The 57,671-nt window shown below is 53.3% G+C and carries 57 protein-coding genes and 1 pseudogene (2 of these 58 running past the window's edge); 18 read left to right on the top strand and 40 right to left on the bottom strand.

Annotated elements, in window-relative coordinates; translation table 11 throughout:
- The 8 genes and pseudogenes from acpP to BBD41_RS24510 form a co-directional block, all read right to left on the bottom strand.
- Positions 1-154, bottom strand: the 5' portion of a protein-coding gene (gene acpP / locus BBD41_RS24545; RefSeq protein WP_007132116.1) for an acyl carrier protein. It extends 80 nt beyond the left edge of the window; 154 of the gene's 234 nt are visible here — the first part of the coding sequence; it begins with the start codon at positions 152-154; its stop codon lies beyond the left edge, outside the window.
- Between the two features lie 113 nt (positions 155-267).
- Positions 268-1,017 carry a 3-oxoacyl-[acyl-carrier-protein] reductase gene (gene fabG / locus BBD41_RS24540; RefSeq protein WP_077567176.1) on the bottom strand — a complete coding sequence of 250 codons (750 nt, stop codon included), beginning with the start codon at positions 1,015-1,017 and terminating at the stop codon, positions 268-270.
- Between the two features lie 39 nt (positions 1,018-1,056).
- Positions 1,057-1,989 (bottom strand): ACP S-malonyltransferase, encoded by a 933-nt coding sequence (fabD, locus tag BBD41_RS24535; RefSeq protein WP_077567177.1) that lies wholly within the window; start codon positions 1,987-1,989, stop codon positions 1,057-1,059.
- 52 nt (positions 1,990-2,041) lie between these two features.
- Positions 2,042-3,031 carry a beta-ketoacyl-ACP synthase III gene (locus tag BBD41_RS24530; RefSeq protein WP_007132119.1) on the bottom strand — a complete coding sequence of 330 codons (990 nt, stop codon included), beginning with the start codon at positions 3,029-3,031 and terminating at the stop codon, positions 2,042-2,044.
- Positions 3,032-3,039: 8 nt separating this feature from the next.
- Complete coding sequence (gene plsX, locus BBD41_RS24525; RefSeq protein ID WP_099479170.1) at positions 3,040-4,026, bottom strand: phosphate acyltransferase PlsX; 987 nt, start codon at positions 4,024-4,026, stop codon at positions 3,040-3,042.
- Positions 4,010-4,610, bottom strand: a pseudogene (gene fapR, locus BBD41_RS24520) (transcription factor FapR). Before fapR ends, plsX begins: the two are co-directional and overlap by 17 nt.
- A gap of 181 nt (positions 4,611-4,791) precedes the next feature.
- Complete coding sequence (gene rpmF, locus BBD41_RS24515) at positions 4,792-4,965, bottom strand: 50S ribosomal protein L32 (RefSeq protein WP_006211382.1); 174 nt, start codon at positions 4,963-4,965, stop codon at positions 4,792-4,794.
- Between the two features lie 52 nt (positions 4,966-5,017).
- Complete coding sequence (locus tag BBD41_RS24510; protein ID WP_077567179.1) at positions 5,018-5,527, bottom strand: YceD family protein; 510 nt, start codon at positions 5,525-5,527, stop codon at positions 5,018-5,020.
- Between the two features lie 199 nt (positions 5,528-5,726).
- Between BBD41_RS24510 and BBD41_RS24505 the strand changes: the two genes are divergently transcribed.
- On the top strand, positions 5,727-6,962 hold the full coding sequence (locus tag BBD41_RS24505; protein ID WP_099479168.1) for a nucleotidyltransferase: 1,236 nt from the start codon (positions 5,727-5,729) through the stop codon (positions 6,960-6,962).
- Here BBD41_RS24505 and BBD41_RS24500 read toward each other — a convergent pair.
- Positions 6,952-7,992 (bottom strand): SepM family pheromone-processing serine protease, encoded by a 1,041-nt coding sequence (locus tag BBD41_RS24500; RefSeq protein WP_077567181.1) that lies wholly within the window; start codon positions 7,990-7,992, stop codon positions 6,952-6,954. The genes BBD41_RS24505 and BBD41_RS24500 overlap by 11 nt on opposite strands.
- 110 nt (positions 7,993-8,102) lie before the next feature.
- Here BBD41_RS24500 and BBD41_RS24495 point away from each other — a divergent pair, with 110 nt between their 5' ends.
- On the top strand, positions 8,103-9,314 hold the full coding sequence (locus BBD41_RS24495; protein ID WP_099479167.1) for a nucleoside recognition domain-containing protein: 1,212 nt from the start codon (positions 8,103-8,105) through the stop codon (positions 9,312-9,314).
- On the opposite strand, the gene coaD is transcribed toward BBD41_RS24495, so the two are convergent.
- The 3 genes from coaD to BBD41_RS24480 form a co-directional block, all read right to left on the bottom strand.
- Positions 9,292-9,807 carry a pantetheine-phosphate adenylyltransferase gene (gene coaD, locus BBD41_RS24490; RefSeq protein ID WP_077567183.1) on the bottom strand — a complete coding sequence of 172 codons (516 nt, stop codon included), beginning with the start codon at positions 9,805-9,807 and terminating at the stop codon, positions 9,292-9,294. The genes BBD41_RS24495 and coaD overlap by 23 nt on opposite strands.
- Positions 9,791-10,402, bottom strand: a complete 612-nt coding sequence (gene rsmD, locus BBD41_RS24485) for a 16S rRNA (guanine(966)-N(2))-methyltransferase RsmD (RefSeq protein WP_237086904.1) — start codon at positions 10,400-10,402, stop codon at positions 9,791-9,793. The genes coaD and rsmD overlap by 17 nt, the downstream gene beginning before the upstream one ends.
- Positions 10,403-10,944: 542 nt before the next feature.
- A complete protein-coding gene (locus BBD41_RS24480) occupies positions 10,945-11,544 on the bottom strand; it encodes a short chain dehydrogenase (protein ID WP_077567184.1) in 600 nt (199 codons plus the stop codon).
- Positions 11,545-11,722: 178 nt separating this feature from the next.
- On the opposite strand from BBD41_RS24480, the gene BBD41_RS24475 reads away from it, so the two are divergent.
- The gene (locus BBD41_RS24475; RefSeq protein WP_099479165.1) at positions 11,723-12,406 is read left to right on the top strand and encodes a stalk domain-containing protein; all 684 of its coding nucleotides are present in this window, start codon (positions 11,723-11,725) and stop codon (positions 12,404-12,406) included.
- Positions 12,407-12,508: 102 nt separating this feature from the next.
- Here BBD41_RS24475 and BBD41_RS24470 read toward each other — a convergent pair whose 3' ends face one another.
- Positions 12,509-12,616, bottom strand: a complete 108-nt coding sequence (locus tag BBD41_RS24470; protein WP_099479163.1) for a sporulation protein YjcZ — start codon at positions 12,614-12,616, stop codon at positions 12,509-12,511.
- A gap of 193 nt (positions 12,617-12,809) precedes the next feature.
- Positions 12,810-13,049 carry a helix-turn-helix domain-containing protein gene (locus tag BBD41_RS24465; RefSeq protein ID WP_099479161.1) on the bottom strand — a complete coding sequence of 80 codons (240 nt, stop codon included), beginning with the start codon at positions 13,047-13,049 and terminating at the stop codon, positions 12,810-12,812.
- A 176-nt stretch (positions 13,050-13,225) separates the two neighbouring features.
- On the opposite strand from BBD41_RS24465, the gene BBD41_RS24460 reads away from it, so the two are divergent.
- Positions 13,226-13,897, top strand: a complete 672-nt coding sequence (locus BBD41_RS24460; protein WP_077567188.1) for a tetratricopeptide repeat protein — start codon at positions 13,226-13,228, stop codon at positions 13,895-13,897.
- Between the two features lie 103 nt (positions 13,898-14,000).
- Here BBD41_RS24460 and BBD41_RS24455 read toward each other — a convergent pair whose 3' ends face one another.
- From BBD41_RS24455 to rpiA, 4 genes are all read right to left on the bottom strand, one after another.
- Positions 14,001-14,636 (bottom strand): GDSL-type esterase/lipase family protein, encoded by a 636-nt coding sequence (locus BBD41_RS24455; RefSeq protein ID WP_077567189.1) that lies wholly within the window; start codon positions 14,634-14,636, stop codon positions 14,001-14,003.
- Positions 14,637-14,763: 127 nt separating this feature from the next.
- Entirely contained in the window at positions 14,764-15,201 is a 438-nt protein-coding gene (locus BBD41_RS24450) for a GNAT family N-acetyltransferase (protein WP_099479159.1), read from the bottom strand.
- A gap of 102 nt (positions 15,202-15,303) precedes the next feature.
- Positions 15,304-15,753 carry a MarR family winged helix-turn-helix transcriptional regulator gene (locus BBD41_RS24445; protein ID WP_077567191.1) on the bottom strand — a complete coding sequence of 150 codons (450 nt, stop codon included), beginning with the start codon at positions 15,751-15,753 and terminating at the stop codon, positions 15,304-15,306.
- Between the two features lie 65 nt (positions 15,754-15,818).
- Positions 15,819-16,517, bottom strand: coding sequence for a ribose-5-phosphate isomerase RpiA (gene rpiA, locus BBD41_RS24440; RefSeq protein ID WP_099479157.1), 699 nt, complete (start codon positions 16,515-16,517; stop codon positions 15,819-15,821).
- Positions 16,518-16,606: 89 nt separating this feature from the next.
- Here rpiA and BBD41_RS24435 point away from each other — a divergent pair, with 89 nt between their 5' ends.
- Entirely contained in the window at positions 16,607-16,804 is a 198-nt protein-coding gene (locus tag BBD41_RS24435) for a hypothetical protein (protein ID WP_099479155.1), read from the top strand.
- 46 nt (positions 16,805-16,850) lie between these two features.
- On the opposite strand, the gene BBD41_RS24430 is transcribed toward BBD41_RS24435, so the two are convergent.
- The 5 genes from BBD41_RS24430 to BBD41_RS24410 all read right to left on the bottom strand — a co-directional run bounded on the left by BBD41_RS24430 (position 16,851) and on the right by BBD41_RS24410 (position 20,865).
- Complete coding sequence (locus tag BBD41_RS24430) at positions 16,851-17,426, bottom strand: macro domain-containing protein (protein WP_099479153.1); 576 nt, start codon at positions 17,424-17,426, stop codon at positions 16,851-16,853.
- A 79-nt stretch (positions 17,427-17,505) separates the two neighbouring features.
- Positions 17,506-17,925, bottom strand: coding sequence for a hypothetical protein (locus BBD41_RS24425; RefSeq protein WP_077567195.1), 420 nt, complete (start codon positions 17,923-17,925; stop codon positions 17,506-17,508).
- 63 nt (positions 17,926-17,988) lie between these two features.
- Positions 17,989-18,612: a TraX family protein gene (locus tag BBD41_RS24420; RefSeq protein ID WP_099479151.1), complete on the bottom strand. Its 624-nt coding sequence runs from the start codon at positions 18,610-18,612 to the stop codon at positions 17,989-17,991.
- Positions 18,613-18,914: 302 nt separating this feature from the next.
- Positions 18,915-20,123 (bottom strand): SLC45 family MFS transporter, encoded by a 1,209-nt coding sequence (locus BBD41_RS24415; protein WP_099479149.1) that lies wholly within the window; start codon positions 20,121-20,123, stop codon positions 18,915-18,917.
- 4 nt (positions 20,124-20,127) lie between these two features.
- Complete coding sequence (locus BBD41_RS24410) at positions 20,128-20,865, bottom strand: glycerophosphodiester phosphodiesterase (RefSeq protein ID WP_099479147.1); 738 nt, start codon at positions 20,863-20,865, stop codon at positions 20,128-20,130.
- A 221-nt stretch (positions 20,866-21,086) separates the two neighbouring features.
- Between BBD41_RS24410 and BBD41_RS24405 the strand changes: the two genes are divergently transcribed.
- On the top strand, positions 21,087-21,557 hold the full coding sequence (locus BBD41_RS24405) for a MarR family winged helix-turn-helix transcriptional regulator (RefSeq protein ID WP_099480776.1): 471 nt from the start codon (positions 21,087-21,089) through the stop codon (positions 21,555-21,557).
- Complete coding sequence (locus tag BBD41_RS24400; protein WP_099479145.1) at positions 21,544-22,779, top strand: MFS transporter; 1,236 nt, start codon at positions 21,544-21,546, stop codon at positions 22,777-22,779. Before BBD41_RS24405 ends, BBD41_RS24400 begins: the two co-directional genes overlap by 14 nt.
- A gap of 41 nt (positions 22,780-22,820) precedes the next feature.
- Here the strand turns inward: BBD41_RS24400 and BBD41_RS24395 are convergent, their stop codons facing one another.
- The 7 genes from BBD41_RS24395 to selD all read right to left on the bottom strand — a co-directional run bounded on the left by BBD41_RS24395 (position 22,821) and on the right by selD (position 33,152).
- A complete protein-coding gene (locus tag BBD41_RS24395; protein WP_099479143.1) occupies positions 22,821-24,101 on the bottom strand; it encodes a bacillibactin exporter BcbE in 1,281 nt (426 codons plus the stop codon).
- Positions 24,102-24,207: 106 nt separating this feature from the next.
- Positions 24,208-25,911, bottom strand: coding sequence for a methyl-accepting chemotaxis protein (locus tag BBD41_RS24390; RefSeq protein ID WP_099479141.1), 1,704 nt, complete (start codon positions 25,909-25,911; stop codon positions 24,208-24,210).
- A gap of 218 nt (positions 25,912-26,129) precedes the next feature.
- Complete coding sequence (gene helD / locus BBD41_RS24385; RefSeq protein ID WP_099479139.1) at positions 26,130-28,463, bottom strand: RNA polymerase recycling motor HelD; 2,334 nt, start codon at positions 28,461-28,463, stop codon at positions 26,130-26,132.
- Positions 28,464-28,706: 243 nt separating this feature from the next.
- Complete coding sequence (locus BBD41_RS24380; RefSeq protein ID WP_077567203.1) at positions 28,707-29,765, bottom strand: FUSC family protein; 1,059 nt, start codon at positions 29,763-29,765, stop codon at positions 28,707-28,709.
- Between the two features lie 164 nt (positions 29,766-29,929).
- Positions 29,930-30,619 carry a phosphatase PAP2 family protein gene (locus BBD41_RS24375; RefSeq protein ID WP_099479137.1) on the bottom strand — a complete coding sequence of 230 codons (690 nt, stop codon included), beginning with the start codon at positions 30,617-30,619 and terminating at the stop codon, positions 29,930-29,932.
- A 379-nt stretch (positions 30,620-30,998) separates the two neighbouring features.
- Positions 30,999-32,051: a tRNA 2-selenouridine(34) synthase MnmH gene (gene mnmH, locus BBD41_RS24370; RefSeq protein ID WP_099479135.1), complete on the bottom strand. Its 1,053-nt coding sequence runs from the start codon at positions 32,049-32,051 to the stop codon at positions 30,999-31,001.
- 48 nt (positions 32,052-32,099) lie between these two features.
- Positions 32,100-33,152 carry a selenide, water dikinase SelD gene (selD, locus tag BBD41_RS24365; RefSeq protein ID WP_077567206.1) on the bottom strand — a complete coding sequence of 351 codons (1,053 nt, stop codon included), beginning with the start codon at positions 33,150-33,152 and terminating at the stop codon, positions 32,100-32,102.
- A 322-nt stretch (positions 33,153-33,474) separates the two neighbouring features.
- On the opposite strand from selD, the gene BBD41_RS24360 reads away from it, so the two are divergent.
- The 3 genes from BBD41_RS24360 to BBD41_RS24350 all read left to right on the top strand — a co-directional run bounded on the left by BBD41_RS24360 (position 33,475) and on the right by BBD41_RS24350 (position 36,361).
- A complete protein-coding gene (locus BBD41_RS24360; protein WP_099480774.1) occupies positions 33,475-34,545 on the top strand; it encodes a permease in 1,071 nt (356 codons plus the stop codon).
- A gap of 130 nt (positions 34,546-34,675) precedes the next feature.
- A complete protein-coding gene (locus BBD41_RS24355; protein ID WP_099479133.1) occupies positions 34,676-35,833 on the top strand; it encodes a peptidyl-prolyl cis-trans isomerase in 1,158 nt (385 codons plus the stop codon).
- 180 nt (positions 35,834-36,013) lie between these two features.
- A complete protein-coding gene (locus BBD41_RS24350; RefSeq protein WP_077567208.1) occupies positions 36,014-36,361 on the top strand; it encodes a hypothetical protein in 348 nt (115 codons plus the stop codon).
- Positions 36,362-36,460: 99 nt separating this feature from the next.
- Here the strand turns inward: BBD41_RS24350 and BBD41_RS24345 are convergent, their stop codons facing one another.
- Positions 36,461-37,402 carry a hypothetical protein gene (locus BBD41_RS24345; RefSeq protein WP_099479131.1) on the bottom strand — a complete coding sequence of 314 codons (942 nt, stop codon included), beginning with the start codon at positions 37,400-37,402 and terminating at the stop codon, positions 36,461-36,463.
- A 45-nt stretch (positions 37,403-37,447) separates the two neighbouring features.
- Between BBD41_RS24345 and BBD41_RS24340 the strand changes: the two genes are divergently transcribed.
- Positions 37,448-38,242 (top strand): YwaF family protein, encoded by a 795-nt coding sequence (locus BBD41_RS24340; RefSeq protein WP_335582740.1) that lies wholly within the window; start codon positions 37,448-37,450, stop codon positions 38,240-38,242.
- A gap of 155 nt (positions 38,243-38,397) precedes the next feature.
- Here the strand turns inward: BBD41_RS24340 and BBD41_RS24335 are convergent, their stop codons facing one another.
- The 4 genes from BBD41_RS24335 to BBD41_RS24320 all read right to left on the bottom strand — a co-directional run bounded on the left by BBD41_RS24335 (position 38,398) and on the right by BBD41_RS24320 (position 44,238).
- A complete protein-coding gene (locus BBD41_RS24335) occupies positions 38,398-39,390 on the bottom strand; it encodes an aldose 1-epimerase (protein WP_077567210.1) in 993 nt (330 codons plus the stop codon).
- Positions 39,391-39,529: 139 nt separating this feature from the next.
- The gene (locus BBD41_RS24330; RefSeq protein WP_077569038.1) at positions 39,530-41,212 is read right to left on the bottom strand and encodes a glycerol-3-phosphate dehydrogenase/oxidase; all 1,683 of its coding nucleotides are present in this window, start codon (positions 41,210-41,212) and stop codon (positions 39,530-39,532) included.
- Positions 41,213-41,471: 259 nt separating this feature from the next.
- Positions 41,472-42,962: a glycerol kinase GlpK gene (glpK, locus tag BBD41_RS24325; protein ID WP_099479124.1), complete on the bottom strand. Its 1,491-nt coding sequence runs from the start codon at positions 42,960-42,962 to the stop codon at positions 41,472-41,474.
- Between the two features lie 64 nt (positions 42,963-43,026).
- Positions 43,027-44,238 carry an ROK family transcriptional regulator gene (locus BBD41_RS24320; protein ID WP_237087124.1) on the bottom strand — a complete coding sequence of 404 codons (1,212 nt, stop codon included), beginning with the start codon at positions 44,236-44,238 and terminating at the stop codon, positions 43,027-43,029.
- 440 nt (positions 44,239-44,678) lie between these two features.
- Here BBD41_RS24320 and BBD41_RS24315 point away from each other — a divergent pair, with 440 nt between their 5' ends.
- The 6 genes from BBD41_RS24315 to BBD41_RS24290 all read left to right on the top strand — a co-directional run bounded on the left by BBD41_RS24315 (position 44,679) and on the right by BBD41_RS24290 (position 51,276).
- Positions 44,679-45,938, top strand: coding sequence for an ABC transporter substrate-binding protein (locus tag BBD41_RS24315; RefSeq protein ID WP_099479120.1), 1,260 nt, complete (start codon positions 44,679-44,681; stop codon positions 45,936-45,938).
- A gap of 100 nt (positions 45,939-46,038) precedes the next feature.
- Positions 46,039-46,980 carry a carbohydrate ABC transporter permease gene (locus BBD41_RS24310; RefSeq protein WP_077569039.1) on the top strand — a complete coding sequence of 314 codons (942 nt, stop codon included), beginning with the start codon at positions 46,039-46,041 and terminating at the stop codon, positions 46,978-46,980.
- A 20-nt stretch (positions 46,981-47,000) separates the two neighbouring features.
- Entirely contained in the window at positions 47,001-47,837 is an 837-nt protein-coding gene (locus tag BBD41_RS24305) for a carbohydrate ABC transporter permease (protein WP_077567213.1), read from the top strand.
- A gap of 105 nt (positions 47,838-47,942) precedes the next feature.
- On the top strand, positions 47,943-48,989 hold the full coding sequence (locus tag BBD41_RS24300) for a Gfo/Idh/MocA family protein (protein WP_099479118.1): 1,047 nt from the start codon (positions 47,943-47,945) through the stop codon (positions 48,987-48,989).
- On the top strand, positions 48,986-49,972 hold the full coding sequence (locus BBD41_RS24295; RefSeq protein WP_099479116.1) for a Gfo/Idh/MocA family protein: 987 nt from the start codon (positions 48,986-48,988) through the stop codon (positions 49,970-49,972). The genes BBD41_RS24300 and BBD41_RS24295 overlap by 4 nt, the downstream gene beginning before the upstream one ends.
- Before the next feature lie 335 nt (positions 49,973-50,307).
- Positions 50,308-51,276 carry a Gfo/Idh/MocA family protein gene (locus BBD41_RS24290; RefSeq protein WP_077567216.1) on the top strand — a complete coding sequence of 323 codons (969 nt, stop codon included), beginning with the start codon at positions 50,308-50,310 and terminating at the stop codon, positions 51,274-51,276.
- 126 nt (positions 51,277-51,402) lie between these two features.
- On the opposite strand, the gene BBD41_RS24285 is transcribed toward BBD41_RS24290, so the two are convergent.
- The 5 genes from BBD41_RS24285 to BBD41_RS24265 form a co-directional block, all read right to left on the bottom strand.
- The gene (locus BBD41_RS24285; protein ID WP_077569040.1) at positions 51,403-52,827 is read right to left on the bottom strand and encodes an NAD-dependent succinate-semialdehyde dehydrogenase; all 1,425 of its coding nucleotides are present in this window, start codon (positions 52,825-52,827) and stop codon (positions 51,403-51,405) included.
- A gap of 306 nt (positions 52,828-53,133) precedes the next feature.
- Positions 53,134-54,096 (bottom strand): siderophore ABC transporter substrate-binding protein, encoded by a 963-nt coding sequence (locus BBD41_RS24280; RefSeq protein ID WP_099480772.1) that lies wholly within the window; start codon positions 54,094-54,096, stop codon positions 53,134-53,136.
- Between the two features lie 362 nt (positions 54,097-54,458).
- A complete protein-coding gene (locus tag BBD41_RS24275) occupies positions 54,459-55,217 on the bottom strand; it encodes an iron ABC transporter ATP-binding protein (RefSeq protein ID WP_099479113.1) in 759 nt (252 codons plus the stop codon).
- On the bottom strand, positions 55,214-56,161 hold the full coding sequence (locus tag BBD41_RS24270; RefSeq protein WP_077567218.1) for an iron chelate uptake ABC transporter family permease subunit: 948 nt from the start codon (positions 56,159-56,161) through the stop codon (positions 55,214-55,216). Before BBD41_RS24270 ends, BBD41_RS24275 begins: the two co-directional genes overlap by 4 nt.
- A complete protein-coding gene (locus tag BBD41_RS24265) occupies positions 56,151-57,104 on the bottom strand; it encodes an ABC transporter permease (protein ID WP_007132170.1) in 954 nt (317 codons plus the stop codon). The genes BBD41_RS24270 and BBD41_RS24265 overlap by 11 nt, the downstream gene beginning before the upstream one ends.
- A 529-nt stretch (positions 57,105-57,633) precedes the next feature.
- On the opposite strand from BBD41_RS24265, the gene BBD41_RS24260 reads away from it, so the two are divergent.
- Positions 57,634-57,671, top strand: partial view of a nitroreductase family protein gene (locus tag BBD41_RS24260; RefSeq protein ID WP_099479111.1) — the start only. The gene runs 565 nt beyond the window's last position; the window shows 38 of its 603 coding nt (coding positions 1-38); it begins with the start codon at positions 57,634-57,636; its stop codon lies off the right edge, out of view.

Below are 57,671 nucleotides of genomic sequence, written 5' to 3'. Positions count from 1 at the left end.
CAAACTCATCTTCCAATTCCATCACCAATTCCACTACATCGAGAGAATCAGCTCCAAGGTCATCTTTGAAAGATGCTTCTAGTGTCACGTCGGCTTCGTCAACACCCAGGCGGTCGACAACGATGCGTTTCACGCGTTCCAATACATCGGACATCCGGCTCACCTCCTCTTGGTAATTATACGAGATATGACTTCAAATTGCCATAGAAGGCATTTGAAAACGTTATAGTTTCGACGCTTGCAGCGTCTAGGCCATGACGGCGGCTCCTACATATACATGCCGCCATCCACATGCAGCACCTGGCCGGTCATATATGAGGCGCTCTCGGATGCCAGAAAAGCAACAACTCCGGCGATCTCCTCCGGCTGGCCCAGCCGGGCGAGCGGAATGCCGCCGAGCAGTCCTTCTCTCATATCCTCGGACAGCTCCCGCGTCATGTCGGTGTCGATAAAGCCCGGTGCCACAGCATTCACGGTAATGCCCCGTGATGCCAGCTCGCGGGCGGCCGACTTCGTCAAACCGATGACGCCGGCCTTCGCGGCCACATAGTTGGCCTGACCCGGATTGCCGAGCGCTCCGACGACGGACGAAATGTTGATGATCCGACCGTAGCGCTGCTTCATCATCGGACGGGTTACCGCCTTCAGGCAGTTGAACACCCCTTTAAGATTCGTTTCGATCACTTGATCGAATTCCTCTTCTTTCATGCGCATGATTAAATTATCTCTAGTAATCCCCGCATTATTCACAAGGATATCTATTCGACCAAATGTATCCAATACCTGCTTCACCATCGCATCCGCTTCATCGGCCCGTCCAACGTTGGATTGAACCGCGATAGCGGATACGCCCTTGGCACGGATCGCTTCCACGACTTCCGCAGCGGCAGCTTCACTCCCTGCATAGTTGACAGCGACGTTGGCGCCAAGATCGGCGAGTGCAAGCGCTATGCTGCGGCCGATCCCGCGGGAAGCACCCGTAACAAGCGCAGTCTGCCCTTTCAGTCCTTCATTCATACCTGTACCTCCTTTCAAAAAATGATCGTTATTCTTTCGTTACATAAGAGATTCCAGTTTCTCAGCGCTCTCCAGGCTGTTCACATTAATCACCTTGACGGTTTTGTCGATCTTCCGGATGAGGCCGCTAAGCACGCTGCCCGGACCGATCTCGACAAAAGTATCGACGCCTTGCGCAATCATCCATTCGACGCTGTCCTGCCACAATACAGGTGAGTACACTTGCTCGACCAGCAGACCGCGAATCTCTGAAGCATCCTCCACCGGACGGGCCGTCACGTTCGCCACAACCGGTACGGCAGGAGATTGGAAGGTTGCTGTCTCCAGCTTATCGCCTAGCCGGCCGGCAGCATCCTTCATCAGCGAAGAATGGAAGGGTCCGCTAACTTCAAGCGGTATGGCGCGTTTGCCGCCGGCTTCCTTAACTCGTTCCACCGCGGCAGCAACGCCCTCGGCGGAACCGGAAATAACAATCTGTCCCGGGCAGTTCATATTCGCAAGCTCAACCACGTGCCCGTCGGCCGTAATGCTGCTGCACAGCTCGGCCAGCGCTTGACGCTCAGCGCCCAGGACGGCCGCCATGGAGCCTTGCCCGCCCGGAACGGCAGCCTCCATATATTCACCGCGCGCCCTTACGATCGAAACCGCTTCTTCGAATGTCAGGACGCCGGCGCATACAAGCGCGCTGTATTCGCCCAAGGAATGGCCTGCCACGAAGTCAGGCTTAATCCCCGTGCCGCGAATCGCTTCCAGATAGGCCATGCTCGTCGTCAGAAGAGCCGGCTGCGTATTCGCCGTTTGCTTAAGCTCTTCATCAGGCCCGTTGAAAATGATGGAGCTGAGCGAAAAACCCAGCTTGTCATCCGCTGTTTGAAACATATCCCGTGCAGAGGGGACGGCGTTGAACGCATCCTGTCCCATCCCTACGGATTGCGCGCCCTGCCCCGGAAATATAAATGCTGTTTTCCCCACAATCGTCGGCTCCCTTCATGCGCGAAGATCCATTCGCGCTAAATGTATGATGTCACCAGATGAGTACGGACGAGCCCCAGGTTAATCCGCCGCCGAAGCCTACCATGAGCACTTTGTCGCCCGGCTTCAACCGGCCGGACTCCTGTGCTTCAACAAGAGCCAGCGGCACGGACGCAGCCGACGTATTCGCATACTTGTCGACGTTGATGACAACCTTTTCCTCAGGAAGCTCAAGCCGTTCCATCGCCGATTTGATAATCCGGATATTCGCCTGGTGCGGAATGAATAAGTCGATATCCTTCTTATCGATCCCCGCCTTGGCCAACACGGCCTCCGTCGCGCTTCCCATGACCCGTACCGCAAATTTAAACACTTCGCGTCCGTTCATATAAATGTAATGTTTATTCGTATTTACCGTCTCCGCTGAAGCAGGCAGTCGGGAACCCCCGGCTTCAATGTACAGATGAGCGCCGCCTGCGCCTTCGGCCCCGAGATCAAACGCTTGGAACCCTCGGCCTTCCGGCACCTCTCCGACGATCGCTGCACCGGCCCCGTCGCCGAACAGGACGCAGGTGTTCCGATCGCTGTAATCCGTAATTCGCGACAAGCAGTCCACACCGATCACCAGGGCATTATTGTACATGCCCGTCTTCACGAAATTCGTGGCAGTTGCCAGTCCGTATACAAACCCGGAGCAGGCTGCCGAGAGATCGAATGCAGCCGCCTTCTTGGCGCCCAAACGATCCTGCAGCAGACAAGCCGTTGACGGAAAGAACATATCCGGAGTGATGGTAGCCACGATAATCAGCTCCAGGTCCTCCGCATGCATGCCCGCCGATTTCAGGGCGTTCACGGCAGCATGATAGGCCAGATCCGACGTTGCCTCATGCTCGGCTGCGACATGACGCTCCTTGATTCCGGTACGGGAGACGATCCATTCATCGCTCGTATCCACCATCTTCTCCAGATCCTGGTTAGTTAAAATCTTCTCCGGCACATATTTGCCGGTGCCAATAATTCCGACCGGACGCAACTTGTTCATATCCTCACTCACTTCCCGCTGATTTCCTTCGAAATGCTCTCTACCAACTGATTCTGCAAAGCTGTGCGCGCCTGGCGGATCCCGTTCTTCACCGCGTTCGCATCCGATGAGCCGTGGCTCTTGACGACAAGCCCGCCAAGGCCGAGCAGCGGAGCTCCGCCGTGCTCCTTGTAGTCCAGCATCGACTTCAAGCTGCGCAGCTCCGGCATCATGAGCGCGGCGGCGAGCTTGGTTTTGAGCGATTTGCCGAACTGCTCCTTGAGAAGCGAGAACAGCGCGCCGGCCGTTCCTTCAATCGATTTGAGCAGAATGTTGCCGGCAAAACCGTCGCACACCAGCACATCGCATACGCCGTTCATCACGTCGCGCGATTCCACGTTGCCGACAAAATGGATCGGCAGCTCCTTAAGCAAAGGATATGCGTGCTTCGTCAGCTCGTTTCCTTTGCCGGCCTCCGTCCCGACGTTAAGCAATCCGACGCGGGGCTTGGCGATTCCGTGCACCTTCTCGCGGTAGAGGCTGCCCATTAGCGCGTACTGCTGCAGATGCTCCGGCTTCGAATCCATGTTCGCGCCGAGATCCAGCGCCAGCATTCCTTTGCCGTCAAGCGTCGGAATCATGGGCGCTAACGCCGGGCGCTCGATTCCGTTCATCCGGCCGACGACGAGCAGGCCCGTTGTCATTAAGGCACCCGTGTTACCTGCGGAGATCATGGCGTCCGCTTGGCCTTCACGGATCATTCGGCCCGCAACGACCATCGAGGCATCCTTCTTCCGGCGCACGGCCTTCACGGGCTCGTCCTCCGCCTCGATCACCTCGCTGGCATGGACGATCTTCAGATTGGAGGGACGCTCCTGCAGCAGACTCTCGATCCGTGCCTGATCGCCCACGAGGATAATCTCCGTATCCGTCCATTCCTTCGCTGCAAGCAGCGCGCCTTCCACATTGCTGTTCGGCGCATGGTCGCCGCCCATCGCGTCAACGACAATTCTCATGCCTATTTCCTCCTTCACTTATGTCATTCCCCTGCAGATCGGTATATTACGAAATTCCCCTGGAACACCATTTCATCGGAGACATAAGTAAACACTTCCACCTTCGCCTTCTGTCCCGCAATGTTCCGGACATAGGCCTTGGCTATGCATTTCTCCCCAAGCTTAACCTGTCTCAAAAATCGGATGTCCGCCGAGGAGGTCAATGCGATCTCGTCGTTGATTACTGCGACAGCAAGTGAATTGGCCTGAGCGAACACATAATGTCCGCGCGCAATCCGGGTTTTGCTGAATACATGCTCCTCACGAATTTCGAATATCGATATTCCGCTCTTGTCTAATTGCAAGTCAACCACGTCTCCGATGACTTCCTCAAGCGACAACGAGCGAACCTGATCGTAGGAATGCTCGGCCATCTGCTTCATCCGCTCCCGAAGCTCCGGGATGCCGAGCTCCATCCGGTCCAGGCGAATCGTCTGAATGCTGACTTTAAGCTGGCGCGTCAACTCGCGGTCCGTAACAAAGGGATTCTCGTCGATCAGCTGGACCAGCCGCTTGTGACGGTCTTTCTTAGATAAACGATCGATGACGAAACAACTCCTTCTGCCGCTATTATAGCCGCCATTCTTCAAACCTATATGTAAATTAGTCGTAAATATTAGAACCTGGTACTAATGTTAAGTATAAATCATGTCACGTTAAAAAGAAAGAGGACGCGGACAAAAAAAATAGCACCTCACCAGAGATGAAGTACTACTTATGAAAAGACTATTGTTTGATGATCTCTCTTGCCTTGTACGTTCCGCATACTTTACATACGCGATGTGCAAGCTTCAGTTCTCCGCATTGCTCGCATTTCACCATGCCCGGCACAGCCAGCTTAAAGTGAGTACGACGCTTGTCACGACGTGTTTTGGACGTTCTACGTTGAGGTACTGCCATGTTCCCACCTCCTTATCGGTTCAACCCGCTGTCGCGGGTATCATATCCATCATCATTTAAAGAAGTCCTTTAGCCCGGCCAGCCTCGGATCAATTACTTCCGTATCGCAATCGCAGGAGCCTTCATTAAGGTCCTTGCCGCAATTGTGGCAAAGTCCCTTGCAGTCGTCTCTGCATACCGGAGCTAGCGGCAGCTGAAGAAGAAATGCTTCCTCCACATATGGGGCGAGATCCACACTCTCGCCTTGTACATATGTCGTGTCGTCATCTTCGTCCTGAATGGATTCAGGATTCTCCACCTGCTGGAATACTTCATGAAAAGGGATGTGCAGATGTTCGTTGACCGGCTTCAAGCAGCGGGAGCATTTCATCTCCAGCTCAGCTTCCAAGCTTCCCCGAACGTCTACCGAGCCTGCGACGGACGGAACTGCCTTCAAATCCACTTGCAGCGGCTGAACGGCGACGATATCCTTCCGACCCTTTACGGCATTCGTAACATCCACGGTTTGATGGAACTGTAACGGTTGATCGCTGGTTGTCAATTTACGAAATTGAATAAGCATATCCATCACTCCAAACAAACAAAGATTATTATACCGATTCAGCCGGAGTTTTGTCAACAGGATTACCTTTAAGAACCGTGCGGATATCCTTTTTGCGCGCCGCGGCAGGCACTGCAGGCAACGCCGCTTACGCATGCGTTTATTCTTGCAGTTTCGGCATCGAATTATGTTATATTCTTAAGCAAGGAGTTGAAGAACAGTGAAAACGGTTGGAATTGTGGTTGAATACAATCCCTTACATAACGGCCATGAGCTGCATTTTCATAAATCCAAAAGCATCACTCGCGCGGACGCGGTAATCGCCGTCATGAGCGGCCCGTTCCTCCAGCGCGGCGAGCCCGCTATTGCCGGCAAACGCGCCCGAACGGAAATGGCGCTTGCCATGGGAGTCGACCTCGTGCTCGAGCTGCCTGTCACCTATGCGGTGCAGCCGGCGGAATGGTTCGCGTACGGCGCGGTCGCCACCCTCCATGCAACCGGCGTCGTGGACAGCCTGTCCTTCGGATCGGAAAGCGGGACGCTGGAGCAGCTGCTCCCTCTCTCCCGCGTCCTGGCCAAGGAACCCGACAGGCTTCGCGCAGAGCTCGACCGCCGCCTTGCGGAAGGGCTAAGCTTCCCGTCAGCCTACGGCGCTGCAGCCGCAGCCGCCTTCGGCGTTACCGAGAAAGATGCTGCCGGACTCCGGGAGCTGCTCACGAAGCCGAACAATTCGCTTGGGCTCCATTACCTCATTGCGCTTCAACGGCTAGAGAGCTCCATAGCGCCCTTCACCATCTCCAGGGAAAGCGCTCAGTATCACGACCCCGAGCCGGGGGCCGGATCCATCGCCAGCGCAACGGCAGTCCGCAGAATTATTGCCAGCCAGGGCGTTGAAGCGGCTGCTCCATATATTCCCGAATATACGCTGCGGATTCTGGAACGCGAAATCCGGTCAGGCAGAGCCCCGATGAACTGGGACAGGTTCCGTCAGCCGCTGTTCCAGACCTTGCTCACGTTGCCTCCTGACCAGCTTGCGCAGTGTCTGGAAGTGACCGAAGGGCTTGAGTATCGAATCCGCCGAATGCTCCCCAAGCTGGATAACAGCTCCGTGGATGCGCTGCTGGATTCGCTCAAGACCAAGCGATACACCCGTACCAAGCTGCAGCGCATGCTGGTGCATATTATGCTGAACCACCAGAAAGCCGGGATGAATCCCGGCGAGCTTGCCCGTGGCCCGGGCTATATCCGGGTGCTTGGGTTCAATGAGACTGGAAAAAAACTTCTGAGAACAATGAGGAAGACCGCTTCCCTTCCGGTCGTCATTAAACCGGCCGCTCTGGATCATCCCCAGCTTACGCGCGACCTTCAAGCCGCCGCGGTGTACGCCAACGCCTACCCGAATGCGGACGTCCGCGACCTCTACCATGACTATCGGCTGCCGCCCCTTACTCTTTAGGCGGCAGCTGCTCCAGATAGTCCAGCGCATCCTGCAGGCGCTCGACTTGTACGAGCTTCATGTCCGTTCCGATCCGGTCGGCCCGCTTCTTGGCTTCCTCGTAGTTCTTCGTCGGCACGAAGAAGATTTCGGCTTCCTCCCTGTCGGCCGCAACAATTTTGTGCTTCACGCCGCCGATGGGGCCTACCTTGCCCGACTTGTCGATCGTGCCCGTTCCGGCGATCCGGTAGCCCTTGCTCAAATCGCCCGGCGTGAGCTGATTGTAAATTTCCAGCGTGAAGATCAATCCGGCCGAAGGTCCCCCGATGCTGGTATCCGCAAAGTTGATCACGTAATCCGGGTTGCTCGGCGCAACCTTCTGCATGGTGGCGATCATTACCCCGAGACCCGGTCGCTCCGCTCCCGTCTTTTCGTCCTTGATGCTGACGAGAGACACATCCTCCTTCAAGGTCTTACCTCCACGCTCCAGCTCAACCGACACCTTGTCTCCGACTTGCTTGCCGCTTAACAATGCGGCGATTTTGTCGTTGTCCTTCGCAGGCTGCCCGTCAATCCGGATCAGTTTGTCTCCCGGATGGAAATGATCCGCATTGGCGGAATCGTCAGGGATCGACATCACGAACACATAGGCTGGCTCAATGGCATACTCAACGCCGGCTGCCTGATAAGCAGCCTCCATAGCGGACGATTGGGAGGAGTTCATGTAATAGACCTGGGTGGCCGCGTATTCCTCCTTGCTCTGATCCCCCATCTTTTCAGCCTTTTGCACAACCTCGGCATTCGGATTGAACGTCGACATCATCAGCAAGGCAAGGTTCGCATAGCTGGCCGATACGGTCGTCATCATGAACGTCCCCTCTTCCTCGGGATCGCTCTTCTCGACGCGGATCATCGGCCGCACCTCCTCGGCGCTGCCCGGCTGATAAATCAAATAAGGAGTCGGCATGTACACGACCAGGTACACCATTAATCCAACCATCAATAAATACAGTACAATTCTTAAGCCATTCGGTTTAACAGACTTCTTCATCGCATTCTCCCTCGCCTTCTAAATCCGGGCCTCGCGCCAAGATTGGTCTGACGGTTGTCTCCCTTGCATAAAGTTGTACTAGCTATGTTTACGTCGAAAGGAGATTCCTTATGAATAAAGGCAACGCCACCAAAACCCAGTCCGGATTCGCCAGCACAGTCCTGCTGGGGGCAGCCGCCTTCTTGCTGGTGCTGGCCGTCGTCAGCGCGCCCGAGCCCGCCTTTCAGGCCACCCTGCAAGCTTTGAAATTATGGTGGAACATCGTATTTCCCGCACTGCTGCCATTTCTTGTTCTGGTGGAAATATTGATGGCCTACGGCTTCGCCCACGGTGCAGGCGTTCTGCTCGATCCGCTCATGCGAAAGCTATTCAAGCTGCCGGGCAGCGGCGGCTGGGTGCTCATTACGGGTATGACCGCCGGATATCCGGCCGGCGCTCAGGCGGCCGCCGCCATGCACAGGCAGGGAGACCTCGGCCCCGGAGAAGCGGGAAGGCTTGCCGCCATGTCCCACTTCTGCAATCCGATGACGATTCTGGTTGTCATCGGGACCGGCCTGCTCCATCAGCCTGCGGCGGGCTACCTGCTGCTTATCGTGCATTGGCTTACCGGACTCCTGGCCGCGTGGCTGTTCAGTCTCTTCAGAAGAAAGCCGCATGATCCGAATGTCGCAGCGCAGCTGAATAAGCCTGCCCGGCAAGGACCGTTAATCAAGCGTGCCGCTGCTGCAGCGCTGGAAGCCCACAGAAGGGACGGCCGCAGCTTTGGGAGACTGCTGGGAGACTCCGTCACCCGCTCCGTCCAAACCTTAATGATGGCCGGCGGCTTTATCCTGTTATTCGCCGTGCTTACCCGGGTATTGTCCGAATATTTGCTGCCCTTGCTTCCTTCTTATTTTACATCGGGATTGCTGGAAATCCACCTTGCATCCGCATCGATCAGCAGCTCAGCCTTTACGAACAGCGCCATGCAGCTTGCCGTCTTGTCTGCCGTTCTTGCCTGGAGCGGAATGAGCGCGCAGCTGCAAAGCCTCTCCCTGATGCGGGACGCAGGCCTATCCTGGAGCACCTTTATCCTGAAGCGGATCGTTCATTCCCTGCTCGCATTTCTGGTCATGCTGGCATGCTGGAAGCCCGCGAGCAGCCTGTCTGCCGCCATTGTCCCTGCCTTCAGGACAGAGCCGCCGGAGACCGGACAGAACGGGAATGTCTTCAGCCTGTGGAGCGGCTTTCCGTCCGTTCTTCAATCACAGATCGTTGTTTTCCTGCTGATTGCAGCAGCGCTGTGGATGATTTCATCGCTTATTGTTCGCGTCCGGCGTTGAATTTACGACGCAGAGCCGCATCGACCTCGGGACTAACCAAATCGGTCGTATCGCCGTTAAAATGAGCGATCTCTTTAACCAGGCTTGAGCTGAGAAACGAATACTTCGGATGGGTCATCATGAAGATCGTCTCCGCGTCAGGATTCAGCTTGTGGTTGGTCGAGGCGAGCTGCAGCTCATACTCGAAATCCGTCACGGTCCGAATGCCGCGGACGATCACTTGCGCATTCCGCTGACGCACATAATTGGCTAACAGGTCGCGGAAGCTGTCGATTTCCACGTTAGGCAGATGACGGGTTGCCTCTCTCAACAGATCCTTCCGCTCCTCCACCGTAAACAGCGGGTTTTTGCTTAAGTTGTTAAGAACCGCCACGATCAGCAAGTCAAACTGCTTCGAAGCCCTTGTAATGATATCCATATGCCCCATCGTCACAGGATCAAAGCTGCCTGGATAAACGGCAATTCGATATGTACTATTATTCTCGGTTGTCATCGTGTGATTCCTCCTCATCCGCACCGGCAGCTTGTCCCTGTACGGTTTCGTATCTGTAAATAGTGACGGCGGTTTCGCCGTACCTTGCCGTTCGCATGCCGTGAAAAGGGCCGAAGCTCTCCGGATATTCGTACCCTGACTCATATTCCAGAACGATAACGGCTCCCTCGCGAAGAAGCTTGCGCTCTGCCATATCATTCATGAGCTCATCCCCATTTTTGAATTTATAGGGAGGGTCCAGAAACACCAGATCGAATGCCGCTCCCCGTTTCTCCAGCACCTTAAGCGCTCTTGCCGCGTCGTTGCGATATACCTCTGCCGCGTCCTGCAGGCGCACGGACTTCAGATTATCCTTGATCGTCTCGATGCTCCGCTGCTCCACATCAATAAAAACAGCACGATCCATTCCCCGGCTTAACGCCTCGATGCCAAGGCCTCCCGTGCCTGCGAACAGGTCAAGGACGGTTCCCCCGTCGAAATAGGGGCCGATCATACTGAATATCGCTTCCTTCACTTTATCCGTCGTCGGACGGGTGCTCATGCCGGGAACGCTTTTCAGCGGTCGGCCTTTTGCACTTCCGGATACTACTCTCACTGCTCGATTCACCCGTTTCATCACATCAAGATTCATGGCCATGGACGGCCATAGCATTGATTATCGTAACATAATCCTGCCGCATATGAAAAATGAAACATGCCCCCTCTTCATTTTTTTTCAAAGTCAGGTATATTTCCGCTCCTGCCGGGCATCCTAAAGATATCGACATCAATGAATGTCGTAGACAACCGCGGAGAAGACTTACGTTTCCCCATAAGCTCTTCGTCCGGTTTCTCCTCTCCCATGAGGGAGTCTCTTTTAGAGGCTCCCGAAAACAATCCCTGCAGTATCAGGATTTTTCTGCAGGGATTGTTTTTTTGTTTGATTGGGTGCGGCTCAGGTACCAACCAGCTTCACTAAAAGAAGCCGCTCAATTATTCCGGTGAGCAGCCTCTTTTAACGAAGTGATCAATCCCCCACAACATTCCGCCTTGGAAGACCTCCGTTTAGCTTATAGACAGGTTTATGACCTGAAACGGAAGCGGACTTATTATCTCCGAAAATGTACTTCATCCCATATTTCAGCGTACCATTTCTTTTTAATAAACCGTGTACGTTTGTCCGGTTTGGGCACCCTCCACGCTTTTCCGGTAGGCAAGCGCAGCTCTCCCGGCAGGTACCGGCTCAAAGCCCGGGAAGTATGGGCCGTATGTACTCATGGATTCCTCCAATACATTGGGACTGACGTTGTTTATGCGAATCCCTCGCGGCATTTCAATGGCTGCGGCTTGAACGAAGGCTTTAATCGCTCCACCTGCCATGGCGGAAGATACGCCTCCGATAATAGGACTGTCCATAATAATGCCGGTGGTTAACGTAAAGCTTCCCCGATCATGAACATGGTCCATCCCGAGCAAAACAAGGTTGATTTGCCCCTTCAATTTACCCATAACCGCGATTTCATTCAGCTCTGGCGTCAATTCGTGAAGAGGACCAAAGTAAGCCTGGCCCGCGGTACAAACCACTGCATCTACGGATCCGACAGCCTTGTACATGCCCGCAATACTTTCAGGAACGGACATATCCATCGTTATATCGGCACCACTGCGTCCAGCTGTTATAATTTCATGATCCTGCCCCAGCTCTTTGCGAACCGCTGTACCCAGTGTACCGGATGCGCCTACCATTAGAATTTTCATGATCCAATTCCTCCATCCTGCTGGTCTTGTTATGTCCATCGTTGGACAAGCCAAATCGTATCACATGAAATGGCAATATGCCAGAATCGGGAAGCCTTGCGGTTTCATTCATTCATTATGTATAATGACCTGGCATGCCCTTTCATAGGGGGAACAGTAAAAAGGAGGAAAAGGAACATTGAAGAAAAAGTTTGTAGCATTACTATCTGCAGCAACATTGGTTGGCGGGATGACGATCGGTGCAAGTGCAGCGCCGGCATTACAGAAGATCACCGCTCATTTGAACTGGGGCATTACCTATGAGGTGAATGGCAAGCAATGGACGCCTAAGGATCAATCGGGGAACCGTATCGCTGCTATTTCCTATAACAACACGACTTATCTACCTGTGCGGGCAGTATCAGATGCACTGGGCGTGGCGGTGGAATATGATAATAAAGCTCAGAAAATCAAACTGGGTGAAAAATCAGCTACAACTCCCATAACTTCGGAAGATATTAAATTGTCATATGACTCTGTTATAAGCAAGGACAAGCAGCACACCGTACATAATGGTAAAGATTATGGTTCAGGAGTTCTCCTTAATAACGTCAACATTGGAGAGAAGAGATTCACGCTTAAACCGGGAGGCAAACATCAAACCCTTGAACTTTCCGTATTGCCTGTAAAGGTTACTAAAGAAATCCTGGTAAAAATAATGAGTGGGGACGTGCTGCTGAAAGAAGTCGTTATCTCTCCAAGCGACAGCATTCAGACAGTCACCGTTGATATTGATGGAGCCAAGGAAATTGAGGTTTCGGCTAAGTATGCAAAAGTCGAAATTGGCGACGATACCCTATTCTTCGCTGGAACTTATAAGTAAACCATATTAGAAGAAGAGACCCTGCCGACGGCAGGGTCTCTTCTATTCGCTCTTTAGCAGATGTGATTGCTCTCTTCATCTCTGTTCATTATAAAGAATGGATTAGATAAATGCGCGAGTAATGATCACCAACAAGATGAATAATACCAAGATAGCACCTACTGAAGAGCCGTATCCGTAACCACCGTATCCTCCAGCTACTCCGCTCACATGTATCCCTCCTTTTTAGAACATACACCATACTATGACGCATCCCCTAAAATGAACTGGGCGATCATCCTGACCGTACAATAATAATGAAGATGCCCCCGATCCAGGAGCCGAGCGTTAATTAAAACAAAGACGCGAGGGGTATTTTAATCCCTTGCGTCCTCCGTATGTATGCCTTGAATACAGGCGGCTGTTATCCTTCTTCGGTCAACCGGTTGTGATCCGTGGACTCCAATAACTTCCTGCGCCGGTCAATCAGACCTTCCTCCCCATGCTCGCGGAATTTGCGCATCCACACCTTTAACCGCCCGATGTCCGATATTTGCAAGGCGGATGCCACCTCTTTCTTCGTTTTCCCCGCAAGCCGCATGGCGACTGCTTTCTTCTTCGTTTCGAAACTGTAGGTATGAAATGTTTGCCCCTTTTTCGCCATGATTATCACCTCTTAGTATGTATATCGGTCGAGGGCGTTCGTATTTCAATATCCCGGCTCCACCGGTCAAACCATGCTTATAAAGAGCCTTCACAATCAAAATAGGATCCTCCAGCTGCTCCAATATATGGTATAATTTCGTAAGAATTCATGAAAATCAAATTGGGGGATCTTCCTTGGGAAAATTCATTATTTTTGGCATGCTGTTTTATATTTTCGGTAATCCGCTGATTGCCATTGTTGTTCTTCTCCTTATCGTTTACGTCCTGGACCGCCGATTTGTCGGCGTGTTTCCCAGCATTACACGTCCGATTCAGCGGGCAAGACAAATCTCCAAGCTGCGGAAAAATATTGCGGCCAGTCCCAGCGACGTCTCGTCGCGGCATGAGCTGGCAAGGCTCCTTATCGAACGCCGCAAATACGGGGAGGCGCTGAAGCTGCTGGAATCCATCTCGGAAAGCATGCAGGACTCCGCGGAATACTGGGATGATATCGGCACCGCCCGCCTGAAAACCGGAAACACCGTTCAAGGAGAGGCGGATATCCTTCAGGCGCTGGATATCAACCCCCGGGTAAAATACGGCCGGCCCTACCTGAGGCTTGCCGACGCCTTCCGTTCGGCGGATTCCGCGAAAGCGCTCGATTATTTACAAAAGTTTCATACCATGCATTCGTCATCCTCTGAAGCCTACTACCTGCTGGGATCCATGTATCGGGTACTGGGACAGCGTCAGGAAGCCAAGGAAGCCTTCTCGGAATCGATGAGCGTATACCGATCCCTTCCCAAGTACAAGCGGCGTCAAGAGCGCAAGTGGGCGGTTCGGAGCTTTTTCCGAAACTTATTCTAAATGCGCTTGAAATCAGCCCCAAGAAACGCCGTGGAAAACTCCATACCTTGAACCATATAAGGCCCGCCGGCGAAAAGCCGGCGGGCCTTATTGATCCATCTATTTATACCAGCGGCTTGTACCCAAGCCGATTCAGCTGCTCGGCGATGACCCGGTACCCCTTCCCGTTCGGATGAAGCCCATCCACCGATAGCAGCTCCTTCTCTTTGCCTGCAAATGCAGCATTCACATCGGCTATCCGGAAGTACACGTCGCTGAGGCTATGAAGATATCGATTAAACCGCGATACGTATTCCGCTGCTTCCGCGGAAGCAGGGTACGGATTGTACAGCCCGACGGCACGGATGAAATAAGCTTTGCCGCCTCCTGCCTTGATATTACGAATATGCTTGACGGTGTTAGACATGTAATACTGGCAACGAAGCAGCGCCCGATCCAGTGATTCCCTGTCGGGACGGCCGCCGGCGGATTTCACGGCTCTGATCAAGTCGTTGCCGCCAATCGATATGGTTATGATATGGGCCTGCTGCAAATGGTAACGATAGGCCGGATTTTGAACGATCCGCTCATACAGCCCCTCTGAGGTTAATCCGTTAATCCCCATATTTTCGTGAGCCACGAATTGCCGAAGCCTCTCTTCCGCCATCCGGCGATATAGCGGAACAAAGCCGCTGCCAGGCATCGCTCCGAACCCGAAAGTCAGCGAATCGCCGACAGCGGTATAATGATACACCAACATGTTCACCCCCTGTCCCGCTCGTTATGACATTATATGAGCGAGAACATCGGTTGTGAAACGGGACAGTGCCTCGAATAAAAAGAATACAGGCTGGTGCTTATCCCTCATTATCCTCTACGTTTAGCCCTTAATCCAATGCCTCGGCATCGACCTCATAGATACAGCGGAACCGTTCGACTCCCGGATATTTCTCCCCGAGGCTGTGCACTTCAAACCCGATATTCCGGTAAAAGTCCACCGTTTCTTCGTCAGTCTCCGCAATTACCCGCTTGGGCTTGGGGTCAAGCTGAAGCAGCAGCTCCAGAATCATCCCCCGTCCATAGCCTTTTCCCCGGTTCTCGGGGATAACCGCAAGATGCCTTATTGTCACTTCATCCTGCTGAATGTCACAGCCGATAATGCCGACGAGAAGCCCTTCCTCCACGTAACCATACAGCTTGCTCCCGCCTTCGGCCTTATAATATGAAACGGCCTTCTCTACCTGATCCGGATCGGGAAAAACCGAATAGCCGAGCAGCTCCCGAACCTCCAGTTTTGCCGCTTGGGATGTTATTTCCTTGAGCATACCTTGTATCCCCCATCATCTTTGTGTGTGAGCAAAAAAAAGCTGTCCTGCTCCTTCTCTTTCAGCTGTGCTTCAAAACGCTGGCGCTGATCGATCGGATCGCTAGAGCATTTCCTCCGCGCTCCGGCCAAGCTTCTTGAGGAGCTTGGCCGCCTGCGCCTTTTCCTCATCGGTCAATCCGCTGAGCGCCTTGATCATCAGCTGCTGGTGGCCGGGAAAGATCGATTCAAAGAACTCCTTGCCATGCGGAGTCAGCTCTGCATATATCACACGGCGATCCTCCGCCGATGCCCGCCGAACGAGGAGATTTTTCTTCTGCAGCTTGTCTACCACATATGTAATATTGCCGCTTGAGATCAGCACTTTTTCACCGATTTTCTGCAGCGGCTGCGGTCCTTTGTGGTACAGAACATCCAGGACGCCGAATTCCGTGGAATTCAATCCGTGACTCTGGATGCTGCGGTTGGAATGCGTCATAACCGCATTATAGGCTCTTGCCAAAATAACCATCAAATGCAATGGATAATCCTCTTGTTCATGAAAATCCGACATATTTCACCCTCCGAAAGTTGTCATGTATTAAGGTTAATGAACGCAAGGCTCAACTGTCAAATGGATTATTCGCTTGCCGCGTCAGCTCCGAAAATCCGCACCGAACCATCCCGATATCCAATAATCGCTTCATCCGCCATCCCCAGAAACAACCCGTGCTCGACGACGCCCGGAATGCCCTTCAGCCGGGCAGCCAGCTCTTCCGGTTCGGAAATCCGCTCAAACCGGCAGTCTGCGATATAGTTGCCGTTATCCGTCTCATACATGGCTCCTTCGCGGTCCCGGCGCATTTGCACAAAGCAACCGAGCTCTTTCAAGGATTGAATGGTCCATTCATAGGCGAAAGGAATGATTTCGACCGGAAGCGGAAACGCCCCCAGTACGGGCACCGCTTTGGTCTCGTCGGCAATGATAATCAGCCGGTCGCTGCGGTACGCCGTCATTTTCTCGCGCAGCAGCGCCCCTCCTCCGCCCTTTATAAGCCGAAGCTTCCCGTCGAGCTCATCCGCTCCGTCAATCGTCAGGTCCAGCCGGCCGATATCCCGGATCGGGGCCAGCGGAATTCCTTGCTGAACGGCGAGCTCCTCGGAAGCCCGAGAGGTCGCTACAGCTTGAATGTCAAGCCCTGCACGGACCATCTCCCCGATTTTGAGAATGGCGTAATAAGCCGTTGAACCGGTTCCGAGGCCAACCTTCATCCCGCTCTGGACATAACCGGCAGCACGCTCCGCCGCAATTTGCTTCATATTATATTCCGTGTTCATCCCGTGATCTCACCTTTCTACATCATGGTGCAACCCATGCTATAATATTCAATTATACCGACTTATTTCGTCCAACACGGAGGTTGAATATGCGAACCGAGAATCAGATCAAGTCCAAGCTCAATGAGCTTGCCATGCAAAAAAAGCTGCTGCACGCCCGTATTGCACAGCTGGACGAGAGCAGTCCGCAGCGCTCTGCCCTAGTTCAACAGGAGGCCCGCCTCGACGATATGATGATCATGCTGGAATGGGTGCTGAACGAGCCGGGAGGCTCCTATCATATGTAATCAAGCATACCGAAATAACGAGAGGGGCGCCTTGGCGCCCCTGCCTTTATATTTGAGCCTCCTTCTCCCGTGTGAAGCGTTCGAGCCAGTTCACATAGAGCTCGGCGTTCTCGGGAGAATAACACACAAAGTCAATACGCTCCAGCCGGTTATCCGGAAGGTCCTCCTCCAGCAGCTTCGTAACCGCCGTCAGGGCAACGTCGCAGGCCGGGGCTTTCGGGTATTCATAAATGCCTGTGCTGATATTCGGAAAGGCGATGCTTCGCGCGCCTACCTCAATGGCAAGCAGAAGACTGTTCCTGTAGCATTCCGCAAGCGTGTGCTCCTCACGGCGCCCGCCCCCTTCCCAGATCGGGCCGACGGTATGAATGATATGCTGTGCAGCCAAGCGACCCGCACCTGTAATTACGGCGTTGCCGGGCGGGCAGCCGCCCTGCTGCTTGCGAATCTCCATGCACTGCTCCATGATTTCCGGTCCGCCGGCACTGTGGATTGCACCGTCGACCCCTTTTCCGCCCAGCAATCCCGAATTTGCAGCATTTACGATAATGTCGCCCGTCCATGTCGTAATATCGCCTATTATGACGGAGACCGATGTCCTTCCGATTTTAAAAGTTTTCATTCGGAAAATCTCCTTTCGGTCTTTTAACCCTTTATTACCCCGCCTGAGGGTCGGTTGACCCTGAATGCCCGGCCTGGCGTTATCTTTTTTTGGCGACCGCCGTTAGCCGTTCCGTCAGCCGGACCTCATCCTGGCCCTGAAGGGCCTCCTCAACCGTCCGGTAGAACCGCAGCGTTCCCCGGTCCCGCGCGGCTTTCAGATGGGAGAGAAATACATCGCCCGCCTCCTCCAGCTTCAAATCCTCGGCTTTGTGCCGGGTTCGGCATAAATACACCTTCATCGGGCCTTGAGGATCCTCATATTCCATAACGCCGATCGGCGTCAGGGTCCGTTCATCCTCCCTCGTGAATTGGGGCGTCATATAAACGGTATATTCCGAAGCCGGCGGAGGAATGTATGCTTCCCGCTTTTTATCTGCAATCAATCTGGAATTCATGAATGCAAGATAACCTGCTGCAGCAAATAAAATAACGGCCACAGCAATGGCAATATTCATCATCGATAAAGCCTCTCCTTTTTTTTGTTTCGTATCGATCAACCCGGGAGCGTCCAGTCCGTCGCTCTACATGAAGACCCTGATCACAGCAATGAGAACCAGATGCAGCGGATAGAATGAACGCCACACCCAGCGGCTGACCCTGACTGCTTCAAGCTTTCTCCAAATCTGCGGCCCATAAGCAATAAGCACCGTCGGAATGACGCTCCACATTTGAAGCTCCCAGTTATTGACGAACAGGAACAGCAGATTCAGCAGCATATGAAGCGGGGCGAGCCAGCTTGGCTTCGCATATCGAAAGATAAGAATCAGCATCAGTCCATAAGCACCGTAATCAAAAGGAAGATCATTCAAGAGCGTGCATGCGGCTACTATAAGCATCGACGACAGTATCCACGATTTCGAGCGTTCCAGCAGATATAGCACCAACGCCCCAACAAACAGCGTAACGACCACGTTCAAGCCACGGGTGTCGAGCGCCAGCTGGTAGGGAATTTGGGATAGGGCCGCAATGACGGCTAGTCGCAGCATGTACCGCGGCCTTGAGGAGGTGTAGCGATGTCCTTGCACCAGGGCGTAGGCATAGATCGGAAAGGCGATGCGTCCGACGATCCGCCACAATTCCTGATCCGGAAAAAATACGAGCCCCACATGATCAATCAGCATCGTCAGCATAGCGATCCACTGCATCACAGCCCTCCTCTCTTTGTACAGCCTTCGTGTACGCTATGTATTTTCTGAACCCAGCATATCTATTATCGGTTGCTTTGGGGACTGTTGCAAGTGGCGTTGAGGCTTGCCGCGTAAAAGCTGATCATGCTGCCCGAAACTGTGGGGTTGCTGTTGCGAGAGCTCAGCTGAGGTGTGTGTTCCAAGAAGGTCAGCCGAATGTTCCGACGAGCGGGCTTTGAACATAAAAAACCACCCGGCTGATGTGCCGGATGGCCTGCAATCTCCCTTGTTACCGGGAGCAGATTCAGGATCTTGTTCGTTTACGGCGCCCCGGCCGAAGCCGCTTGCGGCTTGTTATGGCCCGATGACTCGGGATGACGAATCATCAAAACGCAGACGAGCGCCAGCAGCATGCTGCCAGCCGCACAATAGAACAATATCGAATAGCCCATGCTGTCGATGAGCTTGCCGAGGAGCGGCGGCGAGGAGATGGCAGCAAGTGATGATACAAGATAATACATCCCGGTTCTTGTCCCGATGCTATCCTCCGAGCCGGTGGACACAACGAACGGGTAGGAATTGATGTTGATGCACGCCCAGAACAATCCTCCCACGGTCAGCAGAATGCGAAGCACAAGCAGCGATTCGATCAGCGGCACGAGGGAAAACACGATCAGCAATCCTAGGACGCCAATGGTAATAACGCGCTTCTTCCCGAATTTGCTGCCGAGCCATCCGCTGGGAATCGCAAACAGCACGAACGCCAGCGAGAAGAAAGTCAGGGAAAAGGACGCCTGTGACTCCGTCAGTCCCATTTCATTTTTACCGTACAGGGTAAACAGCGTCTCTACCCCTTGATAGGCAACAAACCAGAAGAAAATGGCAGCGAGCAGAAACACCGTCGTACGGTTCAACTGCTTCTTGAAGGATACCGCGGACTTCGCTTCCGTCTGAGCTTTATAGCCCGGTGCGTCTCTCCGTTCCTTAATAAACACGGTCAAGATCAGCAGCGAGGCCAAGGTGACGACTGCGGAGGCGATGAAGGGCAGCGACGGATGGGCATTATACAGAATGGATCCGGCACCGAAAGCCAGAATCGAACCGACGCCTCCCATGAAGTTAATGATCCCGTTGGCACGGGTACGTCGCCGCTCTTCCGTAATGTCGGGCATCAAGGATACGGTAGGCGAACGGTATAAGCTCATAGCCAGGTTCATCAGCACCATGAACAGGAGCAGCGTCGCGAGCCCGTTATGAAAAGGAATGATCGCCGTAAACAAAGCGCCGAGCGGCATCCCGATCAGCAGATAAGGCATCCTTCTTCCGAACCTTGTATGTGTCCGGTCACTCCGGCTTCCGATCCATGGCTGCAAAAACAAGGCAAAGTAATTGTCGATTGTCATGAAAAAACCGATCAACGCGACACTGGAAATGTACCGCTCCAGAAAATAAGGCACAAAAGCGTTATACAGCGCCCAGGTGATGCTAATGCTGAAGAAACCAAAGCCCAGCAGCCATGTTTTTCTCAAAAGCTCACACTCCCTTGGTCTGCAGCAATCCGGAGAGCACATCCGGATAATCGGTAATAATGCCGGCCACACCGGCTTCGATCAATGATTTCATTTCATGCTCGTCATTAACGGTAAACGGATGATAAACGACGCCGTTCCGTTTGGCTTCCGCCACCCATTCAGGAAGAACAGCCTTCTTGTATGCATGAAGAGCATCCGCTTGAATGCGCTTTGCGTATTCCCAAGGCTCGTACAAGCCTTCCATATATAAAACGCCCGTCCGGATCTCCGAATCCACGCGCTTGCAATGAAGGAGCGAATAATGATTGAAGCTGGAAATCACGATACGATCGCCCATCTTGAATTGGTTGACGGCCTCGATTACCTTCTCCTCCAGTCCCGGATACGGTACCGAGCTGTTCTTCAGCTCGATATTGACGATCGTGCCGCGGCTTTGGGTCAGCTCGAGCAGCTCCTCCAGCAGCGGAATGCGCTCCCCTTGGAATGCCTCCCCGAACCATCCACCCGCGTCCAGCCTCGACAGCTCCTCGTAGGTGTAATCCTTAACGAATCCTTCCGCTCCGGCGGTGCGCTTCAGCGTCTCATCATGGATGAGGACGAGTCTTCCATCCTTCGTCATCTGTACATCGGTCTCAATGCCGGTGGCACCAAGCTCCAAGCTTTTTTCAAAAGCCGCCATCGTATTTTCCGGGCAGACTGCTGAAGCCCCGCGATGGGCAAAAATGATTAATTGCGGCATGTTCTCTTTCGCCTCCTGAATGGTATAAAAGTTTGTCACTTTAACTATAGCTCGCAATTGTTAGAACTATGTTATCCGTATTCTCATATTCCACAAGAAGTGGAAAATACCTGTCTTGAAAGCGATTTATTTTATTTTGATTGACTTCAAATGAATGTTATACATATAATTGTTAAGACAACTATTTATGAAAGCCTGAAATGAAAGGCGTGACTTGTTTCTTGAAAACCCCTGACTCAAATCCATCCATCGGCTTTTATCTCGGCTACACCTATCGGCGGGCCTCCCAATGGTTCAGTCATGCTTTGAAGCCGTATGACATCACGCCCGAGCAGTGGCTCGTCCTCTATCGCATATTTGAGCATGAAGGACTCAACCAGAAAGAGGTCGCGGCGAAGGCGGATAAGGATCAGCCTACGACGACCCGGATTCTGGATTTGCTCGAGAAGAAGGGCTTTACGCGAAAGACCGTCTCACCGCATGACCGCAGAGCCTTCCAGCTGTATCTGACCGATTCGGGGAAGCAATTGATTGAAGCTACGGCAGAGATCGAACGCGAATGCGGCCGGCAGATCATCGAGGGAATCGACAGCCGGCAGCTGGAGCTGTTCTGGGATACGCTCTCACGCATCAATGACAATCTTGAACATCTACAGAACAACAGGAGAGATAGCTTACATGAAACCGAATAACCTGAAACAACCCTTATGGACCAAAGAATTCATCACCCTGATGGTCAGCAACCTGTTCCTGTTCCTGACCTTGCAGATGATGCTGACCACGCTGCCTGCATATGCGCAGGATGCCTTTACGGCCAGCCCGCTTCAGGTCAGCCTCATTACAAGTTTATTTGCATTTAGCGCGATTCTATCCAGATTCGTCTCAAGCAAAGCATTGGAGAAAGGCAAGCTCCGACTTTTGCTGTATGTCGGACTTTTCATCTCCTTGGCGGCAACCCTTGGTTATTATTGGGCCACGGGCATTATCTTTTTGCTCTTGATGCGCATCCTGTTCGGCATCGGCTTCGGCATGACGAGCACCTCGTTCCCGACGATGGCATCTAACGTGATCCCGCCGAAACGGATGGGCGAAGGGATGGGATATTTCGGCCTATCGACGACGCTCGCCATGTCGATCGGTCCGATGATCGGACTTACGATGCTGCAGCACGGAGGCTTTACGCCGCTCGTGATGCTCACCGTGCTGATTAATATTCTGATCTTCCCGCTCGCCTACATCCTGATCTCGAAAAGACCGAAGGCAGAGTCCGCACCTGCGCCAAAAGCCACCGCGGATGACGTTGATGTTCCGAGCGGGTTTAACCGCAAGCTGATCCTCCCCAGCGTGCTGAACTTTTTAATGTCGATTACGTACGGGGGACTGCTCAGCTTTATGGCGCTGTATGGCCAAGAAGCCCATCTTAGCAATCCCCAATACTTCTTCCTGTTCAATGCGCTGGCCATCATTCTGGTTCGCCCGTTCTCCGGCAAAATTTATGACCGCTACGGGCATAAAGCGCTGATGGTCCCGGCTGCCGTTCTGATGATTGCAGGACTGCTGCTGCTGACCTTTGCCGCATCGACGGGCTCGCTTCTGCTCTCGGCGCTGTGCTACGGCCTGGGCTACGGGGCCATGCAGCCTTCTATCCAGACCTGGATGATCCAGGAGGTTCATCCGAAGCAGCGCGGCATGGCTAACGGCATGTTCTTCAACTCGCTTGACTTCGGGGTAGCGATCGGCTCGATTGTGCTGGGGTCGATTGCCAAGGCAACATCCTATGGCATGATGTACCGGTTCTCCGCCATCTCGTTGGTGCTGCTCATTGTGATTTATGTCATTATGAAGCTGGTGCGAGGAGCTGCCGCAGCTCCTCCCACTGCCTTAAACGAGACGAATCAGAGCGCAGCCGGATAATCCGGCCCGATACCTAGCTTAACGAAAAAGGTCTTGTCCACTCACTTGTGGACAAGACCTTTTTTCTTAATTCCCTTCGGTTTCTTGAATTCCACCCGATAGGATCCGCCGCCCGGATCATCCTTCTTGGCTTCGGGCTTCACGGCAAAGAGCGTAAGCAGCCCGCCTACTGCTGCGATGGCTGCAAGCGTGCCGAACATGATCCCGTGATGCGTCCCCAGCAGCAAAGAGACGACGGGCGGTCCCAAAGAAACGCCAATAAATCGCATGCTGCTGTATAGCGACGTGATCGTTCCCCGCTGCTCCTTGTCAACCCCCTCGGTAAGCAGCGTGTCCATACATGGGAGCACCATCCCGATCCCGATCCCGCCGATCGTCATCATGCCGATCACGAAATATATTTGATCGCTGAATCCGATCACGAGCAGAGACGCCGTTAAGAGGCACATGCCGGCAAACCCGGTCCACTTCATCCCCCGCTTATTTTTACCCGTGAATTTCCCTGCCAAGTAGGACGCCAAGCACAGCAGGGCCAGAGGGATAGCCAGCACCAGGCCTTTAACGACTCCTTGCAGACGGTATGTGCTTTCCAGCGTCTCGGATAAATAGAACAGCATGCCGAACACGCCAAACATGGCAATACCCCCGATCGCAAAGATAGCGTACATCCACCGGCCCTTCTCACGAAGCACCTCCCGGGTTGTCTTTAAAAATTCGCCGAGAGACCGCTCATCCTGCTCGTCTCCCTTCGGAGCCTTTACCAAAAAGATGACGAGCACCAGCGAGATCAAGCACAGAACCGGAATGGAGATAAACGGGAGAAACCAAAGGAAGCTTCCGAGCAGCGCGCCCAGGATGGGACTTACAACCTTCCCAAACGTGTTGGATGTTTCGATAATACCCAAGCTTTTACTAACCTTCTCTTCGTCATCGAACATATCGCTGACCAGCGGTATCACGATCGGAAACGCGCCGGCCGCGCCGATTCCCTGAAGGAATCTGCCCGCCAGGATGACATAATAAGATGTCGTTCCCGTCAGCAGCCATGCTGCCACGGCAGAGACCGCTCCGCCCGCCGCCGCAATGATTAAACTCGGTATGATGATCTTCTTGCGCCCGAACCGGTCCGATAAATAGCCTGCGATCGGTATCAGCAAAATGGCTACCACGGCATAAACCGTAATCAACATGCTAACTTGAAAGGAGCTTATTCCCAGGACTTTGGATATTTGCGGCAAAATGGGAATCAGCATGGAGTTGCCGAGCGTCATAATGAGCGGTATGGAAGCAAGCGCAACCAGGTCCCATTTTTTTGTTTCCATGAGAAGACCACCTTTATGTTATCAGTATCCATATTGTAGGTTCTTTCGCCTAGAATATGCATCCGATCAAGGTGGTCGATTTTACCCGAATAATTTTCTTGGACGGCTACACTTTAAACCCGGACATCAGCTGGGTCAGCTGCTTCGACATGCTGCTTAGATCCTCTACAGAGCCGGCAATCTCCTCCATCGACGCAAGCTGTTCTTCGGTTGCCGCGCTTACGCTCTGTGTTCCTGCCGCCGTTGTTTCCGTTACATCCTGGATTCTGCGGATCGTATGCACCAGCTCTTCGGCCCCGGCATTCATCTCTTCAGTCGCCACGGTCACGCCGTAAATCTGGCCGTTCAGCTCCTCGATGGCTCGTTCGATGTCTTTGAACGCACGTTCCGCCCCCTGGGCGACGTCCATACCCTCGGAGACCTCCCGGGTGCTGCGTTCCATCACATTCGCAAGCTCATAGATGTCCTGCTGAAGCTGTTGAACAAATTGGCGGATTTCAATCGAAGAATTCGAAGCCTGATCGGCCAGCTTTCGGACCTCGGCGGCAACGACCGCGAAGCCTCTGCCATGTTCGCCAGCCCTGGCCGCTTCGATGGAGGCGTTCATCGCGAGCAGCGAGGTCTGCTCGGCAATTTCGATGATCACCTGACCCATGACGCCGATGCTGGAGGCTCGCTCGCCTAGGTGACGTACGGATTGCGCCGATTGGTCTACACTTGTGCGGATGCCCTTCATTTGATTCAGCGTCTGAACAATCGCTTGCTCTCCATCGGCGGCCAGCCTGTTGGCAGTGGATGCAAGTCCGGACACCTCTTGCGCGGTCATCGCGATATGCTTCATCCCTTCCGCCATATCGGTGACGGTTGTTGTCGTTTCCTCCGTATCCTGAAGCTGGCTCTCTACCCCAGCAGCCACTTGCTCCATGATGCTTGAGGTTTGATGCGTGGCTTGGCGAATCTCCTCGGTCGTCGTATGTAGTAGAGAAGCCGATGCGCCGACTTGTCCTGCCGTTTCTTGAATTTTCACGACCATGTCTCTAAAGCCCTGTACCAGCTTATTGTATGCGTCGGCGACATCCCGGATTTCATCCTTTGTCGTAATTTGAAGCCGAGTAACGAGATCGCCGCCGCCCTCCGCAATCTTCAACAGCTGATCCTTCATCCGGTTCAGAGGCTGGATCGAACGGGTCAGCAGATACCCCTGTACGGCAAAATAAGCAATAGCGGCAAGTCCTATTAATAGAATGACGTTATTCTGGAACCGGCTTGCTTCGGCAATGCGGTTTGCCTGCTTGGCAAGCGCTTGATTTTTACTGGCTGTAAAATCGGTAACAAGCGCTTCAAACGATTTGCGGAGTTCCCGCTCACGATTGAAAGCTTCCTCATAAATCCTAAAAGGCACCGCTTTATAGAATCCGGAATCATATCCCAGCTTGTTCAGCACTTCGGTGACCGCGCCGGTATAATCGGCGAATCCTGCTTCGATGCCCTCAATCACCTTCTTGTCCTCGGCTGAGGTCATCAATCCTTTCGTCTCCTCCATCAGCGATGCGATGGACTGCTGCTTCGATTTCAAAGAGTTGACATACTCATCGTCACCGGTTAGCAAATAACCCCGTTCATCATTCGATATGCCGGTTAATAAATATTCCAGCTGGGTCAGGTTATAGATAATCTTCTGATCCACATCGATGATCTGACTGAACTTTCGCTCTGTCGAATTTGTGGAAATAAATGCAATGAGTATGATTACCGCCGTGACAGCAGCAAGAATCGAAGATGAAAGTATGAGTTTCGTTTTTATTTTCATCCGTGAGCACCCGACCTTTTGTATGAATTTATATTCCCAAGGTTTTTTTCGGCAAAAAAGCCCGCGAAATGAATAGTGGATCAGGCGGATGAAACGCAAAACTTGCGAAAAACTTCAAATTTATTGTCCACTGGCCAAATGTTTTTATAAAAAAAGAGGCTGACGGCCTGGCTTGGCACATCAACCTCTTAGGTTACTGGCGGAGGAAATCCGCTCTTCTAATTTGCTGCATCCGGGATAAAGCGGCTCTTCTCGCCGATATGGTAAATGTGAAGCCGGTGCATGGCTCGCGTGCATGCCGTATAGAACAGCTTCCGGTCACTCTCCCGCCGGTATACTCCCTCCGAGCCGTTATAGATGATCACCGCGTCAAATTCTACCCCTTTAGCCAGATAGGCCGGAACGACAAGCGTTCCTTTCTCAAAGGCCGGCGTGTTCTTGGTGATGAGTCGGACCTGAACGCTCTCCGACAGCTCCCGGTGCACGCGCCGGCTCTCCTCATCCGTCCGGCAAATGACCGCGACATATTCATAGCCTTGGGCATGAAGCTCGGCGATGTCTTGGATTACCGCCTGCTTAAGGGCTGCCTCATCCTTCACTGGGATGACCTGCGGTGCCTCACCGCTGCGATTAAAAGGAACGATCCGGTCCCCTCCGGGTATCATCCGGCGCGTAAATTCCACGATTTCGTGCGTTGAGCGATAGCTCTGGGTCAGATTAATGACCTCGGTCTCTTCTTCACCGTACAGGCTGACCAGGTTTTCCAAACTTCCAAGCGCCTCGCCATGCGCATAGATCGCCTGGTTCAAGTCCCCCAGCACCGTCATCTTCGCTCTTGGGAACAGCCGTTTCAGGAATTCCAGCTGAAAGGCTGAATAATCCTGAACCTCGTCGACGATGACATGCCGGATCGACGTGTTGGTCCGGAAGCCTTGAAGCAGCTCCTTCAGATAGAGGAACGGCGTTGCATCTTCATACATCAGCCGTTTCTCATTCAATGCCTGAACGGTGAGATGACAGATCTGCTCCCAATACGGCGGCAATGAAGCCGTGTTTCCGGCAGCCCGGCGGAATAACGCTTCGTCCTGGAACAGCTTGCGGTACATGCCCGTTACATCGACGTACCGATACCGCTTAATCCAGCGCCGGATCGGCTTCAGGCTGTCGCTGACGACCATTTTGGCCAGAATATCCCGCTCCTTGTCAAAATCGTCAAACGTCGTTTCCTTACGGTTCTGCTTCCTCCGCATCGTCTGGAAAGCCCTTTGATAGTCCTCCAAATCAAGCAGGTCGATCTTCTCTTCGACCCAAGGCGCGCTTTTCTCTTCCTGGGCGAACTCGGACAGCCGCTTCAGCAGCCATTCCTTCATGAGATCAATGCGGCCGGCCAGCTTGACGGCAGCGTCATAGCTGTAGAACTGTGCCGCCATCTCATCGGAGCTGACGATCACTTTGCCTTGGAACACCGCCGGTTTGAAGAGCATTCCTTCCTTCTCGAGCAATTCCTTGTACCGTCGAATCGTATCCAGATATGTCCCCGAGGACTTGAAGGCGATGCCTTCAAGCCGGGCTTTATACTCCGGCGAATCCTCCTCGTTAAGGAGGTTTTCCGTCTGGGTGAACACATCCTCCAGATCAAACTCCTTGCCCAGCCGAAACTCGAGATAAGACTGAAACGTCGTCTGCTGCATATTGTCCTCGCCCAGCTCAGGCAGAACGGTGGATACATAACTGTTGAAGAGCGGGTTGGGCGAGAACAGGATCATCTGATCCGCTCTCAGCGTCTCCCGATATTTATACAACAGGTAAGCGACCCGCTGCAGGGCAGCCGAGGTCTTTCCGCTGCCTGCCGCCCCTTGGACAATGAGCATGCGCGTTTTATCGTTGCGGATGACCGCATTTTGCTCTTTTTGAATCGTGGCTACGATGGATTTCATCCGGTCGTCCGCGCTATGGCTGAGCACCTGCTGGAGAAGCTCGTCGCCGATGGTCATGCCGGTATCAAACAGCACCTGGATTTTGGCATCATGGATGACAAACTGACGCTTCAGCAGCATCTCTCCGGTCACCATGCCCGAAGGCGTCTCGTACTGCGCAGGTCCCGGCGCCCCATCATAATACAGACTGGAAATCGGCGCCCGCCAGTCATATACCAGGAAGGACTCCATATCCTCGTCCAGGAAGGAGCCTGTTCCCAAATAGATCGACTCCGTCTCCGGCCATCCGTCTTCCCGGAAATCAATCCGTCCGAAATAAGGGGAATCGACAAGCTTCCGGTATTTCTTGAGCAGCTTGCTTGATTGCAGATGGGCGCGTTCCCGTTCCGACAACACCTGGGATTGCTGCCTCAGGTTCGTTGACGTCTCGCCCAAATCATCGGGGTTGCTGAAGTTTACGGTTACCTCGTCCCAGAAGTCCTTCCGCATTTCGATGACTTCCTCGCGAATCCCTCCGACATCAGCTTCTAACTCCGAAATTTTCCTTCCGATCTTTCCCGTAACCTCTGTAACTCGCCCTTGTTCCTCTTGCCAATCCTGTTCGCTGATAGCCATGGCTCATCCCCCTAATCTACTGGTTGACAGCGTAAGAAATATGTGTTACAATATAATTGTCATATTATGACCATTTATGTCTTATTAATGACAGACCATTGCTTATTATAGCAGTGTGATGAGATGGAATCAATATTAGAATGAACATTAGGAGCCGGCTGCGAAGCCGGCTTTTTTGCTGCTTGCCTTGACCTCTTCATCCCGGTCAGGTTCGAAGCGGGCTCAATGGAACCCGCCGCCCCCTTATTTTTTCAGCCATGAAAACAAAGGCTCCTCCTGCCCGTCATCCTCCACCACGCGTTCCACATGCTCCGCTACCCGATTCAGACGATCCAGCTGGTACCCGTAATCATACATCGCTGCGGCAACCACGGAAAGACGAAGCCCGCCCGGTTCTCCTCCAGGGCCGCACATGACTTGCGCCATGAACTCCTCATTGTTCTCCACCATCGTCTCGGCTTCATCCTCGTTCGGCTTCAGTTTGCCCTCGAATTTCCATAAGATGTGCTCATGGTACTTCATCAAGCGCTCCAAATTGGCATCAAACTGCTGATCGATCGCCTCCGTGCGCTCGGCTTGAAAATAATGGTTCTCCACCGCATCCAGCACCTCGAAGCCCTTGCGGAGCGATTGAAGCAGCTGCTTATACACCACAAGCTGTCGCGCCTGGCTGTATTTTGCCCGCTTCAGCTTCTTCTGCTCCTCTTCAAACAAGTTGTATTTGTCGGATAACGATTTAATCGCCGACTCGAGTTCCTTCTTCTCCGCGCGGTACACCGAATCCTTCATCTCGTGGGATATTGCCGTGCGCAGGAGGAGCGACATTTTCCCGAAAACCGTATGAATTCGCGTAATGTATTGCTCCTTCGGTTTGGGCGGAAAGACGAGAATATTAATGAGGAAGGCAGATATAATTCCAATAAGCGTTAATATGAACCGGTTCAAGGCAAAATCCCATTGACCGGAAGCCTCCATGACCGAGATAACCGTAACCAGAGTAAGTCCAATCGTTTCTCCCATCTTCAGCTTCATACAGATCATAATGACGACAATACAGATCAAACCGACCGATATCGGCTGATTGGACAGGAAATAGCCGCCAAGCATAGCCAGAATCGCTCCAAGCGTGCTTGTCTGCAGCTGATCCAGGAAGTATCTCCACGATCGGTAAATCGAAGGCTGCATGGCGAATATGGCAGCGATTGCGGCAACGACCGGCGACTTGAAATCCAGCAGCATCGCCATGTACAACGCCAAGGTTACGGCGAGACCGGTTTTGAACATTCTTGCTCCGAATGCCATAGGCAGCCCTCCTTATCTGTTACATCATTAAACCTCATGCCACACCTATTAAACTCAGCAATGAACACAATGATACATACTCCTTCACAAGAAACGCTATGACTTGAATTACCTTTTTTGCCATTCGATATACATGCGCGCCGGATGCCGGACTCGACGGATGGCTAGCTGGACCCGCGGATTATTCCGGCAGCCTTTCGACGGGACCGGTCCGTGAACCTTTCATACCGTCCGACCGACATGGCTAACCAGAAGCACGCAGCCAAATACCCCCCAACGATGTCGCTGGGATAATGTACACCAAGATAGACCCTGCTCAAACCGATGCTCCCGATCATAAGGACAGCAAAAACGACCAGCACGATCCGGCCTCTTCCCGCCTCGATATGCCTCCATAGCAAATAGGCCAAAACACCATAGAATGAGAAGGCAACCATCGAATGACCGCTGGGAAAGCTGTAGCCGGTTACCTCAATCAATCGGTGAATATCCGGTCTCATCCGCTGGAACGCAAGCTTCAGTAGAAGATTCAGAATCGAGGAGCCGATAATGACCCCGATGAGCAGAAAAATCTCTGTTCGATGCTTGAGCAGCATGTACTGCAAAGCTACCGTAATCAGGCACAGAACGATAATCGCATCCCTGGAACCGATAAAAGAAAGCCAGACTGCGATATCCGTAATCCACGGCTGTTCGAAGCTTTGAATATATCGACTGATCGCATGGTCCCAATCATCTATTCGCTTGTGCTTCACTAGAGCGGCCAAGAGTACGAACGCTAATAAAGCACATAGCGAGATGAAATCAATCCACCGCCTTCGCATCCGCAGCCGATTTAATTGTTCCTGCACCATAGCCGTTCTCCTTTTAAACGTATGGAATCGTATCCGAGACAAATGGGCGAATCAAGATCATACCATGTTCCTGACATGAAGAAAAGGAGCTTAAGGATCTGTTCTTCCCGATATTTTCATAGTCTTTGTCAAATCACGGCGGAATACACCCCGTTAAAAGAAACAATCGCCCTTCCTGAAAGGATGGCTTAAGCATCCGCTCCAGGTAAGGGCGACCGAAGGCGTGCTCTGTCATGCGGACATATCGCCAGGATCAAGAAAAACGGACCACCGCGGCAATTATTCATGGCTCAACATGTTATTCCCGATCATCCATTAACCGCTGTGGTCCGTCCAATTATCCTGCTAAAAATAAGCTTTTGCGAACCATACGAGACCACTATGCACCGGTTTTTAGCTGACCGCGCTTTGTCAAAATTTCCTTCACGGCTTCCGCCGCTTCGTTTACGCTCCTTACCGACACCGTAATCGGCTCGCTGTCTTGATACTGGCTTGCGGTATAGTTGTATTTCGGATCGTAATAATGCTCCAGCAGCATCCGGATTCCTTCGGCAAATCGCCCTTCCTCAAGATGCTTTCCGATTTCGGCAGCGATCGGCGTATGGATGCGCCCTTTGATCAGACGATACGCCTCCAGATATTGTTGCTGATACGCCTCGGGCCGATAGTCCTCCATAATTTGGCGAATGCGCTCCTCCATCGGAAGCTCCAGTACAATCGCGGTCCCTTTCTCCTTCATCTGCATGATAAAATCGGGAACGACAATCTTGCCGATGCGCTTGCTTTCTGCTTCAAACACCATATACGGTGCATGCTCCAGCTGTTTCAACCGCTCGAACAGCTTGGCGTCAAACGACTTCTGATTGCTCGCATCGAGGCCGATGTGGCCGAAGATCGAGCCGCGGTGCCCGGCCAGTCCCTCCAGATCAAGCACCGGGTAGCCTTCTTCCTGCAGCTGTTGGAGCACCGCTGTCTTGCCTGTTCCCGTCAGCCCGTGCAGCACGAAGGATGCGGAAGGTAGCCTCAGGGTCTCCATCGTATCCAGCACGTACTTGCGGTATGCCTTGATTCCGCCCGTAATCCGGCTGACATGGATATCCATCAGGGAAAGCACGGTGGCAGCGGTACGGCTCCGCATGCCTCCGCGCCAGCAATATACCGCTTTATCACCCTCGATTTCTTTGAACTGCTTCACAAACGCGGGCAGCTTCGCGGACATGATCGCCAGCCCGCGCTCCTTCGCCGCATCAACCCCGACCTGCTTGTACAACGTACCGATTTCGGCCCGTTCCTCATCATTGAATACCGGGATATTCAGACTCCCGGGAATGGTCGCATCCGCATATTCGGAAGGGGAACGGACATCGATCAATGTCAGCTTCTTGTTCCGCTGAAGTTCAATAAGTTCTTCTACCGTGATGTCTTGAAACATGTCTGTTCGCTCCTTATATCGATTAGCCTGCAAGCAGTCCCTGCCCGCTTACCATTCAACCGAGATCCGTCCGCCATGCTCGGAAACGACCTCTCCGATCCGGCCGGCCTCGAGGCCCGCAGCCAGAAGCTCTTGAAGAAGCGCATCCGCCTGGGAGCCTTCCACCGCGATGAGAAGTCCTCCGGATGTGACGGCATCACTCAGGATCCACTTGTCGTACTGGTCCATTCCGGCCGGAAAATCAACGGAATCCTTCACATGGTCGAAATTGTTCTTCGTTCCTCCCGGAATGACGCCGAGTTCGGCAAGCTCCCTTACCCGCTCCAGCATCGGCACGGCGGATTTGATAATCCGGATTCCCGCTCCGCTTCCCTTCGCCATTTCCAGCGTATGGCCAAGGAGTCCGAAGCCGGTAACGTCCGTGCACGCATGGACTTGATACGGCTCCATGATTTCAGCGGCGGTTTTGTTTAAAGCAGCCATGACTGCCGTGACTCGGCGGATCTCTTCATCGCTAAGCAAATCCTTCTTCATGGAGCTGGACATAATGCCGACGCCGATCGGCTTGGTCAAGATCAGGGCATCGCCGGGCTTGGCGCCGGCATTCGTTCTGATCTTATCCGGATGCACGGTGCCCGTAACGGCCAAGCCGAACTTCGGCTCCTTGTCATCGATCGAATGACCGCCGACCAGCGTAACGCCCGCTTCCTTCAGCTTATCGGCCGCACCGCGAAGGATGTCGGCCAAAATCTGCTTGTCCAGCGTCGAGATCGGAAAGGCCACAATATTCAGCGCCGTCAGCGGCTTGCCGCCCATCGCATAAATGTCGCTGATGGCATTGGCCGCGGCCACTTGCCCGAAATCGTAAGGATCGTCAACGATCGGCGTGAAGAAATCGACCGTCTGCACCATGGCGAGGTCATCCGTAAGACGATAAACGCCCGCATCGTCGCTCGTGTCCAGCCCGACGAGCAAATTCGGATCCGGCTCCGCTTGGGGCAGCTTGCGTATAACCTGGGCCAAGTCGGCCGGGCCGATCTTGCAGCCGCAGCCGCCCTTGGAGGAATAAGAGGTGAGCTTTATTTTGTCGGATTGACTCATTTCTAGGACTTCCCTTCATTATATATATTACGGCAGCTTCCCCCGTTAGGGATTCAACATGCAACAACCCCGGATATGAGGTGCCGAACACAGCTCAAGGACTCCGGGGAAAAGCAATTTCGTTTATTGCGCTACGCATTTACTTCAGGATGTTGCAAAATCCTATCTTATATTATAAAAAATCAACCGCAGGAAGTCTAATCCGGAGTTCGGGATCTGCTTCCCGAATTTATTCGTTCCTTATGCTTGATTTATGGTATACTAGTCGATTGGAGTATGTTAAATGTTTTATCATCCCAGATATATCGGAGGAATCTTGAATATGACGCATACCAATGATGGCAGAATGCCGCTTCATCATACGGACCGAAGAAAAACGGTTTGGTTCATCGTCCTGTTTATCATCATCGCGGCGGCAGGACTGACTTACGTAAAATGGTGGCCGTATTACAATAAAGCCCTTAAAGCGATCGTAGATCACAGTATCGGCTCATCCATCCTGAGCTTTCAGCCGGATAACGCCTTGCCGTCTTGGCAAGCCGCCTGGGACTATGCCGTTACTTACTTTAAAGCCGTATGGAAAGCCGCCGTGCTCGGCATATTGCTGGGAAGCCTCGTGCAATCGCTGCTTCCGCAAGGCTGGCTTCTGCGCGTGCTGGGCAAATCCAGCTTCGGCAGCACAGCGATCGGCGGCCTGGCATCCATACCGGGCATGATGTGCTCCTGCTGCGCAGCTCCAATCGCGGTCGGCTTGCGCAAGAAGAAGGTATCCGTTGGCTCCGCGCTCGCCTTCTGGATCGGGAATCCGACGATAAACCCGGCCACACTCGTGTTCATGACCTTTGTGCTGTCCTGGAAATTCACGCTGCTGCGGCTCGTGTTCGGGATCCTTCTGACCTTTGGCATCAGCTACCTGGCCAACCGGATCTCGAAGGAAGCAGCTCCTGTCGAGATCGACGCCGCGGAGCAGCCTGACGAAGCCGATCACCCTCCGCTCTGGAAACGCTGGATGTCGAGCATTGCCGACATGGTCATCCGGGTCGTCCCTTCGTACTTCATTGCCGTGCTGCTGCTCGGCGCGCTGCAGGCATGGATGTTCCCTCAGCTCGGTGAAGCTGCCGGCGGCGGCATCCTGGCGATCATGTTCTTTGCCGTGATGGGCATGCTCTTCGTCATCCCGACGGCAGCGGAGATTCCGATCATCCAGGCCTTTATGGCAGCTGGCCTCGGAACCGGACCGGCCGCGGCTCTTCTTTTGACGCTGCCGGCGATCAGTCTTCCGTCCTTGTTCATGGTAAGACGATCCTTCCCACGCAAGGTGCTGTGGTTTGTGGCGGGCTCCGTCGTGATCCTCGGTATTGTCTGCGGATTGGCGGGCAAGCTGTTCCTATAGTATAGGAGTCCTTCCAGCCCCTGATTTCATATTTTTTATGTTTTCTTAAGGTAAAGCCCGGACATATCTGGTACAGTTATTACAGAATGATCCAACTTATTACTTGGAATCGAAGGGAGTCAATTACTGAATGAGAGATAACGATTTGCAGCCAAATCATCCGGGAGAGCCAGATGAGAAGAACGGACAAGCCGAGGAGAATCTTCAGCAAGAGAGCCATTCCGGGGAAGATTTCCGCGACTCGGGCGACTTGGATTTGTCCAAAGAGGATGACAAGGTAGGTCTGATGATTCCGGATGACCAGCCATCGCAAGCGGAAGCAGCCCCTTCCGGCGGCGGCGGAAACGGCAGCAAAGGATGGATGATCGCCTCCCTCGTACTCGCGGCGGCACTGATCGTCGTTCTCATCGTGCCTCCGTTTGCCAAAGGATCCGGCAACGAAGCGGTAGCGAATGTCAACGGCGTCAGCATTACGAAGGACCGGTTGTACGATGCGATGGTGGAAGCCGGAGGAACCCAGATGCTTGACGGCATCATCCGGGATGAGCTGATTGATCAGGAGATGAACAAGAAGTCCCTCACGGTAACCGACGAAGAGGTAACCGCCGAGGTTGCTGCCCTCAAGGCAAGCTACCCGTCCGAGGACCAGTTCAACATGGCGCTCATGCAGGCCGGTATGACAGAAGAGGATCTGAGCCGGCAGATGCGAGACCAAGTGAAGCTCAAGAAGCTGCTTGCCGATAAAGTCAAAGTTACCGATGAAGAAGTGAAGGAAATTTTTGAACAGAACAAGGAAAGCTTCGCAACGCCTGAACAGGTGCGGGCTTCCCACATTCTGGTCGAAACGAAGGAAGAAGCCGACAAAATTTACAAGGAGCTGCAGGAAGGCGCAGACTTCGCTGCGATCGCCAAAGAGAAGAACCAGGATGCAACGAAGGATAAAGGCGGCGACCTGGACTTCTTCGGACGCGGCGAGATGGACCCTGCCTTCGAGGAAGCGGCATTCAAGCTGAAGAAGGGCGAGATCAGCCAGCCGGTCAAGAGCTCCTTCGGTTACCATATCATTAAGGTTACTGACCGCAAGGAAGCGACCAACCCGACCTTCGAGGAGAAGAAGGAAGAAATCCGCGGCCAGATGGTCAACCAAAAGGTATACCAAGAGTCTCCGGCTTACATTCAGGAGCTTAAGGACAAAGCCAAAATCACCAATACGCTGGATAAAAGCGCTGCAGATGCAGATGCCAAGGATCCAGCAAGCGAGGATCAAGCAGAAACACCAGCCGAGTAACTTCAATAACAGTCTAAGCTGGAGGATGCGGAAGTCTCTGCATCCCCTGCAATTAAAGCCCTGTACCGGACGGTACAGGGCTTTTTTATCGGCATTTCGAAAAAGTTCTTTAATCCCTGAGTAAAACATGGTAAAATGTAAGCGTTATCAATAGTTGATCAAGGAAAAGGGGGAAGCAGAATGACGAAGCGCGTATCGGAATCCCGCAACATGTATGAGGACTTCGTGGTGGAGACAGACATTCTGTTCTTTAAAACCGGATCGCACGGTTTGGTCAGCTTTCACGGCAGGAACTATAATATAAAAAAGAGAATGACTGCCGACAACATCCATACCCTGGTCTCCGGCAAACAATTCTACTATGTCGGAGGCAACTGTTACGTCAACATCGATAAGGTGACCGATGTCGAGCAAGGCATCGTATACTTCGGGGAGAAGGCTCCCTCCGCCAAGCATCTTCGAATCCCGAGATGGAAGCAGGAGCCGCTCAAGCGGCTGGTCGCCGAAGCGAGACAGCCGGTCTTGTAAGACGCGGCAGCTCCCGCTGCTGTCCGATGAACGAAAGCACCCGCCTTTCCTGTTATAGGGAAGCGGGTGCTTTCGTATTACTAGAACCGTTGACTTATGTTACAGCCTCAGCTTTTTCAGATTGACGATGTACAGATTTTTCAAGGGCAGCGCTCCGTTCCGATACTTCCTCGCCCCCGACTCGAACAGAACGTACAGATCGTTGCCGCGGAGCGCGATATTTTCGGACATCGGCGGCATCGCGAGCGGTGTTGCTGCCGGCTTGCCCGAGTTCCCCCACGTATAAATCAGAAGCGTACTCGCCTTGTTCCGTCCGCACGACTGACTGTACAGCACGCGCGATTTCGTCACTACCGCCCCTTGCACCCTGTCCGGCGTCGTCCAGATATACGAGGGCTTAGGGCCAGGCGGCAACCGATCGCTGCCGGTCAGCTTATACCCCCGCAGCTTGCCCTTTGGTCCAGGGGCGCACTGCTTCTTCCCGATATCTTCTCCGTCCATATATTCGCCTACCCACAAAACACCGTCCGCGTAGGTTGCATAGGAGGCTTTGTGCCCGAGCGAATATTTATTCATGACGATATTGCTGTAATCCTTCATGCTGCTGAGCGTGCTTAGCGGAATGCGGTATACATTTTTACCCGATGCGATCCACAGATGCTTCTTGCTTACCGCAAGGCCGCCAACGTGTCCGGTATGCTTCCTGCCTCCGCCCTCATATAAATAAAACGTCTTGATCCGTTTATTCGTTTTGCTGTTGGTGATCGAGATGGAGCTGGCTTGATTTTTGTTTTTGTTGCCCCAATAGTGCGAAATGATGATCCAGTGTTTGCTTGGAACGAGCGCCAGCCCCTGAGGCACCCACTCCTTGGTACCGCTAAGCCCCGGGATGGGCGCTCCCTTTCTGCTGATATCGAAAAACTTCTTGTATTTGGAGGCCGCATCCGCTTCCCCGGATGCTGTCAGTCCGCTCATCCCGAGCAGCAGCACCATGCATAACATGGCAAGCATATAACGCTTTATGGCCCGAAGCATGGTCATCCAACACCAGCCTTTCTTTCAAAATGTCAGGATGATAATATTTAGATACTACGTTTTCGGAAAGGATGTTATGTCATCGAGACGATCTTTGATCCGGACGTTTCCCGGTCCTTTGCCGCCTTCTCCGCCTGGCACCTCGCCGCCATCGGAACGCTGGCTTGCCTCGGACTGCTGCTGTTTCTGTTCCGGCAGAGGATTCGAAGCCGTCCTTGGCTTCGTCAGGGGATACGGGTCGGCCTCCTGGCTTCATTGGTGTTGCCCGAAGCCGCCCTTCACGTTTGGTACGTTGTAACAGGGATATGGGATAAGGCCACGTCGCTTCCGCTTGAGCTCTGCAGCCTTACCTTATTTCTATCGGCCGCGGTGCTGCTAACGAATTCGGCAAAGCTGTATCCGCTCGTCTATTTTGCAGGCATCGGCGGGGCGCTTCAGGCCGTTCTGACGCCCAATCTCGATTATCCATTCCCGCACTTCCGCTTCTTTCATTTTTTTATCGTGCATATGGCCATCATCTTAACGGCGCTGTACATGACATGGATTCGCGGATACCGTCCGACCTGGAAATCGATCGGCCACACCATGCTGTTCCTGAACGCCGCTGCGCTTGCGGTCGGACTGCTAAATGCGGTGCTGGGGTCCAACTACATGTTTTTGATGCATAAGCCGAATACCCCCTCCCTGCTTGATTTCCTCGGGCCGCATCCCTATTACATTCTCGCGGAGGAGCTCATTGCGCTATGCCTGTTTGTTGCCATGCATGCCGCGTTCTTTGTCATTCCGGACCGTGTGCGGAGAAGACGGCGCCAGGCTAACCCATCCTCTATCAGCTTAAAAGGATAGCCTCCTCTGCCGATGGCTGCGGAACGATGGTTATGGTTGGGATGACGGACAATGCTTCATTTGGTCCAGGTGTAAAAAAAGCGTACGGACATGTCAACCCGTAAAACCGGGTGGTTCCGATACGCTTTTTTTCACTCCATGGAAAGCCTTTCCGGTTAATTCTTCATGTACAGGCGCGAGGTGGATTCCCAGATCTCGCCCGGCGCCAGTCCGAACAGGCCGATTTGCTCAGCCGGCAGATCCACATTCGGCGCGTTGACGAGGTTGACCTGCGGCTCCGGACAGAAGAACTTCCCGCATGCCTTGTTGTTCCAAACCATCCACTGCTTGTAGGAAGTGCCGACATCGTATACGAACGTTTTGCCGATGCGCGTATCGGTCAGCTCCATCCGGTTTCTCCCGTTTTGCGGAGCAGCCGTATAATGATTGTCCATCTCGGCAAAATACGGGCTGACTCCCTCGCCGCGGAGCTTCTCCTCGTCCGGAGTCAACGGCTGGTAGCGGCCGGTAGGCAGCATGCGCTCATTAAGTTCCCAGCGCTCGCCGATGGTCATGCGGACAGTCACATCGTCTGCCGTGCTGCCTGGTGCAAACGGCGCCATGATCGCTGTATGGAAGGCGAGCAGGCAAGGCATGTCGCTGTCGCCTTCGTTGCGAATCAAGACATGCTGGGACAAACCGTCTTGACTAAGGGTGTAGCGCAGACGGAAGGTGAACCGGTGAGGCAGCATCGCATATACCGGATGGTCTTCATCGACCTGGACCGAGACGACGACATAGCTGCCCGCTTCCGTGCTGCCATACTCCTCAACCCGCCACGGAGTTGTATGTAAAAAGCCGTGCAGATGGTTGCCCGTTGCTTCCTCATTCACCGGAAACTGATAGGTCTTGCCTTTCCATGGGAACCGTCCGTCCTCATAGCGGTTTGGCGGAAACAGGACGGGAATGCCGTGTACGCCGGGATTCTCCTTGAACGATTCCATTTCATCCGCTTCGGGCTCCCGCAGAAACCGGTAACCGCTTTCGATATCCCGGTAGGCTATAAGATTACCGCCGACTGCGGGCAAAATTGCCGCTTCATAAGGGCCGTGCTGCAGCCATACCGCAGGCTCGCCGTGGAACGTGCCTTCATATGCTTTGTGGTTCATCGGTTGATCTCTCCTCTCATATTTGACGACGTATATAGAATATCACACCGATGCCCATGCTTCTATAACTTGGACGATCAAAACAAAACCAGCTCCCGCCCATGCTCACGGAAGCTGGCCGAACCTTATAGAGCTGGATTCAGGATGACAGCTTGCTTGCAGAGGCCGCCGCGGCCTCCAATCCGCTTTCCTCGGAAGGCGCCGCATGCTCCGCCCTGGCCAGCTCCTCTTGCAGCTCAAGAGCATACATCTCCTTCTCGTCATCGTCCCAGCCCAGCATCGAGGCCATGTAATCGATGACAGACCCCTTCCATCTCCGGGTCCATTCGATATTGAACAGCAAGGAGCCGGTTCGGCGGATAAAGAAGTCCACCGGCTTCACAGCCATTTCGTGCTCGATCGCATACCGCAGCGGAACGAGCACCGACAGCGGCAGCGCCTCCGCCTCCGCCTGCGCACCCGAGCCCGCGGATTCCTCGCCTGCCAAGCGGAATAGTTCGGCTACGTTTGAGCCGTACATGTTTGCCCACTGCTCCGCGAGCTTGCGGTCGATCCCAAGGGCCGCGCCCTGATCGGCTTGAGTGCGCACAAAATCCGGGAAATGAGCAGAGCCGCCAACCTTTCCGCCCGAGATCGGAAGCTCGCGGGTGACGCCGGCGCCGTAAGACTTGCCGCCGTTCTCCTGAAGTCGCTTCGCAACAAGGTCGACGACGGTTTCCGCCATCTTGCGATAGCCGGTCAGCTTGCCGCCCGCAATCGTTATAAGCCCCGACGGAGATTCCCAGATCTCATCTTTACGGGATATTTCCGAAGGGCTTTTGCCTTCCTCCAGAATGAGCGGCCGAACCCCGGCCCAGCCGGACTCTACGTCGGACGGGGACAGCCTGATGTCCGGGAACATATAAGAGATCGCCTTCAGGATGTAATCCCGGTCCTGGACCGTAATGAACGGCCTTGCGGGATCAGCTTTATATACCGTATCCGTAGTCCCGACGTATGTCTTTCCGTCCCTTGGGATCGCAAACACCATCCGTCCGTCCGGCGTATCGAAATATACGGCTTGACGAAGCGGGAACTTCGACTGGTCGATGACCAGATGCACGCCTTTGGTCAGCTGCAGCATTTTTCCTTTCTTGGATTTATCCATCTCCCTTACGCGGTCGACCCACGGCCCCGATGCATTCACAATCTGGCTGCCGGCCGCCTGCCGAACCTCGCCGTCGAGCATATCTCTGGCCGTGACGCCGGTAATGCGTCCGTTCGCATCGTAATTCAGCGATTCGACCTTGACATAATTGAACACGTTCGCGCCTCTGGCCGCCGCTTCCTTCATGACCTCCAGCGTCAGTCTGGCGTCATCCGTCCGGTATTCCACGTAATAACCGCCGCCCTTCAAGCCGTCCCGTCTGAGAAGGGGCTCCCTCTTGAGCGTCTCCTCCGAGGAGAGCATCGAGCGCCGCTCTCCCCGCTTGACGCCCGCCAGGAAATCATACACCATGAGCCCGATCGACGTGCTGAATTTGCCGAACGTGCCGCCCTGGTGAATCGGAAGCAGCATCCATTCCGGCGTCGTGACATGGGGACCGTTCTCATAAACGACCGCTCTTTCCTTGCCGACCTCAGCCACCATCCCGACCTCGAACTGCTTCAGATAACGAAGCCCGCCGTGCACCAGCTTGGTCGAGCGGCTGCTCGTGCCGGAAGCAAAATCCTGCATTTCCAGCAGCAGCACCGACATGCCGCGGGTTACCGCATCAAGCGCGATGCCCGCTCCCGTTATCCCTCCGCCAATGACGATTAATTCGTAATGCGTGGTATCCATCTCCCGGAACCGCTTCTTGCGGTCCAGGCTTGAGAATGTCCGAAAATGATTCACAACTGATCCCTCCCTGTATGTTTGCCCGAGCTCTATATACCCTAAAAACCTGAGTTCCTACTATCCAGAGGCGGCTCAAAAGACAACAAAAAAGAGACCACAAACACACAACGATATCCCCGTCTGCCGGGTTTTTGTGTGTCCAGTGGTCTCTCCAAGTCTCCAGACATGTATTTACTTGATATTTATTATAGCATAATTCCCGTTAATGAAAAGCCATTGTCGCATAAACGGCTTTTTTCCACCCGTTGTACAGCTTCTCCCTGGTCTCCTCCGGCATCTTCGGCTCGAACCGCTGCCCGGCAGACCACAGGCTGCGGATTTCATCCTGATCCTTCCAGAACCCGACCGCAAGACCGGCGAGATAGGCCGCTCCGAGCGCCGTCGTCTCCAGGATGTCCGGCCGTTCGACCGGCACGTTCAGGATGTCGCTCTGGAACTCCATGATGAATGTGTTGGCAGCCGCGCCGCCATCCACCCGCAACGCCGGAATCCGGTACCCGGAGTCCTCAATCATGACAGACAGGACATCCCGCGTCTGGTAGGCGAGCGATTCGAGCGTTGCCCGGATAAAATGCTCCTTCGACGTGCCTCTTGTCAGGCCGAAAACGGCCCCTCGCGCTTCGCTGTTCCAGTACGGGCTCCCGAGTCCGACGAAAGCGGGGACGACATACACGCCATCCGTGGAATCCACCCGGCGCGCGTACGGCTCGCTGTCCTTCGCCTCCCGGAACATCCGCAGGCCGTCGCGCAGCCACTGAATCGCCGAGCCGGCAACGAATACGCTGCCCTCCAGGGCGTACTGCACCTTGCCATCGAAGCCCCAGGCGATCGTCGTTATCAGGCCATGCTCGGATTTTACGGGCTTATCCCCCGTATTCATCAGCATGAAGCTGCCCGTACCGTAGGTCGTCTTGACCATCCCTTCCGAGAAGCAGGCCTGACCGAACAGCGCCGCCTGCTGGTCCCCGGCCGCTCCCGCAATCGGAACCTCGCGCCCGAAGAAATGATACGACACCGTATTTGCGTACACCTGCGAAGAAGGCCTTACTTCCGGAAGCATCGCTGCGGGAATATCAAGGAGCGCAAGCAGCTCTTCGTCCCATTTCAGTTCATGAATATTGTACAGCATCGTCCTTGATGCATTGGAATAATCGGTCACGTGGGCTTTGCCACCGGATAACTTCCAGATGAGCCAAGTGTCAATCGTACCGAAGAGAAGCTCTCCCCGCTCCGCACGCTCCCGTGCCCCCTCGACGTGATCCAGCAGCCATTTGATCTTCGTTCCCGAGAAATACGGATCAATCAAGAGTCCCGTCTTCTCCCTTACCATCGCATCATGTCCGTCCGCAATCAGCTGCTCGCACAAGCTCGCGGTCTGGCGCGATTGCCAGACAACCGCATGGTAGATCGGATCACCGGACTTCCGGTCCCATATGACCGCGGTCTCCCGCTGATTCGTGATGCCGATGCCGGCAATCTGCTCCGTCTTGACCCCGGCTTCCGACAAGCAGGTGGCGATCACGGCAAGCACGGAGCCCCAAATTTCGTTGGCATTCTGCTCCACCCAGCCCGGCTGAGGAAAATACTGCGGAAATTCCTTTTGGGCGGAATGCACGATTTGCCCTTTCCGGTCAAATAATATCGCCCGCGAGCTTGTCGTTCCCTGATCCAGCGACAGTATATATTGCTCCAATTCGTTAGCTCCCCTTCCGTATGAAATTCATGTACCCCAAGATTACGTGCTGGTGGAAACGTTGTCAAATCGAAGCTTCGATCAGCGAGAAGCCGAACAGATCTTGAAGCAGGACGGCCGCAGCGCCGATCAGCTTGTCGTCCGCGCCCAGCGAAGCAAGCCCGAACACCATGTCATTCGCCAGAATCGGCATGGCGTGCCGTTCAATGTAGGTTCGGACCATCGCCAGCAGCTCCTCGTTCCCCAAAGCCATTTCTCCGCCGAGAATAAGCGCCTCCGGATTAAACATATTCACGAGGTTCACGATGCCGGCCCCGAGATGCTCCGCCACCTCCTCGTTAATCGAGAGTGCCAGTCGGTCCCCGCGCCGAAGCGCCTCCTTATACATTGAAGGATCAATTTTAGCGTAGTCGCCGCCGCTTAGCTCCTGGATCAGGGTCGGCCGCCCTGTAGCGATCGCCGTAATAATCCGGGAGTAAATCGCCACCCAGCTGATGCTTGTATCCAGGCAGCCGATATTGCCGCATTCGCAGCGGATGCCGTTCCAATTCACGCTGGTATGGCCGAACTCCCCCGCCCCTCCGTGCTTGCCGCGAAGCAGGTTATCGTTAATGAGAATCCCGGATCCGAGGCCATCGCCGATCGAAATGTAGATCAGGTTGGAGTAGGCATAATTGCCGAACCTCCGCTCCGCCAAAGCCACCGAGTTCATGTCGTTCTCTACCCATACCCGTAAACCGTACCGCTCCTCCATGATCCGTTTCAGCGGGACGTTCTCCATCCGCAGCTTGGTGTTGTAGTAGACAACCCCTTGGGTATCGGCGACGATTCCGGGTACGGTAACGGATATGCCGACGCATTGTCCTCCGCCGCCGTAGGATCGGATAAAATCATCCGTAAGCTGCAGGAGCCGATCAACGAGCTCTTTTCCCTGAAGTCCGTCGATCGGAAAAGTGGCCTTTTTCAATATGCTCGCTTCCAGATTCATCGCCGCCAGAATGATGAGGGAATTCGTGATCGCAACCGCAAACAGGTAGTGGTTATTCGGATTGAATTGAAGCAGGATCGGCTTTCTGCCCCCGCTGGAGGAGCCGGTCCCGATTTCAACGACGTAGCCGTCCTTGATTAATTCCTGCACGGCGGCCGCCACCGTCGATGGGCTGATGTTATTCTTCTTGGCCAGGTCGATCCGGGAGATCGGACCCTCCGTCCTTATCTTGTTCAGCACCTTAGACCGATTCAGCGCCTGGATCAGCTTGTGGTCGCCTTTTTTCATATTGTTCAAGCAAGTTCAACCTTTCTTTCGTTTCATCATCGCCTCGTTCCCGGATGGTACCTAGGGGGCTGGCGGAGCAAGCGCTAGTTACACTATACCATTTTGGGGAATCCGTTATAAACTTATTCCACTTAGAAAAATAACTCAAGTTCAACGGAGCCGGCATCGCCTTCATGAAATGTGAAAAAAATAATTTAAAACAATGTGAAACCGCTGTCTTGAAATATTTTGAATCAAAATATATAATCTTTCGCAACAGAAGCATCGTTATTCCACTCAAAACATGGCATACCCGCGTCAACTTTTTTCGACCATTGGAATAACTATGACTTTTTAATCACAGATAAAGGGGGCAATACAAGAGGAGTCATTTTCAAGCCAAGCGTCAAGTTGGAGTCACGTGTTGGATCAAACCAAGTTCCTTAGGGAGGTTTTATGTGATGAGAAAAAGAATGGCGGTCGTGTTTTCCGTAATCCTGATGCTCGCAGCCGTTCTGTCCGCTTGCGGCGGCGATGCGTCCGGCGAAGAGAACGGCAAGAAAGTGATCAATGTCGCCTTGTGGGATGAAAATGTGCGGGAGACGCTGGATCAATCGATCAAAATCTTCAACCAGAAGCATCCGAATGTCGAGGTCAAGGTGACGTACACGCCATGGGCGGATTACTGGACCAAGCTGAAAACAAGCCTGGCCGGCAACAGCGGCCCGGATGTGTATTGGATGAACGGCCCGAACTTCCACTCGTACGCATCCTCGGGTCTCATCAAAGACCTGTCCCCGCTCATTGAACAAAGCGGTCTGGATACTTCGGTCTATAACGAAGCGCTGATCGACATGTATACGTATCAGGGCAAGCTCCACGGCCTTCCTTACTTCCAGGATTCCATTGGTCTGTACTACAACAAGGAATTGTTTGATAAGGCCGGTCTGGCCTACCCGGATGAAACCTGGACCTGGGAGACACTGGAAGAGAATGCCGCCAAGCTCACCGACAAGGCGAACGGCATCTACGGCTATATTGCCCCGATCGACAGCCAAATCGGATATTACAACTACATCTCCCAAGCAGGGGGCTACGTCATTTCCGAGGATAAGACGACCTCCGGCTTCAATACGCCTGAAGCGCTGGAGGCGTTCAAGTGGCAGCAGAGCTTGATCGACAAAGGCTATTCCCCTACCGCCCAGCAGCAGCTGGAGACGAAATCCCGCCAGCTGTTCGGTTCCGGCAAAGCGGCCATGTTCCCGGGGATTTCGGTCAATTCGCCGGAGCTTTACGAGCTGCTCGGAGACAAGCTCGGCGTTGCGGTTCTCCCGGCAGGTAAGGAGAAAGCTTCCATCGTTCACGGCCTGAGCTGGGCGATCAACGGAAAGACCAAGGTCGAGCAGGAAGCCTGGGAGCTGATCCAGGTCCTGTCCGGGAAAGAGGGTCAAGAGCTGCTGGCGAAATCGGGCTTCTCGATGCCTGCCTATAAGGGAACGGAAGAAGGCTGGCTCAAATCGATTCCATCCTTGGACCTGCAGGTGTTCGTAGACAGTCTGGATTTTGCCGTCCCGTATCCCGTTTCCCAGAAAACCGCGGAATGGCAGGATGCCGAGGTTAAGGAAATCCAGGCAGCCTTTCTTGGCAAAAAGTCGTTTGAAGAAGCTCTCAAAAATGCCGGGGATCAGATGAACGCCATTCTGGCTACCGAAACGAAATAGGAGCTCATCGGCTTTTCTGATCATGAAGTGACACCAGCTCTTCCAGCAACTCGCTAATCCGAATTACTCGATAACGAATGAAGAAAGGACGGTGCTGCTTGTGAGCTCTCCTGTAACAGTCACCACGGACCCCCCGGGAACGTCCGCCAAACGAAAGCCCTCCAAGCTTTCGATCAACGAGGCCATCTGGGGTTATGTCTTCATCCTGCCTGTGGTGCTCGGCCTGGGTCTGTTCTACATGGCTCCTTCCGCCGCATCGCTGTTCCTGTCATTTACCGCATGGGACGGGTTAACCTCCCCCCGGTTTATCGGCACCGACAATTTCGCCGATCTGATGCAGGACGAGAAGTTTACGGGGTCCTTGCTGAACACGCTCCTGTATACCATCGGCACGGTCCCTTTGTCCGTCGCGCTGGCAACGGTGCTGGCGGTGCTCCTGAACCAGAAAATCAAAGGGATGGTCTTCTACCGGACGCTATATTTCATCCCTGTCATTACGATGCCGATCGCGGTCGGCATGGTATGGAAATGGCTGTACAACTCGGAATTCGGCTTGATTAACTATGTGCTGGGCGCGATGAATTTACCGCAGCCGAATTGGCTGTTCGATGAGAAATTTGCCCTCTTCTCCATCGTCCTTGTCAGTGTCTGGAGCAGCATCGGCTATAACGCCGTCATCCTGCTGTCGGGATTGCAGGGAATCTCGGGGAGCTACTACGAGGCGGCCTCCTTGGACGGGGCAGGGACGCTGTACAAGTTTTTTCGGATTACGCTGCCGCTGCTGACGCCAAGCTTATTTTTTGTACTGGTCATGTCCTTCATCAATTCCTTTCAGGTGTTCGATCTGATCTTTATTATGATGGACCAGCAGGCCACGATGCTCGAATCCACCCGGACGGTCGTATACAGCATATGGGAGGATGGCTTCAAGTACTTTAATATGGGCTATGCATCCGCCCAGGCCTTTATCTTGTTCATTGTCATTCTGGTGATTACGATGGTCCAGATGTATATCCAAAAGCGCTGGGTTCATTACCAATAGCGGGAGGAGGAGTATACGACGTGAAAACGACAACCCGATCCGATAAAACGAGCCGTCTGGCTGCCCATCTCCTGTTAGCTGTCGGCGCGCTGGTCATGATCATGCCCTTTCTGTGGATGCTCTCCACTTCGGTCAAATCATTCGCGGACTCCATGTCCGTCCCGCCGAAATGGCTCCCGACCGAATGGCGCTTTGATAACTATGCCCGTGTGATCGACAGCATAGATTTCGGCACGTATTACTTGAACACGGTCATTGTCACGCTCGGGCGAACCGCCGGCCAGCTCGTGCTGTGCTCTCTTGCCGCCTATGCCTTCGCAAGCCTGCGGTTTCCGTTCAAAAATACGATCTTCCTCGCGCTGCTGGCCGTGCTGATGGTGCCATCGCAGGTCGTCATGATTCCGAGCTTCGTCATCATGCGCGAGTTCGAGTGGCTGGATACCTTCTACGTGCTGATCGTACCCGGCATATTCAGCGCCTTCGGCACCTTCCTGTTAAGACAGTTTTTCATGACGCTGCCCAAGGATCTGGAGGAGGCCGCCAAAATCGACGGCTGCAGTTATTTCCGCATCTATTGGAACATTTATCTGCCCTTGTCCAAAGCCGCGCTCGTGTCGCTTGCCATTTTTACGATACTGGCATCCTGGAACGATCTGCTGTGGCCGCTGATCATGACCAGCTCCGAGGAAATGCGCGTGCTGTCCATCGGCATTTCCAGCTTTCAGGGACAGCATTCCACCGATTACCCGCTGCTGATGGCCGGGGCTGTAATGGCCACGCTTCCGATCATCATTCTGTTCATTTTCCTGCAACGTTACTTTATTGAAGGGATCGCGATGAACGGCATTAAGGGGTAAGCGTTCGATCGTCTTGTTCTGTCGTAAATTTCGACTGTATTCACATGGTTGATGGGCCCGGCCGACTAGAGCACGGCTGGGCCCATCTATAAAGGAGTGTATAAAATGATACGTGTATTAGTCATCGGCGCAGGCACCATGGGAAGAGCCCACGCCTCAGCCTATGCCGTGATGCCTGGCGTGAAGCTTGTCGGCATCGCGGACATCCAGGCGGACAAAGCGGGCGGTCTGGCTGCCAAATGGAGCACCCGCGCGTTCCCTTCCTTCGAGGAAGCGGTGCAGGAGCTTGGCCTTGCCGGTATCGATGTTATCGACATTTGCCTGCCAACCCCGCTCCATAAGGAATTTGTCGTGAAGTCGGCTGATGCCGGCAAGCACGTCATCTGTGAAAAGCCCATCGCCCGCAGCGCGGAGGATGCCGCATTCATGATCCGCTATTGCCGCAAGAAGGGAGTTCGATTGTTCGTCGGGCATGTGCTCCGGTTCTTTCCGGAGTATGTTAAAGCCAAAGCGCTGCTGGACCAGGGATCGATCGGCAAGCCCGCCGTCATCCGGGCCGGCCGCGGCGGCGGATATCCGATCGGCTGGAATGACTGGTACAGCGACTTCGGTGCCAGCGGAGGCGTTACGCTCGATGCGATGATCCATGATTTCGACTATTTGCGCTGGTGCTTCGGCGAGGTTGAGCGCGTATACGCCAAGGGGCTTCACGGCCGCCATCAGGCACAGCTCGATTATGCGCTCGTGACCCTGCGGTTCCGAAGCGGAGTCATCGCTCATGTCGAAGGGACTTGGGCCCATGAGGGCTTCTCCATGTATTTCGAAATGGCCGGGACGACGGGCGTTATCGATTACGACAGCCGGACGGACACCCCGATCGTCTACAAATCGCGCCGCCAATCGGAGACGGTTCCGGGCGTCATCGTCCCTGAAAGCACGCTCGCCCAGAGCCCGTATTACCGTGAGCTTGCCCACTTCATGTCCTGCATCCAGGACGGCAGCGAGCCGCTGGTCACGGCGGAGGATGCGCTCGAGGCCTTGCGCGTCTCGCTGGCGGCACTGTCGTCCATGTCTTCCGGTCAGCCGGTCCTGCTCGCTCCGGATGCCGGGACCTTAGTCGAAGCTCATTCATACAGAGGGGTGATATCATGAAGATTGGCGTTATAAGCTTTGCACATATGCATGCATTCAGCTACACGAAAGCACTGCTCCAGATTGACGGCGTGGAGCTGGCCGGAATCGCCGATCCCGATGCGGAGCGTGGAGCCAAGTATGCGGAATATTTCGGAACGACCTATTATCCGGATTACCGGGAGCTTCTGGCGCAAGGCATTGACGGCGTCATCGTCACTTCCGAGAACGCCCATCACAAAGAGCATACTCTTGCCGCCGCGAAGGCCGGTGTCCATGTTCTCTGCGAAAAACCGCTATCCACCAATATAGCGGATGCCCAAGAGATGATTGAAGCATGCAAGGCAAGCGGCGTTCTGCTGCAGACCGCCTTCCCCGTCCGCTATAATTCCACGGTCATCCGCGCCAAGCAGTTGGTGGATGACGGCGCATTAGGCCGCATCCTGGCTATGAAAGGGACCAACCGGGGGCGTAATCCCGGGGGATGGTTCATTGATCCGGCACTCTCGGGAGGCGGCGCCGTCATCGATCATACGGTGCATGTGGCAGACATTATGCGCTGGATCTCCGGCGCCGAGGTAAAGGATGTTTACGCCGAGGTCGGCCATTTGATTTCAGAGAAGCCGATCGATGATTGCGGCATGCTGACCATGGAATTTGATAACGGCGTATTTGCGACGCTCGACTGCAGCTGGTCCCGCAATAAGGAATATCCGACCTGGGGCGACGTTACCTTGGAAATCATCGGCTCGCAGGGGACGATTAGCGTGAATGCGACCAGCCAGAAGCTGCACGTCTTTACCGATGAGTCCGGCTACCGCCATCATGCCTGGGGCGACAGCATGGATGCCGGACTGATACGTGATTTCATTGCAGCCATCTCATCCGGCGCTGCCAACGCTTCGGTCACCGGCGAGGACGGTCTGCAGGCACTCGCGGTTGCTGTAGCTGCGTACCGTTCATCAGAGCAAGGACGCACCGTGAACATGCAGGAATTGAAGTAAACTTCGGGCATTGCAAGGGGAAACACAGAAAGCAGCCTTATAAGGCTTGAGTTTGTCACCGTACGCTCGGTGCTTGGAGCTGGCATGTGCATGCAGCTGGCGCGTGCTTCGAGCTGACATGTGCTTTGAGCTGACATGTGCTTTGAGCCGGCATGTGGATGAATCCGTGCATCCCTAAATGCCCTATGCTTCCTATGGCTTTATATCGGCTGTCTTCCGGTATTAAGAGAAAATTACCGTGTTGAATAATATGGAAATCAGGGATATAATCACGAGGACTACGTACCGGAACGGGTGTGGTACGTTTACCTAACCACTAGGAGTGATCAATGCCAATGATTAAAGCAGGCGTAATCGGGGCCGGGGGGATGGGCGCCGTACACATCAAAAATCTCCACGAGCATGAGCATGTGCAGCTCGCCGCCATTTGCGATTCCAACGAAGCACTCGCCAAGGCACAGGCGGAGCAATACGGAGCCGCTTATTATACGGACGGCAGCGTCATGATTGACCAGGAGCCGCTCGATGTGCTGTATATCTGCATCCCGCCGTTCTGCCACGGCGATCTGGAAGAGCGCGCGGCAGCGAAAGGGATTCACTTGATGGTGGAGAAGCCGCTCGGACTTGATCTGGAATCCGTCCGCAGCAAAGCGAAAGCCATTGCGGACAGCGGGATTATTGCCGCTTCCGGCTATTGCTTGCGTTATTTGGATACGGTTGCAATCGCCAAGGATTATCTAAAGGACAAAAAAATCGGTATGGTTCGCGCCCATTACATTACCATGCCCGTACCGACACCATGGTGGCGCAAAAAAGAACTCTCGGGCGGCCAGCTCGTAGAGCAGTCTACGCATACCTTGGACCTGGTCAGGTATCTATGCGGCAATATTTCCAATCTGTATGCGAATATGGATTTGCTCCTCGTGCAGGATATCCCGGATCTGGACATTCCGGATGTCGGCGTCATCCAGTTCGTGCTTGAATCCGGAGCGCTTGGACAGATGCAAACCGGATTCATCCAATTCGACCACCGCACGGGCGTCGAAATCATGGGACGGGATTTCCGACTAGTTCTTGACGGAACTACGCTGTCCATTGTCGAGAAGGGAAAAGAAACAATATACCGGAGCAGCTCCAACTTCTATAAAAACCTGACCGATGCGCTGATCGAGGCCATCCGAAAGCAAGATCCCAGCCTCGTTCTGGCCTCCTATGATGAAGGCCTCAAGACGCTTGAAGCGACGCTGGCCGCCAACGAATCCGCGGAGACCGGCAAGGTTGTTCAGCTCTCATCCGTTGAATAAAATCATGCATCGCAAAAAGGGCGATCCCGCAGAGTCAACGGGGATCGCCCTTCTTACATCCGTTCTCGAAAGTGATTACACATCCATACTATAAACATAAATGAACTGCAATTACACTGCCATCAACTACAAACCAAGCGAGATGTACTTGATCTCCAAAAACTCATCGATCCCGTAATGCCCGCCTTCCCGTCCAAGCCCGCTTTCCTTGAAGCCGCCAAACGGCGCTTGGGCCGTAGACGGAACGGGATCGTTCACGCCCACGATGCCGTAGTCCAGCGCTTCGGCGATTCGCACCGCTTCCCCGAGATGCTGCGTGAATACATAAGCTGCCAGACCGTACGGACTGTTGTTGGCGCGCTTGATCGCCTCCTCGATGGCGGTGAAGGTGGTGATTGGCGCCAGCGGCCCGAATGTTTCCTCCTGCATGCATGCCATGTCGTCGGTAGCGTTCATAATGACGGTCGGTTCCACGAAGCGGTCGCCGAGCTCAGGCAGCTTCTTTCCGCCAGTCAGCACGACGCCTCCCTTCGCCTTCGCGTCCTGAATCTGCTTCACCACCTTATCCACTGCATCCTCATTGATGAGCGGTCCAATATCCGTGCCTTCCTTCAGCCCGTTTCCTACCTTCAGCTCGGAAGCAAGCCGCGTAACACGTTCTGCAAATTCCTCAGCTACGCGCTCCTCGACATAAATCCGGTTGGCGCAGACGCAGGTCTGCCCCCCGTTGCGGAACTTAGACGCGATCAAACCCGAAGCCGCCTGCTCCAAATCGGCATGCGCCGTCACGATAAACGGAGCGTGTCCGCCGAGCTCCAGCGATATCTTCTTCACATTCGCGGCCGCCCCGGCCATCAGTTTCTTGCCGACCTCGGTAGAGCCGGTAAAGGACAATTTCCGCACCCGGCTGTCCTGCTGCCATGCCTCCGCGATTTCACTCGAGGGACCCGTCACGAGATTGATCACTCCTGCCGGAATGCCAGCTTGCTCCGCAAGCTCAACCAGCTTGACGGCGGTAAACGGCGTCTCGCTTGAAGGCTTGATGACCACGGTGCAGCCCGCAGCCAGTGCCGGCGCGACCTTACGGGTAATCATCGAGGCCGGAAAGTTCCAAGGCGTAATCGCAGCAACGACACCGACCGGCTGTTTGGTTACGATAATCCGCTTCTTGTTCGACGAAGCGGGAATCGTCTCGCCATAGATGCGTTTGCCTTCCTCCGCATACCAAGAGACGAAGCTGTTCGCATAGGCAATCTCTCCTGCTGCCTCCTTCAGCGGCTTGCCCTGCTCCATCGTCATGATCCACGCCAGCTCATCGGTATGCTCACTGATCTGTTCAAACCAGCGGCGAAGCAGATCGCCGCGCTCCTGGGCCGTCAGCCCCGACCAATGCCCGAATGCTTCAGCCGCAGCATCCACGGCCTGTTCGGCCTCGATTCTGCCGGCCTTCGGCACGGTCCCGATCACCTTGCCGTCCGCCGGATTATACACCTCGATCGACTTGTCGGTCCGGATCCATTGGCCGCCGATATATATTTGATCTCGAAACATCATATATAACCTCCTGTCTTCTTGCAAGACTGCAGCTTAAACCCTGATTCAACGAATGCTGCCATATTCTTTATTATCCGATAATCGATGATCCAAAGCAAAGAAACGAACATAAGGGACGAAGCGATAAGATCACAGCTCCAGCCGAAATGCCGAGTTGTTCTAATTGGGAGACGCTTGCTCACGCAGCTCGACAGTGAAATCGGCTAAATACAACGAAAGATGGCGGGACACGGAATGCTCCGGGTACCGCCATCTTTTTGAATTTGAGCTTGTATTATGAAGGAATCTTCGTATCCCTCACTATTACTTGATAGCCGCATCCACCTCTTTAACCATCTCGGATACGGAAGTCAAACCGCCGCCGGACAGGTACCAGAAATCAGGATCCAAGTACACGATATGCCCTTCTTTCGCAGCGTTCGTTGTATTGACGAGCTCGTTCTCAACAACTGCCTTCGCGCCGGATTCGCCGTTTCCTGTAGCTACGGCTGCGCCGCGGTCAACGACAAACAGGTAGTCCGGATTTTTCTCTACAATATACTCGTTCGAGATGTCTTTACCATGGGTGCTAACTTCAATGGTGGTGTCCACCGCTTTGAATCCGAACACATCGTGCAGGATGCCGAAGCGCGAGCCTGGACCGTATGCGCTGATCTTGCCTTCGTTCGCAAGAATGATCAGTGCGTTTTTGCCAGTTGCCGTTGCTTTTTCATTCAATGCCTTAATGCTGTCTTCAATCGTTTTCAGCTCTTGCTCAACCTCGGCTTCCTTGCCGAAAATTTGTCCGAGCGTGTTCATGTTCTCTTCAAAGGATTCCATGTATTTGCTTGTATCCACGCCCAGGAAGACTGTAGGAGCGATTTTGTTAAGCTCGTCATAGGCTTCCTGCTGTCTGCCGGAAATGATGATCAGGTCCGGTTTGATGCTGTTGATTTTCTCGAAGTCAGGCTCTTTCAGGCTGCCGACGTTCTCGTATTTCTTGTCCTCGAATTTGGATAGGTACGAAGGAATATTCGCTTGCGGTACGCCAAGTACTTCTACACCCAGCTTATCCAAGGAATCCAGAATTCCGAAATCGAATACGACAACGCGCGTAGGATTCTTCTTTATATCTGCTTTGCCAAGCTTATGCGTAATCGTAATCTTCTCGGAAGCTGGCGTGTTCGTATCACCGCCGGCTGCTCCCGTTGCCTCCTTATCCTGTCCGCAAGCTGCGAGTACGAAAGTGAACATTGCTACCATAACTAACGCTAACCATTTTTTCATTGCTTCCACCCCGTTTGAATGATTTTTTATATTCGTAATCCATGGTTTATGACTTCTTGTCATGCTGATTCCTATGCGTTTGTCGCACATAACCTTTGGTCAAGCCCGGTTAAGCTTCTCCTACCCAACGATCTAATCCTATGTATAACCGTTCATCCCTCCTGGCTGTAATCAAGAATAGCAATGAAGTTTCATTTATTTTGAATTTTTGGTTGATTCTGTAATATTAGGAGGACGCATAGAACCGTGCCGTCCTTCTAAAAGGCAGCCAGGTCTGTCCGGACGGATAGGAACGCTAGGGCTTAAGCCTTTCGGAATGTCTCCCGGTTCTTATCCTCCGAACGCTTATTTCATCCTTGACGTTAGGCGTAGTATACACACACTCTGTTATCGTTAATCTCTTCGATCTCAATGTCCATATCATAGATGCTGCGAAGCACGTTGCTCTGAATAATATGCTCTGTCGGGCCTTCGCTCTCGATCGCCCCATCCTTCAACGCCACGATGTAATCGGAGTAAAACGAAGCAAAGTTGATATCATGAATGACGATGACAATCGTTTTGTTCAGATCGGTGACAAGCTTTCTGAGGATTTTCATAATCTGCACCGAATGCTTCATGTCCAGATTGTTCAGCGGTTCATCAAGCAGGATATACTCGGTGTTCTGAGCAATGACCATCGCGATGTAGGCGCGCTGGGTCTGACCGCCGCTGAGCTGGTGAAGGTATTTATGCTGCATATCCTGAAGCTCCATATAAGCGATCGCTTCATCCACGTACTTCTCATCTTCCGCCGTCAGCCTGCCTTGGGAGTAAGGAAAACGTCCGAAGGATACGATCTCGCGTACCGTCAGGCGGAGGCTGATGTGGTTCGACTGCTTCAAGATTGAAACCTTCTTCGCCAGATCACCGCTCTTCCATTGGCTGACTTCCTTGCCGTCCACGGTAATCTGTCCGCTATCCTTGCCCGTCAGTCTGCTGATCATGGACAGCAATGTACTTTTACCGGCCCCGTTCGGACCGATAAAGGACGTGATTTGGCCTTTCGGGATCGTAACCGACACGTTGTCGACGACTTTTTTGCCGCCATAGACTTTCGATACGTTCGTAACCTGGATCATGCTTTACTCTCCTTTAATAGCAGGTATATAAAGTAAACACCGCCGATGAAGTTGATGATGACGCTGAGCGTCGTGGAGAAGGTAAACACCCGTTCTACAATCAATTGACCGCCAACCAATGCGATGACGCTGATCAGTATGGAAGCTGATATCAAGAAGGAATGACGGTAGGTTTTCATAAATTCATAAGCAACGTTGACGACCAGCAGTCCAAGGAATGTGATCGGACCCACCAGCGCTGTAGCAACCGAGATCAGCACCGCCACAACGATCAACAGCCGCTTAACGACATAATCGTAGTTCACGCCAAGGTTGATCGCCTGCTCCCGACCGAGCGCAAGCACGTTCAGATACTTGGTGAATCTGGCGAAATACAGGAGCGTAACGGCAACGACGATGCTTGCCATGATCAGCAGATCGGTCTTTACGTTGTTAAAGCTTGCAAACATCTTATCCGCTACATACTGGAACTCGTTCGGATCGATCAGCACCTCCATGAAGGAGGACATGCTCGAGAACAAGGTGCCGAAGATCATACCGATCAGGAGGAGGAAGTAAATATTATTGCCTTCCCTCCGGAACAGAAGCCGGTATAACACGCCGGCGAACAGAATCATGGCCCCGACGTTGATCAGGAAATTCACATTGCTTCCCAGTTCGTACAGTGTGAAGGAGCCGAACACGAAGATGACGGTCGTCTGAATCAAAATGTATAAAGAATCCAATCCCATGACGCTCGGCGTCAATATCCGGTTATTCGTGACCGTTTGAAACACCATGGTCGACAGGGCGATCGCCCCGCCGGTCAGAATAATGGCCAGCACCTTCTTGATTCTTCGCGGGAAGGCATAGTCCCAACTGCCGCCAAGATCGATGAACAGAAAGGCCGCCACCAGAATAATTGCCACCGCGGCCAGCAGGCCGATTTTGGCTCTATAAGTCATAAGCCTTTCTCCTCATCAGTAAGTAAATGAAAATACCGCTTCCGAGCACGCCCACGGTCAGACTGATCGGAATTTCGTATGGGTAAATGATGATCCGGCCAAGGATATCGCAGAACAGAACGAATCCGGCCCCTAGCAGCGCGGTATGGGAAAGGCTTTTTTTCAAATGGTCTCCCAGATACAGGCTTACAATATTCGGTATGATCAAACCGAGAAAAGGAATCACGCCGACCGTCAATACGACGGATGCGGTTACCAGCGCTACAATGACCAAGCCCAAATTAACGACGCGCCGGTAATGAAGTCCTAGGTTCGTGGCGAATTCCTCACCCATGCCGGCAACCGTGAATTTGTTGGCGAACAGGTAGGCCAGGATGACCAGCGGAACACTGATATACAGAAGTTCGTATTGTCCCTTGATGATCATGGAAAAATCGCCTTGAAGCCATGCGGACATGTTCTGAATGAGATCATATTTATAAGCGAAGAACGTAGCGATCGAGCTTACAATGTTCCCGAACATGAGTCCGACGAGCGGAATAAAGATCGCATCCTTGAACTTGATCCGGTCCAGGATCTTCATGAAGATAAACGTGCCGGCAAGAGCGAATACAAAAGCTACCAGCATTTTCACAAGCGGTCCGCTTGTCGTGAATACGAGCATCGCTACGAGAATCCCCAGTCTTGCGGAATCCATCGTTCCCGCCGTTGTCGGCGATACGAACTTGTTGCGGCTAAGCTGCTGCATGATCAATCCGCAGATACTCATGCTGACTCCAGCCAGAATTAAACTGACCAGACGCGGCAAGCGGCTGACGAGCATAATATGCTGTTGTTGTTCCGTCATGGAGAATAAGTCCAGCGGCGAAATATCTTTGACTCCGATAAATAAGGAGACGATGGAAAGCGCCACAACGGCTGCGGCTAAGTAAATGATCTTCATGGCTCTTCCTTCTATGCATATGTCTCTGATTAATCCGGCAGCTCGTAATTCAGTCATCATTCTCATTGAGATTGATTATCAATTACGTTCTGATAAGCATTATATCATCCTCATTCTCAACCGACAAGTATAATTGAGAATCAAACTCAATTAAATTTTTCATCTTTGCATGATTTGTTCATCATTTGTTCATAATATGAAGCTTGGCTGGAATAGCCGTTGTTGTCCTTCATCCTTCCTTTGTTCTCCCTCTTTACGCCTTATTATAGGAAAGAAAATTTCAGCTGCCTGTTACAGCTCCTGATTACGGGGTATTACATCAATAAATTCTCGATTACGGGGTTGACAATGACCAATGAGATATAATAACATACTAACGGAAGTATTATTTCTTACGATAAGTAAGTTGTTAAGGAATAATAATTCAACTTTTATTAGCGATTACCGTGATGCATATTTGCTTGAATGATAGGACATCTTTTTATCAGGCGTATGCAATCCAAACCATGACTCAGGAGGGTTTATCAACATGTCTAAAGACTTCCTTACCGCACTTAAAAATCGCCG

The sequence above is a fragment of the Paenibacillus ihbetae genome (assembly GCF_002741055.1).
GTDB classification, from domain to species: Bacteria; Bacillota; Bacilli; order Paenibacillales; family Paenibacillaceae; genus Paenibacillus_AQ; species Paenibacillus_AQ ihbetae.
This window is presented reverse-complemented; position numbering and strand designations above follow the sequence as displayed.

Bases quoted from the DNA above. Each gene is read 5' to 3' on its own strand.
- BBD41_RS24450 (WP_099479159.1), bottom strand. From the start codon at position 15,201: ATGCTCAAGGAAATAACATCCCAAGCGGCAAAACTGGAGGTTCGGGAG.
- BBD41_RS24445 (WP_077567191.1), bottom strand. From the start codon at position 15,753: ATGTCGGATTTTCATGAACAAGAGGATTATCCATTGCATTTGATGGTT.
- rpmF (WP_006211382.1), bottom strand. From the start codon at position 4,965: ATGGCAGTACCTCAACGTAGAACGTCCAAAACACGTCGTGACAAGCGT.
- fabG (WP_077567176.1), bottom strand. From the start codon at position 1,017: ATGAATGAAGGACTGAAAGGGCAGACTGCGCTTGTTACGGGTGCTTCC.
- BBD41_RS24275 (WP_099479113.1), bottom strand. From the start codon at position 55,217: ATGATCCAGGTTACGAACGTATCGAAAGTCTATGGCGGCAAAAAAGTC.
- plsX (WP_099479170.1), bottom strand. From the start codon at position 4,026: ATGAGAATTGTCGTTGACGCGATGGGCGGCGACCATGCGCCGAACAGC.
- BBD41_RS24330 (WP_077569038.1), bottom strand. From the start codon at position 41,212: ATGGATACCACGCATTACGAATTAATCGTCATTGGCGGAGGGATAACG.
- BBD41_RS24315 (WP_099479120.1), top strand. From the start codon at position 44,679: ATGAGAAAAAGAATGGCGGTCGTGTTTTCCGTAATCCTGATGCTCGCA.
- BBD41_RS24285 (WP_077569040.1), bottom strand. From the start codon at position 52,827: ATGTTTCGAGATCAAATATATATCGGCGGCCAATGGATCCGGACCGAC.
- BBD41_RS24360 (WP_099480774.1), top strand. From the start codon at position 33,475: ATGACGCATACCAATGATGGCAGAATGCCGCTTCATCATACGGACCGA.
- BBD41_RS24500 (WP_077567181.1), bottom strand. From the start codon at position 7,992: ATGAAGAAGTCTGTTAAACCGAATGGCTTAAGAATTGTACTGTATTTA.
- BBD41_RS24345 (WP_099479131.1), bottom strand. From the start codon at position 37,402: ATGACCATGCTTCGGGCCATAAAGCGTTATATGCTTGCCATGTTATGC.
- rpiA (WP_099479157.1), bottom strand. From the start codon at position 16,517: ATGAACACGGAATATAATATGAAGCAAATTGCGGCGGAGCGTGCTGCC.
- BBD41_RS24465 (WP_099479161.1), bottom strand. From the start codon at position 13,049: ATGGCGAAAAAGGGGCAAACATTTCATACCTACAGTTTCGAAACGAAG.
- BBD41_RS24410 (WP_099479147.1), bottom strand. From the start codon at position 20,865: ATGCCGCAATTAATCATTTTTGCCCATCGCGGGGCTTCAGCAGTCTGC.
- BBD41_RS24295 (WP_099479116.1), top strand. From the start codon at position 48,986: ATGAAGATTGGCGTTATAAGCTTTGCACATATGCATGCATTCAGCTAC.
- BBD41_RS24300 (WP_099479118.1), top strand. From the start codon at position 47,943: ATGATACGTGTATTAGTCATCGGCGCAGGCACCATGGGAAGAGCCCAC.
- selD (WP_077567206.1), bottom strand. From the start codon at position 33,152: ATGAGTCAATCCGACAAAATAAAGCTCACCTCTTATTCCTCCAAGGGC.
- BBD41_RS24420 (WP_099479151.1), bottom strand. From the start codon at position 18,612: ATGCAGTGGATCGCTATGCTGACGATGCTGATTGATCATGTGGGGCTC.
- BBD41_RS24335 (WP_077567210.1), bottom strand. From the start codon at position 39,390: ATGAACCACAAAGCATATGAAGGCACGTTCCACGGCGAGCCTGCGGTA.
- BBD41_RS24480 (WP_077567184.1), bottom strand. From the start codon at position 11,544: ATGAAAATTCTAATGGTAGGCGCATCCGGTACACTGGGTACAGCGGTT.
- BBD41_RS24425 (WP_077567195.1), bottom strand. From the start codon at position 17,925: ATGATGAATATTGCCATTGCTGTGGCCGTTATTTTATTTGCTGCAGCA.
- BBD41_RS24320 (WP_237087124.1), bottom strand. From the start codon at position 44,238: ATGAAAAAAGGCGACCACAAGCTGATCCAGGCGCTGAATCGGTCTAAG.
- BBD41_RS24455 (WP_077567189.1), bottom strand. From the start codon at position 14,636: ATGTTGGTGTATCATTATACCGCTGTCGGCGATTCGCTGACTTTCGGG.
- BBD41_RS24350 (WP_077567208.1), top strand. From the start codon at position 36,014: ATGACGAAGCGCGTATCGGAATCCCGCAACATGTATGAGGACTTCGTG.
- BBD41_RS24380 (WP_077567203.1), bottom strand. From the start codon at position 29,765: ATGGCATTCGGAGCAAGAATGTTCAAAACCGGTCTCGCCGTAACCTTG.
- BBD41_RS24495 (WP_099479167.1), top strand. From the start codon at position 8,103: ATGAATAAAGGCAACGCCACCAAAACCCAGTCCGGATTCGCCAGCACA.
- helD (WP_099479139.1), bottom strand. From the start codon at position 28,463: ATGGCTATCAGCGAACAGGATTGGCAAGAGGAACAAGGGCGAGTTACA.
- BBD41_RS24430 (WP_099479153.1), bottom strand. From the start codon at position 17,426: ATGAAAACTTTTAAAATCGGAAGGACATCGGTCTCCGTCATAATAGGC.
- BBD41_RS24395 (WP_099479143.1), bottom strand. From the start codon at position 24,101: ATGGAAACAAAAAAATGGGACCTGGTTGCGCTTGCTTCCATACCGCTC.
- BBD41_RS24375 (WP_099479137.1), bottom strand. From the start codon at position 30,619: ATGGTGCAGGAACAATTAAATCGGCTGCGGATGCGAAGGCGGTGGATT.
- BBD41_RS24290 (WP_077567216.1), top strand. From the start codon at position 50,308: ATGATTAAAGCAGGCGTAATCGGGGCCGGGGGGATGGGCGCCGTACAC.
- BBD41_RS24400 (WP_099479145.1), top strand. From the start codon at position 21,544: ATGAAACCGAATAACCTGAAACAACCCTTATGGACCAAAGAATTCATC.
- BBD41_RS24390 (WP_099479141.1), bottom strand. From the start codon at position 25,911: ATGAAAATAAAAACGAAACTCATACTTTCATCTTCGATTCTTGCTGCT.
- BBD41_RS24265 (WP_007132170.1), bottom strand. From the start codon at position 57,104: ATGAAGATCATTTACTTAGCCGCAGCCGTTGTGGCGCTTTCCATCGTC.
- BBD41_RS24510 (WP_077567179.1), bottom strand. From the start codon at position 5,527: ATGCTTATTCAATTTCGTAAATTGACAACCAGCGATCAACCGTTACAG.
- BBD41_RS24355 (WP_099479133.1), top strand. From the start codon at position 34,676: ATGAGAGATAACGATTTGCAGCCAAATCATCCGGGAGAGCCAGATGAG.
- BBD41_RS24530 (WP_007132119.1), bottom strand. From the start codon at position 3,031: ATGAACAAGTTGCGTCCGGTCGGAATTATTGGCACCGGCAAATATGTG.
- BBD41_RS24435 (WP_099479155.1), top strand. From the start codon at position 16,607: ATGCGAACCGAGAATCAGATCAAGTCCAAGCTCAATGAGCTTGCCATG.
- mnmH (WP_099479135.1), bottom strand. From the start codon at position 32,051: ATGTTTCAAGACATCACGGTAGAAGAACTTATTGAACTTCAGCGGAAC.
- BBD41_RS24280 (WP_099480772.1), bottom strand. From the start codon at position 54,096: ATGAAAAAATGGTTAGCGTTAGTTATGGTAGCAATGTTCACTTTCGTA.
- coaD (WP_077567183.1), bottom strand. From the start codon at position 9,807: ATGACAACCGAGAATAATAGTACATATCGAATTGCCGTTTATCCAGGC.
- BBD41_RS24270 (WP_077567218.1), bottom strand. From the start codon at position 56,161: ATGACTTATAGAGCCAAAATCGGCCTGCTGGCCGCGGTGGCAATTATT.